Below are 56,232 nucleotides of genomic sequence, written 5' to 3'. Positions count from 1 at the left end.
TGGTGGAACAGGTCCTCGACGCTGCCGGGCAGCGCCGGCCGGACCACCTTGCGTTCGGCGATTCCGCCCCACTCGCTGGCGGCTGTGACCGTACCCGTGTAGGTGCTCAGGCCGATCAGGCGTGCGTCGCCGTGATAGCGCTGCCGCGCCAGTTGCCCCAGCGTGAGCTGGCCGTCGGCCCACACCTCGGTCGCGGTGGCGTCACCGACATGGGAGTTGTGCGCCCACACCACGATTCGCGCGGGCTGACCATCGCCGTGCCGGTCCAGATGCTTGAGCAGTGCCTCCAGGGTTTGCGCCATGTGCTTGTCCCGAAGGTTCCACGAGGAGACCCGGCCGCTGAACATCGAGCGGTAGTAGACCTCGGCGTCGCGGACCGTCTGCGCGTTCTGCTGGGCGTAGAACAATTCGTCCTCCGCAAGCAGGCCGTCGGCACGCAGATAGTCGAGCGAATTGCGCTGCAACTCGACCAACTGCTCAATCGCCTGGCGCTCACACTTGGGCCCCGCACCGAACGCCGCCTGGTAACCGTATGCCTGTCCATCGTCACCCGCCGGGTGGTCGAAGCACGCGTACCGGACCCGGGCCCGCGCCGCCGCGGCGGGATCCACCGTGTCGAGGTAGCTGATCACCTCGTGCATCGACCTGTGCAGGCTGTACAGATCGAGCCCGTAGAACCCGGCCTGCCGGGGCGCGCGCTGGTTGTATGCCCGCAACCAGTCGGCGAAGTCGCGACAGACCGTGTTGCGCCACATCCATGCCGGGAAGCGCTCGAAACCGCTCAGCGCCGCCTCGGCCGTCGTGTCCTCGCCCAGGCCGCGGACGTAACGGTTCAGCCGGTAGGCGTCGGGCCAATCGGCTTCGGCCGCAACGGCACAGAAGCCCTTCTCCTCGATCAACCACTTGGTGATCTCCGCACGCGCCTCGTAGAACTCGTGGGTGCCGTGCGAACTCTCACCGATCAGGACGACGCGCGCGTCGCCGATGACCTGTTCGAGGATCTCGCGCGGCGGAATGCCCTGCGGCACATCGACCGCCACGTCGGCGATCATCTCGGCCGCTGTCGGTGCGGCCGGCTTGATCAGCGCGAGCCCCGTGGTGGGTTTGGCCAGCAGCTCGCGCACCTCTTCGTCGCTGACCTGACGGAAGTCCCAGAACGACTCCCCCACGGCGAGAAACGGTGTCGGCATCGAGGCGCAGACCACCTCGTCGACCAGACCCTCGAATTCCCGGCAGGTCGATTCCGGGGCGGCGGGCACGGCGATCACGATATGCGCCGGCTCAGCGTCGCGCAGAGCCTGTACGGCGGCGAACATGCTTGCGCCGGTGGCCAATCCGTCGTCAACGAGAATCACCGTCCGGCCGGTCACCTGCACCGGTGGGCGACCCCCGCGGTAGGCGGCCTCGCGCCGGACCAGTTCGCGGCCCTCCCGCTCGACGATGTCGCGCAACTGCGCGGACGTGACGCGCAACCCGCGCAACACATCGTCGTTCACCACCACCCGGCCACCGCTGGCCAGCGCGCCGACGGCGAACTCTTCGTGGCCGGGGGCGCCGAGCTTGCGCACGATGAAGGCGTCCAACGGGACACGCAGCGCCGCCGCCACCTCCCAGGCCACCGGCAATCCCCCGCGGGCCAGGCCGAGGACGATCACGTTCGGGTTGTCGCGGTAGGCGCTCAGCAGGTTCGCCAGCACCTGGCCGGCTTCGCGGCGGTCGCGGAATACCCGCCGTGGTGCGGGCCGGCCGGCTTCGGCTGCACTCGTCATGACGCCCTCCTAGAGTTCACACTGCCCCCAATAGCAATGCCTTATTCGACCAATCCCCGGGCGCGGCTGGTAGGGACCGAAGTCCCGGCATGAGGTTGACATAGGCCATTTATTGAGCCGCTTTCCGCGTCAATCGACGACCTCGAGTACCTCATCCAGCGGACGCCGCGGGGTCGCCGCCGGGATCGGGCCCGACGGTGAGATGCCGACCCTGATCAGAACCTGCGGAACGGCCGCGCGTCCGCCGGTGAGCTCCCGAAGAATGTCACGACCGGGCTGTAGTTCCGTGGCGTGCGTGATCGGGCACGTCGCCAGCCCCGCGACGGTGCATTCCAGCAGCACCGCGGAGAGCGCTTCCCCACAGTTGAGCGCGTCCGCGCGGGTGTTGTCGGCCGTCGACAACAGCACGATCTTCGCCTGATCGTGTCTGCTGGCGTGCTCGTCGTCGGGACCGGTGGGGAACTCCCGGTTCACACCGACTCCGCGCGCCTCGGCGCCCGTCACCAGCGCGGCCGGCGGTATGCCGTCGTATTCTCTGGAAGGCGCTGTCCACCAACTTAATTCGTTGTGGTAGCTGTCGTCGTAGCGACGCAGCGCCTCGCTGAGCCGGGTTGCCTCGGCCAGCCGGGGGCGCGCGTCGTCGCTCAGCACCTCAAGCCCCACCAGGTCCTGGTCCACACAGTTGCGCAGCAGCGGCTGCAGTGACGGCCAGTCGTTGGGCGCGCGGAACGGGCGCCCGGTCGGTGCGACGGACCGTGATCGCCTCGGCGCGGTCGCGGCGGGCCCTGCCTACATATGCCATCGGCGTGAAGTCGGCCGAAACCAGGTGATCGAGATTGTTCGGGTTCGGGAAGCGGTCGACGTGGGTGTCCCACCCGACGGCCGCCATCGCCACCCGAAGATGGTCGAGGACGGCGCCACAACTGAGGATCGCCTCCCGGCCGGAGACGTCGGTCGAGGTCACCATGCGGGACGGGTCGACGAACAGGTCGACGGTCGCGCCCCTGACCACCCACCGCCACGGCTGGGTGTTGTGCAGCGAAGGAGCGTGGCACGCCAACTCCACGGCGTTCGTGATCACCGCAGTTTCGACGAGCGTTCGCGTCATCGCACCCACCTTTCCGCTCTGAGTACGATGTCTTGCATTCATACGACCGTGCGCCATGCACGCACTCCCGTGCCAGGGTCCTTGGTCACCATCGTCACGCCATAGGGCACCGGCAAGCGACGTCCGGCCACGGTGATCAGTGACCTTGTCCCCTATTGCGCCCGGTGTCTGCGCAAGAGGCTTTGAGGAGCCAGACCCCCTGGGGATGAGGACCCGCACATGGATGTGATTCACAAGACCCCCCGCGACTACCGCGTCTCACCCAATCTCGCCGACTACGAGCAGGCCCGGGCGCACTTCCAATGGTCCGATGTGCCACGGCTGTGCGAAGGCATGGGCGAGGGGAAATGCAACATCGCCTACGCCGCCGTCGACCGGCACGCGAGCGGACCGGAGAGCACGCACACCGCACTTCGTTTTCTCACCGAGGACGGGTCGCACGAACTGACCTATGCCGAGTTGAGCGACCGGGTGACCCGGTTCACCGGCGTGCTGCGCGCCCTGGGCATCGGCAAGGGCGACCGGGTCTTCGCCATCATGGGCCGCATCCCCGAGCTGTACATCACCATGCTGGGTGCGCTGCGCAACGGCAGCGTCGTCTCACCGCTGTTCTCCGCCTTCGGGCCGGAACCGATTGCCACCCGGGTCGACATCGGACAGGCCGACGTGCTGGTCACCACCAGGGCGCTCTATCAGCGCAAGATCGCCAAGATCCACAGCCGGCTCACCTCGGTGCGACACGTCATCGTGGTCGACGACGGCACGCACGGCGAGCCGCCCTCGGGAACGCTCGACTTCTGGCATTGCATGAACTTCGCCGATGAGCACGCCCCGGTCGAGCCCACCACGGCTGACGATCCGGCGCTGCTGCACTTCACCAGCGGGACCACCGGCACCCCGAAAGGCGCCATTCACGTGCATGGCGCCGTCGCCATGCACTATGTCACGGGCCTGTACGCGCTGGACCTTCATCCCGACGACATCTACTGGTGCACAGCGGATCCCGGCTGGGTCACGGGTACCTCGTACGGGATCATCAGCCCACTGCTGCACGGGGTGACCTCCATCGTCGACCAGACCGAGTTCGACGCCGAACGTTGGTACCGGATCCTGCAGGACGAACAGGTGTCGGTCTGGTACACCGCGCCCACCGGCATCAGGATGCTGATCAAGGCCGGTCCAGAACTGCCCGCCCGCTTCAGCTTTCCGCATCTGCGGTTCATCGCCAGCGTCGGCGAACCACTCAACCCCGAGGCCGTATGGTGGGGTAAAGAGGTACTGGGCCTACCGATTCACGACAACTGGTGGCAGACCGAGACCGGCGGCATCATGATCGCCAACACCCCGGCCTTCGACATCAAGCCCGGCTCGATGGGCCGGCCGCTGCCCGGCGTCGAGGCATGCATCGTGCGCAATAACGATGACGGCACCAACACCGTCATCGCAGAACCGGATGTCGAGGGCGAACTCGCCCTCAAACCGGGCTGGCCGTCGATGTTCCGCGGCTACCTGCACGCCGAAGAGAGATACCGAAAGTGCTTCAGCGACGGGCTTTATCTCACCGGTGACCTGGCCAAGCGGGATGCCGACGGCTACTTCTGGTTCATCGGGCGCAAGGACGACGTGATCAAGTCCGCCGGGCACCTGATCGGCCCGTTCGAGGTCGAAAGCGCGCTGACCGATCACCCGGCGGTGGCCGAGGCGGCCGTCATCGGCAAGCCCGACCCGACGGTCGGCTCCGTCATCAAAGCCTTCGTCACCCTCAAGGACGGGTACGCGCCCAGCGAGGAACTCCGGTTGCAGCTGCTCGGTCATGCCCGCAAACGCCTCGGACCTGCCGTGGCGCCCAAGGAGATCGAGTTCGCCGACTCCTTGCCGCACACCAGCAGCGGCAAGATCATGCGCCGCCTGCTGAAGGCCCGTGAACTCGGGCTGCCCGAGGGCGACACCTCCACGATCGAACATCCGCATGACCATCAACCTCAAGGAGCGTCGCTGTGACGGAAAAAGACCTGACTCACGCGCTGTTATCAGACATGGTGCGGGTGCGCCGCATGGAAGAGAAATGCGCGGAACTGTACAGTGCGGCCAAGATTCGCGGCTTTCTGCACCTCTACGTCGGTGAGGAGGCGGTGGCCGCGGGATCCCTGCGCGCGCTGAGCGACGACGACGCGGTGGTGGCGACCTACCGCGAGCATGCGCACGCACTGCTGCGCGGCATACCGATGACCAGGATCATGGCCGAGATGTTCGGCAAGCAGGAGGGCTGCTCCCGTGGTCGCGGCGGATCGATGCATCTCTTCGACGCCTCCCGGCACTTCTACGGCGGCAACGCGATCGTCGCCGGCGGACTACCGCTGGCGGTCGGCATCGCGCTTGCCGACGCCCAGCTGAAGCGTAAGCGCGTGACCGCGTGCTACTTCGGCGACGGCGCCGTGGCCGAGGGTGCCTTCCACGAGTCGCTGAACATGGCCGTGTTGTGGAACCTGCCGGTGTTGTTCCTGTGCGAGAACAACCTTTACGCGATGGGCACCGCACTGGATCGGGCCCAGTCGCAGACCGACCTGACCGCGAAGGCGGCCGCCTACCGTGTCGATGCGCTGGCCGTTGACGGGATGGATGTCGAGGCATGTTACGAGGCCGCCCGCAAAGGTGTCGAGCACGTGCGCAGCACCGGCGGCCCGTTCTTCATCGAGTTCCGCACCTACCGGTTCCGCCCTCACTCGATGTTCGACCCCGACTTGTACCGGACCAAGGCCGAAGTCGAGCAGTGGCGCGAACGGGACCCCATCGATCTGTTCGTGCAGCGCCGCAAGGCCGACGGACTGCTGACCGACAACGACGTCCGTGACATCGAGGAGTCGGCCGCCGCGGAGATCGCCGACGCGGTGGCCTACGCCGACGCGGGAACCCGGGAAGACGTGGCCGACCTGGCCCGTGACGTGCTCACCCCGCTAAAGGCGGCCCGATGAAAACCACCTACCGCACCGCCGTTCACGACGCGATCCGCGACGCCCTGCGTGACGACTCCCGTGTGGTTCTGATGGGAGAGGATGTCGGGCGCTACGGCGGAACCTACGCGGCGTCCAAAGGGCTACTGGAAGAATTCGGCGAGGAGCGGGTCCGGGACACCCCGCTGTCCGAACTCGGCTTCGTCGGCATCGGTATCGGCGCCGCCCTCAACGGATTACGGCCGATCGTCGAAGTCATGACGGTGAACTTCAGCCTGCTGGCACTCGACCAGATCGTCAATACCGCGGCGGCACTGCGGCATATGTCCGGCGGCCAGTTCTCGGTGCCGCTCGTGGTGCGGATGGCCACCGGGGCCGGGCGGCAACTCGCCGCGCAGCATTCGCACAGCCTGGAACCGTGGTACGCCCACATCCCGGGGATCAAGGTGCTGGCGCCGGCGACGGTCGAGGACGCCTACGGCATGCTCGGACCGGCGCTGGCCGACCCGGATCCGGTGATCATCTTCGAACATGTCCAGCTCTACAACACCTCCACCGATATCGACACGCTGGAGCCGACGGACATCAGTCGGGCAGCGGTACGCCGGGAAGGCGACGACGTCACGTTGATCGCGTACGGCGGGTGCGTGGGCAAGGCGCTGGACGCGGCCAACGAGCTGTCCCTGGCCGGAATCGACTGCGAGGTGGTGGATCTGCGGGTGCTGCGACCGCTGGACACCGAGACCATCCTGGAATCGGTACGCAAGACTCACCGCGCCGTCGCCATCGACGAGGCGTGGCGCAGCGGCAGTCTGGCGGGCGAGATCTCCGCGGTGATCATGGAGGGCGCCTTCTACGATCTGGACGCGCCGGTGGGCCGGGTCTGTAGCGAAGAGGTCCCGATCCCGTACGCGAAACACCTTGAGGAGGCCGCACTTCCGCAGCCGCACAAGATCGTCGCCGCCGTGCACGACCTGTTCGGGGACCGATGATGATCGAGTTCAAAATGCCCGCGCTGGGCTCCGACATGGACGAAGGCACGCTGAACGAGTGGCTGGTCAAGCCGGGTGACAAGGTGACGCGCGGCCAGGTCGTCGCCGTCATCGAAACCACCAAAGCCGCAGTGGAGATCGAATGCTGGCAGGAAGGCATCATCGACGAGTTGGTGGTCCCGGTCGGCGAAACCGTGGAAGTAGGAACGGTTCTGGCCACCCTGCTCGCGGCGGGCGAGACGGCCGCTGCGCCCGCCCCGGCGACCGCCCCGGTGACCGCTGCGGTTACCGCCGAGGAACCGGAGAAGAAGGAACCCCGCAAACGCGCCGCGAAGGCACCGCGCAAGGCGCCCAAGCCGGCCGCGGCGGCGTCGCCGTCCGGGAGGCCGGCGCCGGCGCGCCCGTCCGGGCCGCAACACCGCCGCTGGGTCTCCCCCGCCGCGCGGCGGCTGGCGGCCAACCTGAACGTCGACCTCGACGGGGTCAGTGGCACCGGCCCAGGTGGCGCGGTGACGATCGTCGACGTCGAACACGCCGCCGCCACACGGCAACCGGTCAAGAAGCCGCCGCCGAAACCCGCCGGCGAACGCATGTCAATGGCCGAACGCGGCGCCGCGATGCGGCAGTCGATCGCGGCCGCCATGAGCAGGTCCAAGCGCGAGATACCGCACTACTACCTGGCCGACGAGATCCTGATGGACACCGCGCTGACCTGGCTCACCGCCCGAAATGCGCAGCGGCCCATCACCGAACGCGTACTGCCGGCCGTCCTGCAACTCAAGGCCGTCGCGCTGGCCGCGCAGCGCTTCAAGGAGTTCAGCGGCTTCTGGCGCGAAGACGGCTTCCAGCCCGCGCCCGCAGTGCATGTCGGTGTCGCCATCTCGTTGCGCGGCGGCGGTCTGGTGGCACCCGCGATCCACGACGTGGCCGAGAAGAAGCTCGACGAGCTGATGAACGACCTCACCGACCTGGTGGCGCGGGCGCGCGCCGGGTCCTTGCGCAGCTCGGAGATGTCCGACCCCACCATCACCGTCACCAACCTCGGCGATCAGGGCGTGGACACCGTGTTCGGGGTGATCTACCCGCCGCAGGTCGCCTTGGTCGGCTTCGGCAAGACCACGCAGAAGGTGTGCGTCATCGACGGCGGCATCCGCGTGGTCAATGCCGTGCAGGGCACGCTGGCCGCCGACCACCGGGCCAGCGACGGACACCGCGGTGCCATGTTCCTGGCCGCGATCAACGAACTGCTGCAACAACCCGACGTACTGGAGAAGTGAAGTGACAATGAACGAAGACACTCGCGGCGTGGTCCTGTCGGTCCTGACCACCATCGCCCCCGAAGTGGATGCCGACGACATCACCGATGACGACCTGCTGCGCGACCAGGTCGACCTGGACTCGATGGACTGGCTGAACTTCCTGCTCGGCATCCACAAGCGATTCAACGTCGACATACCGGAGTCCGACTACGCGTCGTTGCGCACCCTGTCGGACGTGGTCGGCTACGTCGAGACTCACGCGCCTGCTTCGGCGCGGTGATGCGCCGGCCGTAGCCGGCGGCGCCGGGGTGCGAACTCCAGCGACAACAGCACCACCAGCGCGCTCGGAATGTGGTGCGTGCACAGAACCACGTACCGACGCTCATTGAGCGCGTGGAACTTTCGCAGGTAACGGTAGAGCGATTCCAGCCGGATGAACGGGTCCAGAAGATGGATCAGCCGGTAGGCGATGCGCTGCAGTGTTCCGGGGTGGGCGGCGTCGAACACTTCCGGGAAGGCCGCGAAGGCCAGCGAAAGGCGCCGTGCGTGAGCGCCTTTCGCGGCGGCGGTCATGTCGACGGTCAGCCGCTCGTCGATCCCGTTGGGGGCGTCCGGCCTACGGTACGGCGCATCCAGGCTGATCTCCGAGCCGCCGCCGGCGCTCGCGTAGCGGTGAAAGGCGACCACCCGCCCGGCGCTGTCGCGGGCGATGGCGAGTTTGACGCCGGGACAACGACCCTGCAGCGCGCCGTCGAGGTTCATGCAGAACCCGCGCTCGGTGCGCACCCCACCGTGCGAGGCGTAGAGCACCTCACTGAGTTCGGCGACCAGTCCGGCGTCCAGATCGCGTTCGTCGACGATCTCGGTGGTGACACCGCGATTGTGGGTGCGCTGCACGGCCTGACGCACATTGCGGTACCGGCGACCGGCCAGGCTGAAGCGCGCGACGTCGACCACCACGTCGCGCCCGATCGGGACCGCCAGCATCGCCTGACCGATCAGCTCCTTGGTCCACAGACCAAGGTTTCGCTGCGCCGCCGCCAACACCACGATCCGCCATCCACGCGATCGGCACATCACGGCGAAATCGATTGCCAGCCGCTCGAATTGCGTGCCGTCACCGATCGGGTCGCCGCTGACCACGGCGAACCCCAGCCGGGTGCGGTAGGCGATCGCCGCCGTGCCTGCGGCGTTGAAGTAGTAGCTCTTGAGCGAGTGCATCGCGAAGGGCGCCAGCGGGTCTGCCGGCGTGGCATCGACGAGCGCCCACACCCGCTGCAGCAACTCCGGTTGCGGCTCAGCCGAAGTGGGCCACATCAGCGCCAGCCCGCTGGCGCCGACCAGCACATTGCCCCACCCGCCGAAGTCCAGGAAGTGCGCGAAGATGCCGGCCGACAGCAGCGTGGCCGCGCCCACGGTGTGCCGCGGGGTGACCGGTCGCCCCAGGAATACCCCGCGCGCGATGAGGACGACGGCGGCCAGCAGCGCGAGCGACCAGCCGAACCGGCCCACCACATGCCAATTCGCGCCCGGGTGTTCGTGCACCGTCAATATTGTCAGCCAACTCAGCACGCAGGCCAGCAGCAGCGAACTGGCCAACCGCGCCGCACGCCGGTCCGTCCGCAGGATTATGCGTTCGGACGCGAGCGCGGCGGTGGCACGACGGCCGCGCTGCCTGACTTTCATTCCGCACTCCCTTACCCCTGGAGAACGCTAGCCGCCCGGGCAGTGCCGGTCGTGAGGCTTAAGTCACCAAGCTGGACGAATGTCCTGCCCGATTCAGGACTTCGGTCCCTCCCGCCGGGCCGGGCGAAGTGCTCAGATGGTGGTATGGAGACGAGCGTCTCCAATCGGAGGTAATGCAATGAGCAGTTCACAATTGCAGCCACGCACGCGCGAGTTCGCCCGCGTGCTCGGCCCCTTCTTCGCCATCATCGGCATCACGACGGTGGCGCGTGGATCCGAAATGCGCACGCTGCTCACTAGTTTCGAGTCCAGCCCGGTATGGTTCTGGGTTACCGGCGCCCTGGTCCTCAGCTGCGGCCTGATCACCGTGGGACTGCACCCGTACTGGCGGGGCGCGGCGGCCATCACCGTGTCGGTGCTGGGCTGGGCGATGACCTTGCGCGGAATGCTTTTGCTGGCTTTCCCGAAGGCCTTCAAGGCAGCGGCCGACGCGACGATCGGCATGGACGGCATGTGGATGACGGCAAGCGCACTGCTCGCGGTGGCCGGCCTGTATCTGACGTACGTCGGGTGGCGCCCGGTTCCGGCAGCACCGGAGCCGAAAGCCGAAGCGGCGCAACGAAATCTGCGGCACGCCGCGTAAAGCGGTTCACTCCTCCGGAGCGGAATCGTCCTGCGCGAGGGTGAAGTAGTTCTCCTCCTCCTGGACGAAGTGCAGCCGCAGCAGGGTGTACAGCCCGTACAGGCACGCCAACAGGTCGTCGACCTGATCGGGCTGTACCGCCCCGGCCGCCTGCGCCTGGGCCAGGTGCGTGCCGATGCGATCGGCAAGTCGTTTGATCTCGGCGTGGGTGCGGCTCATCGTGGCGGTCGCCTCGCTGCTGCCGAGCGGGCCGGCCAGGGCCGGGTACAGCTGGGTCTCTTCGGCCTCTTCGTGCGGCAGGATCCGGTCGACCAGCAGGGTGTGCACGGCGGCCAGAGACTCCAGCGGAAGAGCGTCCGTCCCGCTCGCCAGGCGATTGGCGCTGTCGCGCAGCAGGCCGATGGTGTCGCGCAAGGCGTCGTGCTCAGCGGCGAAGCGCAGCAGCATCTGCTCGGTCTGCGGGTCCACCTGCACGTCGTTGGCCGGATTGCCGCGCAGGGCCCGCAACGCATTGAGAATCACCGCGACGTCGATGCCCTCTTGCAGCAGCGCACCCGCGGCCGGCGGCAGCCAGCCCAGCGCGGCGATCACCATCGCGATCAGCGACAGGCTCATGCCGACGACGGCACTCTGCACGGCTATGCGGCGCGACCAGCGGGCGATGTCCATCGCGTCGGCGAGCCGGTCCAGGCGGTCCGTGGTCAGCACGATGTCGGCGGCCTCCGAGGACGCGGTGGCTCCCCGGGCGCCCATCGCGACGCCGACGGTGGCCGCGGCCAGTGCCGGCGCATCGTTGATTCCGTCGCCGACCATCACCGTCACCGCGCGTTCGCTCTCTTCGCGTACGGCGGCGAATTTGTCCTCGGGCGTCTGGTCGGCACGGACCTCGTCCAGTCCCAGAATGTTGGCGACGTCGCGGGTGGGTTCGGCGCGGTCTCCGGTGAGCATGAGCAGCCGCTCGAGTCCGGCCTCGCGCAGCCGCCGCACCGTCCGCGGCGCGTGCCGGCGCAGTGGATCCCGCAGTAACACCGCTCCCGCGGCGGCGCCGTCGACGCTGACCCACGCGATCCCGGCTCCGTCCAGCCGGGCACGACTGATCACCGATGTGGTCCATCCGCCGGCCGGCTCGCCGGCGGGCACCTTGCCGACCATCACGCGATGCCCGTCGACCGTCGCGGTCACACCCTGCCCGGGCTGCTCGACCGTGTCAGCGGGTACAGACAGCTCCAGCTTCCTGCTCAGTGCCTCGGTGACGATGGCCTCGGCGAGCACGTGGGGAGAGAACTGATCCACCGAGGCACTCAACCGCAAGATCTCGGCAGCGTCGCGCCCCGGTCCGGCCACCACGTCGACCACCGTCGGGCGTCCCATCGTCAGGGTGCCGGTCTTGTCCATCACCAGCGTCTTGGCGTGACCCAGGTTTTCCAGGGCTCCCCCACCCCGGATCACCACCCCGGCCCGCGACGCCCGGGACAACCCGGAGACGATCGCCACCGGCGCGGCAAGCAGCAACGGACACGGGGTCGCGACGACCAGCACGGCGACGGCGCGCACTGCCGACCCACTGGCCAGCCACGCGGCACCGGCGACCACCAAGGTCAGGGGAAGGAACCAGACCGCGAAACGGTCGGCCAACCGGACGATGGGCGCGTTGAGCGCGCCGGCCTGCTGCGCCATCCGCACGATTCCCGCGTAGGTGCTGTCGGCGGCGGTGGCGCGCGCCTCAAACTCGAAAGCGTTGCCGGCGTTGACCACACCGCTGCGCACCGTGTCGCCGGTCGCCCGCTCGACCAGCTGCGGCTCACCGGTCAGCGCGGACTCGTCGAGGACGGCGACCTCGTCGGTGACCCGCCCGTCCACCGGCACCACCTCACCGGGGCCGACCACCAGCACGTCCCCGACCGCTACCTCGGCCAGGTCGATCATGCTGATCTGCGTCCCGACCCGCCGCCGCGCGAAACGCGGCGCGCGGTCCAGCAACGCCCGCAGGTCGCGGGTCGCCCGGCGCTCGGCCGCGGAGTCGAGCGCGCGGCCGCCGGCGAACATCACCGCGATCAGCGCGCCGGCCAGATACTCGCGCACCCACAGCGTGCCGATCAGCGACAGCACAGCGATGACGTCGACACCCACCCGGCCCCGGCGCAACGCCTGAAACACCCAGAACAGTGCCGGTCCGGTCGCGGCGATGGTGCCGGCGATCCAGCACGCGTCGGCGGCAGTGCGCCAGCCGGCCAGCCAGGCGGCGCCGCCGAGCGGCAGGGCGGCGACGACGAACACGGTCAAGACCGGCCCGAACAGCACGCGTAAGCGCGCTATCAGGCTGGGCGCTGCAGTGCCGTCCACCGGAATTTCCTTCTGCTCACCCGTCGATTATTTACCCTCTGCGGCGTCAGACCCTCTGCCGCGCACGGTGTGGACGTGGCACAGTGAACGCCGTGTCCCACAGTGGTGAATCAGCCGAGCACGACCTGCGTGAAATCGACACTCCGGTAGGCACTTTGCGTTACTACGATTCCGGCGGCACCGGACCGGTGGCGTTGTTTCTGCACGGATCCGGTCCGGGTGTCAGTGGCTGGCGCAACTTTCGTGGGGTGCTGCCGACGTTCGCCAGGCACTTTCGGTGCCTGATCCTGGAGTTCCCCGGTTTTGGCGTCACCGACGACTTCGGCGGTCACCCGATGATCACCGCGCAGGGGGTGGTGGCGCCGTTCCTGGACGCACTCGGGGTGGACCGCGTGCACATCGTCGGCAACTCGATGGGCGGCGGCGTCGGCATCAACTTCGCCATCCGTTACCCCGACCGCGTCGACCGGTTGGTCACGATCGGCGGCATCGGCACCAACACCTTCAGCCCCGGTCCGAGCGAGGGCATCCGGCTGCTGCAGGAGTTCACCGAGGACCCCACCCGGCAACGGCTGGTCGACTGGCTCAAGTCGATGGTCTACGACCAGTCGCTGGTCACCCAGGAACTGATCGAGGAGCGCTGGCAGCTGGCCACCAACCCCGACACGCTGGCCTCCGCCCGTCGCATGTACGGCAAGGCCGCATACGCGGCGATGATGGCGGCGATGGGCGCGACCGACCGGCCGATGCCATGGGCGGTCATGCACAAGGTGACCGCCCCCACGCTGCTGACGTGGGGGCGTGACGACCGGGTGAGCCCCCTGGACATGGCGATCATCCCGATGCGCACCATCCCCAACGCGGAGCTGCATGTGTTTCCCAACTGCGGGCACTGGGCGATGATCGAGGCGAAGGCGGCGTTCGAGAGCACCGTCCTGGCGTTTCTTTCGCGCCTCTAGAGGTTCCGGACCAGCAAGGCGTGTGCCTCGGGGTTGCCGTCCAGCACGCGGCTGGTGCGGACGCTGATCCGCCACTGCCCGTCGATCCGCCGCAACGCGAAATGGTTTGCGGTAGCCCGCCATACGCGGTATCCGTCGCCGTCTCGCACCAGCACCAGCGACTCGCACACCGCCACTGCGGTGTCGCCGTCCACCGTCACCACAGCCGGGCCCAGGAAGTGGCTGCACCCGTGCGCCACCATCTTCTGATGCGCCTTGGAGTCGACCATCGCGCGCACCTCGTCGCGGCTCTCCATGCGCATCAGGTCGATGTCATAGACGCCGTCCTCCGCCCACAGACGCGCCGCCGCGTCGGCGTCGCCGGCATCCACCGCCGGGCCGTAGGAGGCGATCAACCGGGCGATGTCGCGTTCATCCTCCAGTCGCTGGATGCGGCCGAGCAGGTCTGCGATATCTGTCATTGCTTCTCCCCCAGCAGGGCCTGGACTCGGTGGTGCGCGCCAAGGACTATCGCGGCCCGGTCGGGTCCATTGCCCCACCGGAACGCCGCGGCGTTGTCACCGGCGACGAGCACCGGGCCGTCCGCCAGGTTCGCCAGTCCCTGACGGGCCACGTCCGCGGGCTCGGACACCGCCAGGCCGGGTACGTCGAAGTTCAATCCGGCGCGCTCCATCGCCGGCGTGCGGGTGACGCCCAGGATCAACTCCAGCACGTCGACGCCGTACTCCCGGAGTTCGAGCCAGAGGCTTTCGGCGAATAGTCGCCCGAAGGCTTTGACGCCGGCGTAGGCCGACTGCTGCATCGACCCGTACGTGCTTGCCAGCGAGCCGACCAGGATGACGCCACCGCGGCGCCGATCCCGCATGGGGCGTCCGAAATGCTGGACCAGCTCCAGCATTCGGGTCACGTTGAGGTCGATCACCTGTTGGATCGCCGTGAGGTCAGCGTCCAGGAACTGTTCCCGGCAGGTGTTGGCGCCGGCGTTGTAGATCAGCAGCCCCACCTCGAGGTCGGCGGTGTCGGTGGCGATACGTGAGACCGATTCGGGCTCAAGCAGATCCACGGCGAGGGTGCGCACCTGAACTCCGAGGTCACGGCAGCGGCGCGCGGTCTCTTCGAGCGGTCCAGGTTTGCGCGCGATCAGCACCAGGTCGAACCCGTCATGCGCCAGCTGCGCGGCGAGTTCCGCGCCGACGCCCTCGGAGCCGCCCGCGATCACCGCCCACGGCCCGTACCGCGCCGCATCGGTCATGTCCTACCAAGTTTCTTGACGAGCTCGAACCCTTTGTAGCCGGCGTCGGCGACCTCCGCGCAAATCTGGTTGTAGGTGGCGAAGCCGCCGATGAACAACATGAAACCCCTTGGCTTCCCAGGCACGTTCGCCCCCATGTACCACGAGTCCGCTTTGGTGAACAGCGTCGCATCGGCCAGTCGCGCGCATTCGGCGCCCCAGTTGTCCACCGCTTCGGCGCCGGCTTCGATTGCGGAATAGCCGCGGCTGTCCAGATATTCGATGGCGTCGGCGATCCAGTTCACCTGCGCTTCGGCGTGCAACACCATGTTGGCCAGGACCGCCGGCGCTCCGGGCCCGGATATCACGAACAGATTGGGAAAGCCGTCGATGCCCAGGCCGAGGTAGCTGCGCGGCCCGTGCGCCCACCGGTCGCGCAGTCTGGCGCCGTCCCGTCCGACGATGTCGATCTTGGCCAGCGCTCCGGTCAGTGCGTCGAAACCAGTTGCGAAAACGATCATGTCGAGGTCGTAGTGCTGTTCAGTGGTGTTGATTCCGCTACGGTCCACCGATTCGATCGGGGTGGCACGCACGCTGACCAGTGTCACGTTGGATTGGTTGAAGGTCTGAAAGTAGTTGCTGTCGGTGCATATTCGCTTGGTCCCGATCGGGTGGTCGGTCGGGATCAGCAGGTCGGCAACCGCCGGGTCGCTGATGACCGCGCGGACCTTCTCCTCATAGAACTCGCGGGCCGCTTCGTTGGCAGCAGGGTCGATGGTCTGATCGGGAAACGTCTTGGAGTACAGCACTCCGCCCAGTTGCCAACGCTTTTCGAACGCGGCACGCCGCTCTTCAGCGCTGTGCTCCATCGCCGGCTTGGCCGGTGTGATGTGCGGTGATCCCCCACCGCTGCGCCACGACAGGCGGCGGCGCTCCGGGTAGCCGCGCTTGATCTCGTCGAGTTCCTGCGCGGACAGCGGCCGGTTGCCGGCCGGGACGCTGAAATTCGGGGTGCGCTGGAAAACGGTCAGGTGCGCGGCCTGCTGGGCGATGATCGGAATCGACTGAATGCCTGAGGATCCGGTGCCGATGACGGCGACCCGCTTGCCGGTGAAGTCGACGGGGTCGTGCGGCCAGTGCGCGGTGTGGTAGATCTCGCCCGCGAACGTGTCGAGTCCGGGGAACTGCGGCGTCATGGCATCCGACAGCGGACCGGTCGCCATCACCACGAACCGCGTCGTGAGCTGTTGTCCGCTGTCGGTTCTGATGGTCCAGTTCAGCGCGTCCTCGTCGAAGTTGGCCGAGATGACTCGGGTCTGGAACTCGATGTCGCGGCGCAGGTCGAGTTTGTCGGCAACCCAATTCAGGTAGCGCAGAATCTCGGACTGGGTCGCGTACTTCTCGGTCCAGTGCCACTCCTGCTGCAGCTCCTCGGAGAACGAGTAGCAGTAGTCGACGCTCTCGACGTCGCAGCGGGCGCCGGGGTAACGGTTGTAGTACCAGGTGCCGCCAAGCTCCGGGGCGGCCTCGATCACCCGGACCCGCAGCCCCTGGGTGCGAAACTTGTGCAGTGCGTACAGACCGGCGAATCCGGCACCCACCACCACGACGTCTGTCGCGTGCTCACCACTCACAAGGACCAACGTTAAGGCGTGTCGGCCATCAGTCGATACCAGAATCCCGGTCATCGGGCCGTGGGGGCGATTTTGGGCAGCGACTGCGGTAGACCAGAAGACAGCCCCACAGAACGTTAGGACGACAGCATGAGCGAGCGGGTACTCGACCGGGTCGTGGAGATGGCGGACCAACTGCGCGAGCAGGCACCGGAGGCGGAGCGCATCGGCCGCCTCACCGACGACACGGTCAAGATGATGAAGGCGGCCGGGTTGATCCGGTTGCTGCAGACCAAGCAGTACCAGGGGTTTGAGGTACACCCCCGGGAGTTCGCCGAGACGACGATGGCGACGGCGGCGCTGGACCCGGCCGCCGGCTGGATCGTCGGCGTGGTGGGCGTGCACCCGTACCAGCTCGCGTATGCGGACCCGAAGGTCGCCGCCGAGATCTGGGCCGACGACGTCGACACCTGGATGGCCTCGCCCTATGCGCCGCAGGGTGTGGCCCGGCCGGTGGACGGTGGGTACGTCTTCAACGGCCGCTGGCAGTTCAGCTCGGGCACCGACCACTGCGACTGGATCATCCTCGGCGCGATGCTCGCTGACCCGCAGGGCGTGCCGCTGATGCCGCCCCAGATGCTGCACATGATCCTGCCGCGCAAGGACTATGAGATCGTCGACGACTCCTGGAACGTGGTGGGCCTGCGCGGCACCGGCTCGAAGGACGTCATCGTCAAAGACGCGTTCGTGCCGGCCTACCGGACCATGAACGCGACGAAGGTCATGGACGGCTCCGCCCAGCGCGAGGCCGGTATGACCGAGCCGCTGTACCTGATGCCGTGGTCGACGATGTTCCCGCTGGGCATCTCGGCGGCGACCATCGGCATTGCCGAGGGCGCACTGGCCGCACACCTGGACTACCAACGCGAGCGGGTCGGGGCCACCGGGACCGCGATCAAGGACGACCCCTACGTCATGTACGCGATCGGGGAAGCCGCCGCCGACATCAATGCCGCCCGCCAGGAGCTTCTCGCCAATGCCGACCGGATCTACGACATGGTCGCCGCCGGGAAAGATGTGTCGTTCGCCGACCGCGCGGCCGGACGCCGCACCCAGGTGCGCGCGGTGTGGCGCGCGGTGTCGGCCGTTGACGAGATCTTCGCCCGGTCCGGCGGGAACGCCTCGCGGATGGACAAGCCGCTGCAGCGTTACTGGCGCGACGTGCATGTCGGTCAGATGCACGCGATCCATGTGCCGGGCTCCACCTACCATGCCGCCGCGCTGAGCTCATTCGGCGTCGAGCCTCCGATGGGTCCGTTGCGCGCACTGATCTAGGCGCGGGTGAGTGACAGGGGCCACAGTGGTGTGATACAAGTAGGCATATTCCTATTAGGACTATGACAGAGCGCACCGGAGGATCCATGACAGCCAGCGTCGACACCACCACCCCCAGCGCCGTCATCGACCGCATTTCTCTTGTCCTCGACGCATTCGAGGGGCCGGGGCGGCTCACGCTCGCGCAGATCGTGCGGCGGACCGGCCTGCCCCGGTCTTCGGCACACCGGATGCTCGAGCGGTTGGTGCAATTGCGTTGGCTGCGGCGCAGCGGACGCGACTACGAGCTGGGCATGCGCCTGGTCGAGCTGGGATCACTAGCCGTCCATCAGGACCGCCTGGTGCGTGCGGCCAAGCCGCTACTAGGTGAATTGCACCGTGCCACCGGACTTGTCGTGCACCTTGCGGTGCTCGACGGCTCAGACGTGGTCTACCTGGACAAGATCGGCGACAGGGTCTGCAACGGGCTTCCGACCCGGGTCGGCGGCCGTCAACCCGCGCACTGCACCGCGGTAGGAAAGGCCGTGCTCGCGTACCGCGACGACGCTTCCCAGGTCGATCTGGGTGTCCGCAGGACCAGGTACTCGATCTCCCATAGTTCGCAGTTGGCGGCCGAACTGGCGAAGGTGCGCGCGCACGGTGTCGCGTTCGAGCGAGAGGAGTCGCTGCTCGGGTTCGGTTGTGTCGCAGCACCTATCGGCGTTACTGGCGAAGCTGTCGCCGCGGTCTCGGTATGCGGCCCGATGAACCGCATGCGATTCGACCAACGCCTCACGGCGCCGGTACGCATGACCGCGATGGGCATCTGGCGCAACCTCGAGGGCGACTCAGTGGCGCCGACTCTGCAGCCGTTGCGTCCGCTGCGCCCCGCACTGCAGTACGCGTGAAACTCGACCCTCAGGTCGCGGCGCTGCTAGACACACTGGACGCCGGCTTCCCTCCGGTGCACACGATGACGGGTGCGCAGGCGCGGGCCGTCATCCGTTCACGACTGGTGCTGCCGGATGATCCGGAGCCGGTCGCTGAAATTTTCGACGACGTGGTTCCCGGACCCGGCGGGGATATTGCGGTGCGGATCTACCGACCTGTCGGTGACGAGCTGCCCGTCCTGATCTATGCGCACGGCGGCGGGTTCGTGTTCTGTGACCTGGACAGTCACGACGGACTGTGCCGCAGTATCGCGAATCTGGTTCCAGCCGTAGTGGTTTCGGTGGGATATCGGCTGGCGCCGGAGCATCCGTGGCCGGCGGCGGCCGAGGATGTGTATGCGATTACCAGTATGGCGGCCAACGGGATCTTTGGCGGAGACCCCGGTCGGCTGGTGGTCGGAGGTGACAGCGCGGGCGGGAACCTGGCCGCGGTGACCGCTTTGATGTCGCGTGATCGCGATGGCCCTGAGCTGACGGCACAAATGCTGATTTATCCGGCGCTCGCGGCTGACTTCGACACCGAGTCCTACCGCCTGTTCGGCCGTGGCTTTTACAACCCGAAGCCGGCCATGCAGTGGTACTGGGACCAGTACGTGCCGCGCGTCGCCGATCGGGCGCACCCTTACGTCGCACCGGTCCACGGTGATCTGCGCGGACTGCCGCCTGCCGTGCTGGTGATCGCCGGTCATGATCCGCTGCGTGATGAGGCACTTGCCTACGCTGCGGGGCTCGAATCGGCCGGAGTCTCGGTGACGCAGATTTACCTTGAGGGCGCGATACACGGCTTCATGTCCATTCCGACTCTGGATCTTGCGCGCGAAGCGCGGGAGCGGGCGTGCGCACAACTGGCGGCGATGGTCGGTTCGGCGGGATGATCCGCGCGGCCGCGGTTTGAGCGGTCGCGCAACGTGAGATAGGCAGCTGCTGAGCGGGTTTGGGCGTCCGCGCAACGTGAGCTGGGTGGCACCAATCCGCGGAATGTGATATCGCCAGTGATATCAACACGTTTCGGGCGCGAGCGTGCATAGAATCCCGCCTACACACCGGTACGAGTGGCAGTTCTGCCGTGAGCGAAATGCCGCCCTGCTGAGACGGTTTGGCATCTCACGGCAACCCGAAGTTGTCAGTGCCCTTTCGTAAAATTGCGGGTATGGCATCGAGTTCTCGTGAGGAGATCGTGGAGGTCTTCAACGCACTCGACGCCGCCGTTGATCGCCTGTGTGACTTGACGTTCGACGCGTTAACCACCCCGGAGTTCCTGCGCGGTATGGAGCGCCTGGAAAAGGTGCACCGCCGGATGCGCACCCCCCAGCACACGTTGATCAACCACCTCAAAACCCAAGCCACCGAGGAAGAACTCGGCGCCAAACTGCCCGCCGCCTTGGCCGAGCGGCTACGGATCACCAAAGCCGACGCCAACCGGCGCATCGCCGAAGCCGACGACCTCGGCCCGCGCCGCGCGTTGACGGGAGAGCCGCTGCCACCGACGTTGAGTTCCACCGCGCAGGCTCAACGCCAGGGCCTGATCGGCGACGCGCACATCAAAGTGATCCGCGACTTCATCGCCCACCTGCCCAGCAGCATCGACGTGGGCACCTGGGAGGCCGCCGAGAAAGACCTCGCCGGCAAAGCGTGTGACTTCCGCCCCGACCAAGTCGCCAAATACGCCCACGAGCTGATGCAATTGCTGCACCCCGACGGCGACTACACCGAAGAAGAACGCGCCCGCAAACGCGGCCTGACCCTGGGTCCCCAGCAATACGACGGGATGTCACGGATCAGCGGCCTGATCACCCCGGAGTTGCGGGCGTTGATCGAAGCGCTGTGGGCCAAACTCGCCGCGCCCGGCGCCGCTAATCCTGAGGACGAGAAGCCGGTCCTTGACGGCGCACCCGATGAGCACGCGGCCCGCCGCGACAGCCGCAGCCAACCCCAACGCAACCACGACGCCATGGTCACCGCGATCCGCGAACTGTTCGCCTCCGGCGAGCTGGGCACGCACAACGGCCTACCCGTCAGCATCATCGTCACCACCACCCTCAAAGATCTCGAAGCCGGGGCGGGACGCGCCCGCACCGGCGGCGGCACCCGCATCCCGCTGCCCACCCTGATCAACTGGGCCGCGACCTCGCATCACTATCTGGCGGTGTTCGACGGCGCCAAACCCCTGGCCCTGTTCCACGCCAAGCGCTTCGCCAACCTGGCCCAGCGACTGATGCTGCTGGCCAAAGACGGCGGCTGCACCCGCCCGGGCTGCGACGTCCCCGGCTACCACACCCAGGTGCACCATGCCAGCGGCTGGACGAACACCCACTACACCGACATCCACGACCTCACCCTGGCCTGCGGTCCGGATAACCGCCTCGCCGAAAAAGGCTGGACCACCCGCAAAAACGCCAAAAGCGACACCGAATGGCTACCGCCGACCCACCTAGACCACGGCCAACCGCGAATTAACACCTTCCACCACCCGGAAAAACTCTTCGCCCCCGATGACGACGAACCCGATTGACGCCGCCACCCATGGGCACGCTCTTCACCCGCGCGAATACCTGCCGGCGCGGACTCCCTACAGTGGCCTGCATGAGCAATCCTCTGGAAATCAGCGGTGCCGGACCGATCCAGACATGGACGATCAACCTGCCGAGCGTCGGAAACGCGATCACCGGCAAGGACGTCATCGCGGCGTTCGAAGACGCGGTCGACCACGCCAACGCTGACACCGCAATCCGCGCCGTCATCCTGACCGGCGAGGGCAAGATCTTCTCGGCCGGCGGCAACGTCAAAGAGATGGCCGATCAGTCCGGCATGTTCGGCCTGAGCGCTCTCGACCAGCGCTACGCCTACATCGACGGAATCCAACGGATCCCGCGCGCACTGTCACGACTCGAAGTCCCGTTGATCGCTGCCGTCAATGGCGCCGCCATCGGCGCCGGATGTGACCTGGCGATGATGTGTGACATCCGAATCGCCTCGGAGCGTGCATCTTTCGCCGAAAGCTTCGTGCAACTCGGGCTGATCCCCGGCGACGGCGGCACCTGGTTTCTACAGCGGATCGTCGGCTACCAGCGCGCCGCCGAGATGACCCTCACCGGCGACCGGGTCGACGCCACAACGGCTCTCGAGTGGGGTCTGGTCAGCCGCGTGGTGCCGCACGACGAGCTTCTCGCCGCCGCACAGGAACTCGCCGAACGCATCGCCAAGAACCCTTCACACGCCTTGCGGATGGCCAAGCGGTTACTGCAGGAATCGCGCACCGGCTCGCTGGAGTCGACCTTGGGGATGGCCGCGGCCATGCAGCCGCTGGCCCACCGGGACCCGGAGCACGAACAGCGCATCGCAAAGTGGCGGACGACCTGATGGCCGCTCCCCGACTGGTCCCGCCCGCCGGAATCGAAGACGAGGCGACCGGCGCACTCCGCGATGAGGTGCGCACGTTTGTCGCCGAACGCCTCGCCGCCGGCGCCTTCACTCCGTCCGTCGACGCCTGGCTGTCGCGGTGGGACGAGAAATTCACCGCGGCGCTGGCGGCGCAGGGTTGGCTGGGCATGACAGTCCCGGTCGAGTACGGCGGGCACGGCCGGTCCTTCCTGGAGCGCTTCGTCGTCACCGAGGAGTTGCTGGCCGCCGGCGCGCCGGTGGCCGCACACTGGATCGCCGACCGCCAGATCGTGCCGTCGCTGCTCAAGTACGGCACCGAGACTCAGAAGCAACACTTTCTCCCGCGAATCGTCCGTGGCGAATGCTTCTTCGCGATCGGCATGAGCGAACCGGACTCCGGCTCCGACCTGGCCAGCGTGCGCACCCGGGCCGAGCGTGTCGACGGCGGCTGGTCACTGTCCGGCACAAAGGTCTGGACCTCCGGCGCCCATCTCGCGCACGCCTTCATCGCGCTGGCCCGCACGGCGCCGGTGGACACGCAGCACCGGCACGCCGGCCTGAGCCAGTTCCTTGTCGACCTGCACGGGCCCGGCATCGAGATCCGGCCGATCATCTCGATGAACGGCGCACATCACTTCAACGAGGTCATCTTCGACGGGGCGTTCGTGCCTGACGACATGGTGTTCGGTGAGATCGGAGACGGCTGGCGACAGGTGACGTCGGAACTCGCGTTTGAACGCAGCGGCCCCGAGCGGTTCCTGTCCACCTTCGTCCTGCTGACTGCGTGCGCCGACCGGATGGCAGCCAACGCCATCCCTCGCGACCCGAACCTGGGCCGGCTGGTGGCTCGCGTCGCCGGCCTGCATCACATGTCCACCGCGGTGGCCGGGGCACTGGAACGGCACGAAGCCGCGGATGTCCCCGCCGCGGTGGTCAAGGTTCTGGGCACCACCACCGAGGGCGACATCGCCGAGTTCGCGGACATGCAGGACTCCCCCGACTCGATCTTTGCCGAGCTGGTTCGCACCGCCCTCGATCAGCGGCCGGGCTTCACCCTGCGCGGCGGCACCAACGAGGTACTGCGCGGGGTCATGGCGCGTGGATTGGGCATGCGATGAACTCCGGACCGGCCGTGGACGCCGACCTCGTCGAGATGATGGACGCCGTCTTCGCGGAGCACCGCGAGAAGCAATCCCCTGGGGCCGATCTTTGGCAGCAGCTCGGTGAGCTCGGGTTGGTGCGGCTCACTGGTGCAGAAGAACAGGGCGGCAGCGGCGCCGGCTGGTTCGAGGCCGCGGAGCTGCTCGCCGCCGCGGCTCGGCACGGGGTACGAATCCCGTTGGCCGAGAACGATTTATTGGCCTGTTGGCTGCTGGAAGCTGCCGGGCAGCCGGCCGACGATGCGGTGCGTACGGTGTGCATGCTAGACAAGCAGGGACACGCGACCGACGTGCCCTGGGCTTCAGCGGCCGAGCGCATCGTACTGGTCTGGCGGGCCGAGGGCGGATTCCGTGTCGCCGATGTCGCGGCCGGAGACGTCACAATTACCCCGGGTGCCAACATGATCGACGAGCCGCGCGACGCGGTCAGCGCCGACCTCGCCACCCTGCAAGGGACACCGGTCACCTTGGCCCTGATCAACCAGCTGAGGCTGAAGTCAGGGTTGGTGCGCTCGATCCAGGTGTGCGCCGCGCTAGACCGGATTCTGCAGCTGTGCATCGAGCACGTGAGCTCCCGCATCCAGTTCGGCCGCCCACTGGCGAAATTCCAGGCGGTGCAGAACTTGATCTCCGATGTCGCCGCCGAGGCTGCCCTCGCACGGGCGGCCACCGAAGCGGCGCTCACCCTCGGCGTCACCAGCGAGTGGTCAGCCGAAAACCTGGAATTCCTTGTTGCCGTTGCCCGTTCCTGCGCCGGACACGCGACGTCGGTGGTGGTGCGGAATGCCCATCAGGTGCACGGCGCGATCGGTACCACCCGTGAGCATCGGCTGCACGAGTTCACCCGTGCCGCGCTGGCCTGGCGATCGGAGTTCGGGTCCGTACGGTACTGGGACGAAAAGGTGACGGACTCGGCCCTGTATGCCAGCGCGGGCGGGTTGTGGGGTCTGATCACCGGCTAGGGACGTGATATCGCATGCGCTATCACTTTTTAACCGGCATCATGCCTCACGTTCCCGGTGCCTGAGTGACGAGTGTGATGTCTGACTACCTGACCACGACCGTGCTCGGCTCACGCGGAACGCCGAGGTGGCGATGCGACGGCGGCCGACGCCCACCCTCGTCGGTGATCCCGTAGCGCCCGGCCAGTTCGGCACCGATGAACGTCTGGCCGCTCAGTTCGGGCAACGACGGATCGTGGTACAGCGCGTCAATCAAAATGCCGGTGAATTCCGGTGTTTCGGCATGTTCGGCGGTTTTGGCCAATGCCTCGGGATTACCGGCGAAGGCACGGCGCAGCTTCTCGGTCAGCAGGATGCCCATCCAGATTGACGCCGTCGCAACTCCGGTGCCCCGGAAGTCCACGGCCATGTCGGCGGCCATCTTGTCGACCCCGGCCTTCTGCGCCCCGTAGGCCGCACCGTGCATGTAGCACACAGATCCCGGAGAGGAAGTGAAGGCGATCAAGCCCCGCGCGCCGGCCACCAGCAATGGAGCCGCGTACCACGATGCGACGTAAGACGAGCGCAACCCCACATTCAGCACGTTCGCCAGCGCAAGCGGCTTCTCCCAGAATGGCTTTGGGTTGACCAGTTCATCGGATACGACGGCGGCGTTGTTGACCAGCAGATCCAACCGGCCCTCGTCGGAGCCCACCTGCTCGAAAAGCTCCGCCACGGCGTCGTCGTCGGCGTGGTCCACCCGAACCGCGACGCCACCGGGCGGCGCCTCGGAGATACTGCGAGCCGTCGCGTACACCCGCCAACCCTTGGCGGCCAATGCGGCGGCGATGCCACGGCCGGCACCGCGGCTTGCTCCCGTCACCACCGCAACTCGACCGCTCATGCGGTCAGACTAGTGGCTGGGCAAACGTCGCCACGATCGCGTCCCGAGCCGACCGCCAGGTGAGCCCGAGATCCCGCAGCGTCTCGGAATCGTCGGTCGGTATCGCGGCGGTGATCAGTTGCGCCGCTTCGTAACTGAAGCCGCTGCCCAGCGGCAGCACTGATGCGGCGAGATCGGACACCCTGCCGACCAGGCGAAACACACTCGGACTCAGCGGAATCCGCCGGACACGCCGTCCACTGCCGCGCTCGATCGCCGCGATCATGTCGTCGAACGTCAGCAACTGGCCACCACACAGGTAGCGCTTCGGACCCCGCCCCGGCCGCATCAGCCGCTCGTGCACATCGGCGACGTCGCGGACATCGATCATCATCATTCCCGCATGCGCAACCTTGGGCGCTACCCCGAACCGGACGATAGTGCCCCAGCCCCGCTCGGTGATGCCCGGCGCGGTGTACATCGCCGGCCCGACGACACTGGACGGATAGGTAACCACGACCGGAGCGCCATCGCGCTGCAGCCGCCGCGCCACCCGGTCGGCGTAGGACTTGGTACGAGCGTAGGCGGATTTGCCCTGTGCGGTGAGGGAATCGGGACCGATCACCGGCCCCGGCGGGGGAAACAGCGCACTGTAGCTGGACAGCAACACCACCGGGTCCAGCCCCAGCGTGACAGCGCGCAGCATGATCCGTTCGCCGGCATAGGCGTTGATATCCCACATCAACTGCTCGTGGCGGTCGTCGGTCCCCACCACCCCGGCGCCGTGGATGACCGCGTCGCACCCGTCCAACAGCCCGTCGGGAACCTCCGGCGCACGCAGGTCCCCGCGCACCACCGACACCTCCCCGACCGACTGCAGCCGGTGCAGCAGCAGATCATTGGACCAGCCGGGCTCGGCCAGCAGCTGCACGCTGTGACCGGCGGCCAGCAACGCGTGCACGATATGGGCACCGACATAACCGGTGCCGCCGGTCACCGCGATTCGCATCGCCAGCAACCCTAACCGGTGTCGAAGACGGCCACTGTCCCGGCCGCAACGGCGGCCTCGATGGAATCACGCAGCGCCGAACACGCCAGGAACAATCCGCGGTGCTGATCGGCAAGAGCCCGCGCGCGTTCCAGACACGACGCGCTGGCCCTGGCGTTCCACTGCACGCTGGTCTGGTTCCAGCTGCTCTTGCGGACCGACACCTGCGCACCACACCGACGACAATCCACCGGAGACATCGGCATGTCCGCAAGACGATTGTCGGCCCGCACCCGCCCGGTCATGACACCGAGGCCGCTTTCGCCGCAATGTTCGCCTCGATCTGCTTCATCCACGCCTGATAGGGCCTACTGGTGTCCAGTTCGAACTCGAAGCGGTCCACCATGTCCGGCTGCACGTCACCGACGTCGACGTAGAACTGCTCATACCAGCGCCGCAGTTGGTAGACCGGCCCGTCCTCCTCGACCAGCAACGGATTGTCGATGCGGGCCTTGTGCCGCCAGATCTGGACGTCCTGCTCGAAGCCCAGCTTGACGTAGTCGCCGAGCCGGGTGGCGGCCTTGACGGCCTCCTCGGCTGGCAGCTTCTTCGATTTCTTGACGATGATGCCGTACTGCAGCACAAAGGAATTGGCATCGATTGGATAGTGGCAGTTGATCAGGACCGTCTGCTGGTCGCCGGCCGCGTAATGGTATGTCAGGTCGTCGATCATGAACGACGGGCCGAAGTACGACGCCACCGAGGTGGTGCCGCGCATCTTCGCCCCCTCGCTGCCCATGTCCGGCCGGCCCTCGCCGTTCATGTACTGGGTGGCGACGTGCCCTTCGAAGATGTTCTTGAAGTAGGTGGGCAGCGATCCGTGGATGTAGAAGAAATGCGCCATGTCCACGACGTTGTCGATGATCTCACGGCAGTTGCTCTCGACAACCGTGGTGTACCAGTGCCAGTCGGTCCACTCCTCGCTGGCGACGCCCTCGATGCGCGGAATCGTGACCTCCGGCGGCGGCGGGTTGTGTTCGGGGTCATTCCAGATGAACAACATGCCGTCCTGTTCCAGCGTGGTCCACGTCGCGGTACGCGCCAGCCGCGGTGTGCGCTTGGCATAGGGCACTTTTGTGCACCGGCCATCGCCGCCCCAGCGCCAGTCGTGGAACGGGCACGCGATCGCGTCGCCCTTGACCTCACCCTGCGTCAGGTCACCGCCCATGTGGCGGCAGTATCCGTCGAGCACATTGATCTTGTCGTCCCCGCTGCGGAAGACGACCAGTTTCTGGCCGAATGCGTTGACCGCGTGTGGTTTACCGTCGCCGAAGTCTTTGACCAAGCCCAGGCAGTGCCAGCCGCGGGCGAATCTGGCCGGCGCCGCCTGTGCCTCGATGAACCGAATTTCCCCGGCCTCGGATTGCGTCCCCATACCGACCATTGAACGCTTCTCCTACCACCTGTGCCCTCAGCCGTTCCACTGACCAGGAAGAAGTATTCCGCGACGGTGCCGCACCGGCCTACCGTTATCAGGCGTAAGCCAGCACAGCACCACGATTCCGTCGGGTCTGCCCGTCATCGACACGAGCGTCGACCTGCTGGTGGCGGGCTCGGGGCACCGGGCTGGCGGCGGCCCTGGCTGCACGGGAGCTTGGGCTCTCGGTGCTGATCGTGGAAAAGTCGTCGTACGTCGGCAGGTTCCACCGCCCGCTCCGGCGGCGCTATATGGTTGCCCGCCGGTCCGGTGTTGCGCACGACGCGGCGAGCTAGTCACTCGGTCGTGCGTTTGGCCTCGATCTGCCTCTCCACCTCACGCCAGTAACCCGGGGCGGGGCGCGGCTTGCCGAAACTGCCCTTGCCGGCCTTCGCAAGGATCGCATCGGTCTCGTCGATCTCTTTCATCAGCTCCAGGGCGAACTCCCGCTCGGCGGCGTAGTGCTTTGCGGCCCAACGCAGGGCGATCACCGAGTACGCCCAGCCCGGCTCGGCCTCGGCACCCTCGGCGTCCTCCACGGCCTTGCGGTGCCGGGCCTCGACGTATGCCACGTACTCCTGCAGAAGTTCCTTGAGCCGGCCGGGGTTGCTGAGATGGCCGAAGGTGATCCGCAACAGCATGCTGTGCTTGAGCACCGGCGGATCCAAGGGCGCGTTGTTGGTCCAGTCGATGATGGCGGCCATGCCGGCCTCGGAGATCCGGTAGAGCCGGCGGCTGCGGGTGCCTTCGTCGCGTTCCACGCGCGAGGTCACCAGCCCGAGGCCCTCCAACTTCTTCAGCTCGGTGTAGATCTGGCTGTAGGACGGACTCCAGTAGTAGAGGTCGACGCTCCAGTCGATCCATTTCTTGAGGTCGTAGCCGGAGACTTCCTCTTCGTAGGACATCATTCCGAGCAACGCCCAACTGGTGGCAGCGAGTGCCGACTTCACCTTGTCGCTGGACGCGTTCACGCCGCCAGATTAACAACCCGCAGGTCGGCGTTGCCTGACGACGGACCGCTCAATGGGACATCGATGACTGCTCTAGGGTGACGGACATGGTGGATTCGTTTGAGTCGATGACTGATTCGTTGCCGGTGTACGAGTCGCTGGCGGCCTCGGTGCGACGGTTGATCGACGCGACCATACGCACCGAAGTTGACCACGAGGTCGTTGCCGCCGCGGCCGCCAAGATCGACAGCGTCACAGCGGAACTCAGCGCCGAATTGATGCCCGGAACGTTCGCCCAACGTGGAATCGACGACGGTCAGGGTATTGCCTCAGGCAATGCCGTTGTCGGCGTTCGCAATCCGTCGGCTCCCCCGCTGATCATCCACCACGAGGACGATGGATCGGCGTGGACGGAGTTCACCCTCGGCGCCGCGTTCGAAGGCCCACCCGCGCACGTGCACGGCGGTGTCTCGGCGATGATCCTCGATCACATACTCGGAGCCACCGCGCACCAGCCCGGTCGGCCCGCCTACACCGGAACGTTGACGTTGCGGTACCACCAACGAACCCCGCTGCTGGAGCCGTTGCGGGCGGACGCGTGGGTGGACCGGGTGGAGGGCGTCAAGACGTTCGCGGTCGGTCAGATCAGCGGCGCCGCGGGGGTCATGGTGTCCGCCGAGGGCATCTTCATTCATCCGCGGAATCCGAGCGGGTGAGCGGGCGGCGGCCCTATGATCCGTCGATGACGAAGATGATCGGGCTGCTCGCCGTCCTCGCAATCTGCTGTTTGACGGCGTGCGGATCTCCGCACGCCGCACCGGCGGCCTCCTCCGGCACCTCCGCCAAGCCGGCCACTCCCATGGTGTCCGCCACCAAGCCCGCCGCGCCGACACCACCGTCCACCACCACAACCAGCGCACCGGACTGCGTCGGGCTCTCCATCTGCCCGCCACCGCCGCCGGACGCCGACGGGAACCCGGCGTGCTTCTACTCCGACGGTTGGCAGGCCATCTCATCGGGCACCGGCATCGAGGTCTGGTATTTCCATGAGCCGCAGAACATGTCGACGCCGGACAAGGTCACCGCGGTGGTCCGTAAAAAGGACGGCAGCACCGAAACCCAGGTCGCCGCAATCGAAGCCGGCCAGCAGGTGCACCGATTCGAGTTCCCGGCGATCGACAAGTCCACCGTCGCCGAAGTGCTGTTCGACAGCAGCAGCGGCCGCTGCTTCGTGGTCGGTCCGGGGAGTTAAGGCCGCTTACCGTACTCGAGCACCGCTGCTGCGGCGGCGGGCGCACCTCGGGCGACCACGACCGGCATCGACGTCGAAGCGCTGGTGCGCAGGATGGTGTGGACCACCTCGACTAGGTCCTCAACCGGCATCAGCTTGCCCGGCATGCAGCCGCGCGACACCCACAGCGGATAGGCCTGCATCGCCAGGTCGCGGTCCCACCCGGCGTTCATCCCCGTCTGCGCGTCGCCTTCGCCGCCCGCGCACTCGCCGACGATCAGGTTGGTGAAGCCGATGCCGGGATGCTCGGCCCGCCACGCCTCGACCAGCCGTTCCAGCGCCGCCTTGCTGACCCCGTAGGCGCCCAGACCGGGCCAGGGCGGCCCGAACGTACCGGCGTCGGACGACAGATAGATCACCTTGCCGGCAGACTCCGTCAGGTGCGACAGGGCCGCCGCCGTCGCCAGCGACGCCCCGATGACGTTCGTGTCGAAGATGCGCCGCCAGGTCTGGGCATCGGTCTCGGCCAGCGGGACCAGCGGACTGATCGCGGGTGCATACACCAGGTTGTCGATACCGCCCAGCGCTTCGGCGGCCGCGTCGATGCCGGACCGGGCCGACGACTGGTCGGTGACGTCGCACTCGATGGCGAACGCGCCCGGTCCCGCTTCCTGCGCGGCAGCCTCGATCCGCTCGCGACGCCGGGCAAGCAGCGCAACCTGGTCTCCGCGCCGGGCCAAGCCGACACTGATGCAGCGTCCCAGCCCGCTCGAGGCTCCAATCACCACTGTTCTTGCCATAGCGACCTCCGCCGCCGAGCATGTCACACCAGCTGAACCCGATGAGAACGGGGTTACCGTTTATGGAGCATGCCGTTGTTCAACGGCCCCAGCGGCGAGCCTGCTCGAACAGTCCGGGATCGTGCGCGCACACGATGGTCAACCCGGGTTCACCGCGCTCGTAGAGTTCGGCCAGCCGCTCCTGGTTGTCGCGCAGTTGCCTGCGATTGAAGGCGAACATCGATTCGTAGGTGCGCAGCATGAACGGCACACCCGACCGGTCCAGAGTGCCGGAATGGTAGAAGGCGTCCCCGCAGTGCAGCACCGACTGCTCACCGGCTTGAACGGCCACCGCGGCGTGCCCGCGGGTGTGCCCCGGCATGGGCACCAGCACCACACCTTCGCCGATCGCGTCGAGGGGTGTGGCGCAGGCGAACCCGCGCCACGACTCGCCCGTCGCGTCGTGCTCGACCAGCTTGGGCCCGTGCGCCCATTGCACACTGCGGTACCGGAGCCGTTCGCGTAGCGAAGGGGCGTGCACGGCGCCACGCGCCTCGGCCGCCGTCACGTGCACGTGCGCGTCGGGAAAATCCGCGAGCCCGCCGATGTGGTCGAAATCGAAGTGGGTCAACACAATATGACGTACGTCGGACGGCCGGAAGCCGAGTTCCTTGATCTGGTTTGTCGCCGTTTCGCTCATCTGAAAGACCGGCCGGATGGCATGGCGAAACAGCCCGACCCGAGCGGGATCGCGGCAGTCCTGCACGCCGAATCCGGTGTCCACCAAGGCAAGTGCGTTGTCCAGCTCCAGCAGCAGAACGTGGCACACCATGCGGGCCCCTGGCGTGTTCATGGTGCCGCAGTTGAGATGGTGAATTTTCATCCGAGCACCCGGATCGGTTCTGCGCCATCCCATTCGGTGGCCACCTCACGGATGTAGGCGAACAGGTGACCCTTGGGCCCGCTGATGTCACTGATCTCGATGACGGTGCCCTGCTCCTGCTCGGTGTCCAGGTAGGCGAACCGGCCGCCGATGTCGCCTTCCTGGCCCACCGCGTAGCCGGCCGTCAGGACACGGTCGTACAGGGCCTGGTAGTCGGTGGTCCAGTAGGCGATGTGTTGGGCCCCCTCCCGGCCGGAGGCGAGAAAGTCCTTGTACATCGACGGCGCGTCGTTGCGTTGCTGGATCAGTTCCAGCTGTAGGTCCCCCGAGTTGGCCAGGGCCACACTCATTCTCAGGTCGGAATCCGTTCCGCGATACCGGAAGTACTCCGGCATGACGTTCTCGATGTAGAACCACGGACCCACGCCGTGCCGAATCCAGCGGTCCATGGCGGCCTGGATGTCACGCACCACATAACCAAGCTGGTTGATACTGCCGAATATTCGGCTCACGGGCTTCCCCTTCGTCGGGTCGACCCACGAAGTTCTACCACGACCGCACGCCGGGCAGGGCCCGTATACGGTGGGCCTATGAAATACGTTCAGGTCGAGGGTGTCGGCCAGGTCAGTCGCATCGGACTGGGCACGTGGCAGTTCGGCTCGCGCGAGTGGGGTTACGGGGACAACTACGCCTCCGGAGCCGCGCGCGACATCGTGCAGCGCGCCCGCGCCCTCGGCGTCACCCTGTTCGATACCGCCGAGGTGTACGGCCTGGGCAAGAGCGAACGGATCCTGGGAGAAGCGCTGGGCGATGAGCGCGCCGAGGTGGCGGTCGCCAGCAAGATCTTCCCGGTCGCGCCGTTCCCGGCGATCATCAAGCAGCGCGAACGTGCCAGCGCGCGGCGTCTGCAACTGGAGCGCATTCCCCTGTACCAGGTCCACCAGCCCAATCCGGTGGTCCCGGACTCGGTGATCATGCCCGGTATGCGTGATCTGCTCGACGAGGGCAAGATCGGCGCCGCCGGAGTCTCCAATTACTCACTCTCCCGGTGGCAACAAGCCGACGAAGCGCTCGGTCGCCCGGTCATCAGTAATCAGGTTCACTTCTCGCTGGCTCATCCTCGCGCGCTCGACCACATGGTTCCCTTCGCCGAGCGCGAGAACCGCATCGTGATCGCCTACAGCCCGCTGGCGCAGGGCCTGCTGGGCGGCAAGTACGGCGTCGACAATCGTCCGGGCGGCGTTCGCGCGGTCAACCCGCTGTTCGGCACCGAGAACCTGCGACGCATCGAACCGCTGCTGCAAACGCTGCGGGACGTCGCGGCCGGTGTCGGCGCCCAACCCGCGCAGGTGGCGCTGGCCTGGCTGATCAGTCTGCCGGGTGTGGTCGCCATTCCCGGCGCGTCCAGCGTGGAGCAGTTGGAGTTCAACGTGGCAGCCGCAGAGGTCGAGCTGCCCTCCGAGTCGCGCGACGCGCTCACCGCCGCGGCGCGCGCGTTCAAGCCGGCGTCCACGGGACGCTTCCTCACCGACCTGGTACGCGAGAAACTCGGCCGATAGGTCAGCTGGAGACGCGCCGCCGGCTCAACGGGGCGGTGAAGCCGCCGGTGTCGTCGAAGCCGGCCCACTGCCCGTCGTCGCAGACCTCCATGCGCCACCCCAGCTGATAGCGGCCGGAAACCGCATCAGCAAACCACCGGTGCGCGTCCTCGGCACTGTCGAAATCCTTGGTCGCGACGATCGCACCGTGCGGATCGATGGCCCGAAACACAGTCATGAATCGCGGATATCCGTTCCGGCCTGCTTTCAATCGCCGATCGCGAACCTGATCCGCCCAGCGACACTGAACGTGCGCACACGACACGCCGCGGCCCGTGTGCGCAGCGTCAGTTTGGCGGCGCAGGCGTGCCGGCGACCTAAACGGTACGCGTCAGCCGGTCGGCCAACAGCCCGGCAAAGCGCGCCGGGTCGTCCAGCGACCCACCCTCGGCCAGTAGGGCTATGCCGTAGAGCAATTCGGCCGTCTCGGCGACCGACGTGTCGTCGGGGCGGTCGGCATGCGCCTGCCGCAGGCTGGTGACCAGCGGGTGGTTCGGATTGAGTTCCAGGGTCCGTTTGCCGGCCGGAACGTCCTGCCCGGACGCCTGGTACAGGCGGGCGAGCGCGGGGGTGATGCCGAAGGCATCGGTGATCAGGCAGGCCGGCGAGTCGGTCAGCCGGGTGGACAACCGCACCTCCTTGACGTGCTCGCTCAGCGTCTCCTTGAGCCAGGTCAACAGGTCGGCGAACTCTTTCTGCTGCTCTTCGCGCTCCGCCTCTGAGGTCTCTTCGTCGGAGTCCAGGTCCACTTCACCCTTGGCCACCGACTGCAACTGCTTGCCATCGAACTCGTTGACCACGCCCACCCAGACCTCGTCGACCGGGTCGGTGAGCAGCAGCACCTCGTAACCCTTGGCCTTGAACGCCTCCAGGTGCGGCGACTTCTCCAGGAGCTGACGCGAAGCACCCGTGGCGTAGAAGATCTGCGTCTGGCCTTCCTTCATCCGTTCGACGTACTGGGCCAGCGTGGTGGGTTCCTCCTGGCTGTGGGTGGAGGCGAACGAGGAGATGGACAACAGGGCTTCCTGATTGTCGAAGTCCGACATGAGGCCCTCCTTGAGGACCTTGCCGAACTGTGTCCAGAAGGTGCGGTAATCGTCCGGCCGCTCCGACTGGATCTCCTTGATCGTCGACAAGACCTTCTTGGTCAGCCGCCGGCGGATCGCGTTGATCTGCCGGTCTTTCTGCAAGATCTCGCGGGAAACGTTGAGTGACAAGTCTTGTGCGTCGACGACACCCTTGACGAAGCGCAGATAGACCGGCATCAGCTCTTCGCAGTCGGCCATGATGAAGACGCGCTTGACGTAGAGCTGCACGCCGATTTTGGCGTCCTGGTTGAACAGGTCGAAGGGCGCCTGCGACGGGAGAAACAGCAGCGCCTGGTACTCGAAGGTGCCTTCGGCCTTCATCGCAATGACCTCGAGCGGGTCATCCCAGGCATGCGCGATGTGCTTGTAGAACTCCTTGTACTCCTCCTCGGAGACCTCGTCCTTCGGCCTGGCCCACAGGGCCTTCATCGAGTTGAGGGTTTCGGTCTCGACGACGACCTCTTCGTTGGTCTCCTCGGAGCCTTCTTCTACCGGGACCTGGATGTGTCGCTCCACCTCCATGCGGATCGGCCACGCGATGAAGTCCGAATACTGCTTGACCAGGCTCTTGAGCTTCCACTCCGAGGTGTAGTCGTGCAGTTCGTCCTCGGCGTCCTCGGGCTTGAGATGCAGGGTGACCGACGTGCCCTGCGGGGCACCCTCGACCGCTTCGATCGTGTAGGTCCCCTCGCCGCTGGATTCCCACCTGGTGGCTTCACTCTCGCCGGCCTTGTGGGTCAGCAGTTCGACCTTGTCGGCCACCATGAACGACGAGTAGAAGCCGATGCCGAACTGGCCGATGAGTTCCTCGGACGCTTGAGCGTCCTTGGCGTCCTTGAGTTGTTTGCGCAACTCCGCGGTGCCTGACTTGGCCAGCGTCCCAATCAGATCCACCACCTCGGCGCGCGTCATGCCGATCCCGTTGTCGCGGATGGTGAGCGTTCTGGCTTCCTTGTCGATCTCGAGTTCGATGTGCAGGTCGGACGTGTCCACCTCGAGCTCTTTGTTGCGGAGCGCCTCGATGCGCAGCTTGTCCAGCGCGTCGGAGGCGTTGGAGATCAGCTCCCGCAGGAACGAGTCCTTGTTGGAGTAGACCGAATGGACCATCAAATCCAGCAGTTGCCGGGCTTCTGCCTGGAATTCCAGCTGCTCGACCTGCGCGTTCATGAGATTTCCTCCTGCGACGTACTCGGCCCGTCAATGGGTAACCGGTCCTGAATTTAGCGAGACGCTTTCGGCGCGCGCGGCGGGGGTCAACGGAGCTCGAAGAAAGCACCATCTCGGTCTGCCGCGGGGCTCTTCGGCGAAGGTCCGGCCACCCGGCAACGGCGCCGAAGGCTCGACGGCAACGGTTAGTGGGGTCGGCGGGGGGTCTAAGACACAGCTGAGGCTGTCGACGGCGTCAGCCAGGTAGCGATAACCCGACTCGGCTTCGGCACGCGACGACGAATCCGTACACGCGTGCGAGAGCGACCGCCGGCGTCCACGCCCGTCAGCAGGCCTTGGCCTCGACCAGACTGAACGGCGACGCGGTGGGGATCACCCGCGTCATCCTGAATCCGGCCCTCGCCAGCAAGGTCCCGTACTCCTCCGCGGTGCGTTCGCGGCTGCCATCCATACCCAAGAGCATCTCGAGATCAACCCACTTGCCGACGAAGTCGCGGTTGTGCTCCGGTATCACGAGTTCGACCAGGACGACGGTGCAGTCCACACCGCCCGCCGTACGGAGGTTGTGCAAGATCGCTTCAGCCTTCTCATCGGGCCAGTCGTGAATGATGTTCTTCAGGACGTACAGGTTGGCCCCCGCGGGGATGCCATCGAAGAACGACCCCGGCTCGATGCGAACCCGGTCTGCCACACCCAGTTTTCGCAACAGTGGTGGCGCCCCGGCGGCGACTTCGGGGATTTCCAGCAGCACACCGCGGGCGGTCGGCGCCGCCGCCAGGATCGCGGCCAGCAGGCGGCCGTGTCCGCCGCCGACATCCATGATCGTGGGGTATGGGGTGAAGTCATAGGCGGCGACCACGGGTGACTCCGCCATCTCCGAAACACTTGTCATGGCACCGTTGAAAAGCTCCGCCAGGTAGGGATCGTCGCCGAGGTAGTCGAAGAATTCCTTGCCGCGAAGGCGTGGAATGCTCGCCCTGCCTGTTCTGATGGACTCCGCAAGCATGCTCCAGTGCTCGCGATGCTGCGGCGATCCGTAGAACTTCGCTGCCGCCACCATCGAACCCGTAGCGTCGGTCCGCAGCGTGTCCGCGAGAGGCGTGAGGCCATAGGCGCCACCTGGGTGCCGACGAAAGATGCCACGACTTTCCAGCGCCCGCAGAAGTCGGCTTACCGCATCGGAGTCGGCACCGACCTTTGCCGCAAGATCGCCGGGCTGCAGCGGCCCCGCCGCGAGCGCGTCCGCGATACCCAATTCGGCGGCCGCTTCTATCGCCTGCGACGTCCAACCCGCAAGAATGAGCTCCATCATCACGACGGGCGGTGGAGCGAGTCGCTGATGTAAGCGATAGACGCTATGCCGCAGGCGGTCAACCATTTTCACCACCCGAACCGGTGGTACGCGCGCGGGCTGCATGGCGCTCAACCTCCTGTAGTAACATTTAGCGAGAGTTAACTACATTGAATATAGTCGACTATATGGAAGTTAGGATGCGGGTGTCAACGTCTGAACGCGAATCGCGGCGAACATATGACAACAGCCGTCGGCAGGCCGATGCCGAGGCTCGTCAACGCCGGATCGTCGCGGCGGGGACGGCTCTCTTCGTGGAAAAGGGCTTCGCCGCGACGTCTATCGACCAGATTGCGCAAGCTGCGGGCGTCTCGCCGCAGACGGTCTACGCGGCATTCGGATCGAAGGCCGGTGTGCTCTCGAAGGCGATCGACGTCGCAGTCCTGGGTGATTACGGGCCCGAATCGTTGGTTGATCGTGCGCCGCTGCTCGCCGATATGTCCAGCGAGCCGCAGCGCATGTTCTTCGCGACCGCCGCGCACTTCGCCCGGCAGTTGCACGAACGGGTGGCACCGTTGATACAGGTGATGGTGCAGGCGGGCCTGGACGAACTGCGCATGAGGGTGACTCACGAGATACGCGCTGACTGCGCGTCATGGGTGGAGCAACTGGGGCCGGCGCTGCGCCCGAGCCTGACCAAAGACGACGCTGCCGACATTCTGGTCACCATCATGGCGCCATACCTGTTTTCCCTGTTTACCGTTGATCTGGGACGGTCACCGGACCAGTACGAGAAGTGGCTGGCCGACGCCCTGGCCCGCCTGTTGCTGAGGCCGGAACTGCTGTCGGAGTAGGTTTCTCAGACAGCCTCCGCGGTCGGCACCCACGCCGCGGCGCGAAGCCCACCTACCCGGGGCATGGTCCCCGGCCGTTCCCCCAATTGGGGGTCTGCCTCGCAGCGGATCTGCCGTAGGGTCTCCGACATCATCCGGGCGCCTGCCAGTCCGGCGCACCGCGACTCACAGCATCACGAGGACTTTAATGGCTGCCCTGGCAACGTTGCACGACTGCCTGCTGCTCGACCTGGACGGCACGCTGTTCCGGGGTTCGCGACCGATCGCCGGTGCCGTTGAGGCACTCTCCGGCGCTGTCTCTCGCACGTTGTTTCTCACCAATAACGCATCGCGCAGCGCTGTCCAGGTCGCAGATCATCTGTGCCGGTTGGGGTTTGCCGCTAACGCTGACGACGTCATCACCAGTGGCCAGTGCGCCGCGGAGGCCTTGGGCAACGAATTGAATTCCGGCGCGGCGGTTCTGGTCGTCGGGTCGGAGGCGTTGGCCGCCGAGGTGGCCGGGGTCGGCCTGCGACCCGTGCGACGGTGGACCGATCAACCGGTCGCCGTCGTGCAGGGGTTTTCTCCGGACATCTGCTGGGGTGACCTTGCCGAGGCGGCGCTGGCGATCCGCGCGGGCACCCCCTGGGTGGCGACCAACCCCGATCTCACGTTGCCCTCCGAGCGAGGCCTCGTCCCCGGAAACGGCTCGCTGATCGCGGCGTTGCGTGCGGCTACCGGCCGGACTCCGCGCGTCGTCGGGAAACCGTATGCACCGATCTTCCGGAACGCGCTGTCGCGGGGCGACTTTCACCGGCCGTTGGTCGTCGGCGACCGGCTGGACACCGACATCGCCGGCGCCAACTCAGCCGGGCTGCCCAGCCTGCTCGTGCTCAGTGGAGTGACGACGGCCGCCGAGGCTTCAGCCGCACCACCGGCGTACCGGCCGACCTACGTCGCGGCGGACCTCAGCGGAATCAACGCCGACAGCGACTCGTTGCGGGTCGAGTGCCTGGGCGCGTCGTCAATCGGCTGACAGCTGCGGCCAGTGCGAGCGGGTCGCGTCCCGGCCCGATCGTCGCGTCGGCTCTCGACATCAGGGCAAGCCACGCGTCGGCGGCGCGGGCTACCACCAGCAGGATCGGTGGGCAGTCCCCGATCCGGTCCTTGAGTTGCCGAGCGACATCGACGCCGCCGGCCGGTGTGGCGTCTCCGTCGAGGATCACCAGGGCAACGCCACCGAGGGTCATGCGCGCCAGCAGCGCCGGATACGAGTCCACGAATTCCAGACGCGTGGTGCTGCCGAGAGAACCGGCGACGTAGCGGCACAGGCTGTTGTCGTCGCTATACACCACGGCGCGCACGGTCACGGGAGTGACAGTAAGGCAGCTCGGTGTGTTCCGCAGTGCACGCGCGCGGATACCCCCGGCGGACCACCCGACAGGGGGATGGACCGTGGGCGGCCGGGCCAGACCATGTGAGCAGGTCTTCTGCTGCCTGTTGGAGGTATCGCGCATGCTCACCCACCACACGACGCTGGTGAAGTTTCTCATCGAGGAAAGACGGCGTCACCCCGATGCCAGCGGCGAACTGAACTCGTTGATCCTCGACGTCGCCCTGGCCTGCAAGGCCATCTCGACCCGGGTAGCCCAGGGGGAGCTCGGGGGCGTGCTGGGCGCCGCTGACGTGGTGAACGTGCAGGGCGAGGTGCAGCAGAAGCTCGACGTACTGGCCAACGACTATTTCCTGCGGGCCACCGAATGGGGCGGGCAGGTGGCCGGGATGGCCTCCGAAGAGCTTGCCGAGCCCTATCTGCTGCCGACGCAGTACCCGCGCGGAAAATACCTGCTGATCTTCGACCCGCTCGATGGTTCATCCAACATCGATGTGAATGTTTCAGTGGGAAGCATCTTTTCAATTCTGCGCGCTCCCGAGCCAGGTGCCGACCCGGCTGCGGAGGACTTTCTGCAACCCGGCTCACAGCAGGTATGTGCGGGTTATGCGATCTACGGCCCGTCGACCATGCTGGTGCTCACGGTGGGCACCGGCGTGCACGCGTTCACGTTGGACCCGGCGCTCGGCGAATTCATTCTGACCCGCCCGAACATCCGGATTCCCCGTAGCACGGGCGAATTCGCGATCAACGCCTCGAACCGGCGGTTCTGGGAGCCGGCGGTGCAGCGCTACATCGACGAATGCCTGGCGGGCCGCACGGGGCCGCGCGGTAAGGACTTCAACATGCGCTGGGTCGCATCGCTGGTCGCCGAGACACACCGGATCCTGACCCGCGGCGGAGTGTTCCTTTACCCACGCGACGCCAAGGACCCGGCCAGGCCCGGACGCCTGCGACTGCTGTATGAGGCCAACCCCATCGCGTTTCTGGTCGAGCAGGCCGGCGGCCTGGCCAGCACGGGCCGTGCGCGACTGATGGACGTGGTTCCCACCGGATTGCATCAACGGGTGCCGTTGATCTTCGGCGCGGCCGACGAGGTCGAGCTGATCGAGGAATACCACCGCAAAGACTATGTCCGGCCCTCCAGCTCGCCGCTGTACGGCGTGCGGGGCCTGTACCGCGTCGTGGCCGGCTGAGCCGGAAGGAGGACAGCACATGTCACGCCTGCACCCGATCATTTCCGTCACCGGCTCTTCGGGAGCCGGAACCACCTCCGTCATGAGGACTTTCGACCAGATCTTCCGCCGGGAAGACATCAATGTGGCGTTCGTCGAGGGCGACAGCTTTCACCGCTATGACCGGGTGGCGATGAAGGCGGCGATCGCCGACGCGCATGCCCGCGGCGACCATACCTTCAGCCACTTCGGACCGGAGTCGAATCTGTTCGAGGAGTTGCAGGACCTGTTCGCGACCTACGGTGAGACCGGAACCGGCAAGGTCCGCCGGTACCTGCACGACGAGAAGGAAGCCGAGCCGTTCGGGCAGCAGCCCGGCACCTTCACCCCGTGGGAAGAGATCCCCGAGGACACCGACATGTTGTTCTATGAGGGACTGCACGGCGCGATCGTCACCGACGAGGTCGATGTCGCCGCGCATGCCGACCTGCGGATCGGCGTGGTGCCGGTGATCAACCTGGAGTGGATCCAGAAGTTGCACCGCGACAAGGTGTCCCGCGGCTACACCTCTGAGGCGGTGACCGACACGATCCTGCGCCGGATGCCGGACTACGTGAACTACATGTGCACCCAGTTCTCGCACACCGACGTCAACTTTCAGCGGGTGCCGGTGGTGGACACGTCGAATCCGTTCATCGCCCGGTCCATCCCGACTGCGGACGAATCGATGCTGATCATCCGTTTCCGCGACCCCCACGGTATCGATTTTCCGTATCTACTTGCCATGCTCCATGATTCGTTCATGTCCCGGCCCAACACCATCGTGTGCCCGGGCGGCAAGATGGATCTGGCCATGCAGCTGATCTTCACCCCGATGGTGTTGCGGCTGCTGGAGCGTCGCCGGGCGCTGTTGGCGGCGTCGCGCTAGCGCTGCCGGGGGTCGGCGCGGCGCTGTCAGTCTCATCAGTCACAGCCGCCCCTGCCAGATTCGACCCACTCTGCTCCGAAATGTGATGACGCATGCGATATCACATTCCTGACGGCTTTGTGCCTCGCATTTCCGATACTGAAGTGACGGATGTGACTATGCGGCTACTTGCCGGCGACCGCGTGTGCGATCGCCGGGTCGATCACGTCCAGCGCCGGCTTCGGGTACACGCCCAGCACGATTAGCATCGCCAGCAACGGCACCACGACACTGAGCTCCCGGGGCACCAGGTCGCGCACCGCGTCTCTCCGGGGACCCGTCATGATCCGCTGGTAGAGCCACAGAATGTAGACCGCGGACAGGACCAGTCCGGTCGCCGCCAGCACGGCGACAACCGGATAGCGGCTGAAAGTGCCTATCAACACCAATAATTCGCTGACGAACGGCGCCAGGCCGGGCAGCGCCAGCGACGCCATGCCGGCGACCAGGAAAGTCCCGGCCAGCACCGGCGCGACCTGCTGCACCCCGCCATAGTCGGCGATCAGCCGGGTTCCCCTGCGCGACACCAGGAACCCGGCGATGAGGAACAGCGCGGCGGTGGCCAGCCCGTGATTGACCATGTAGAGGGTGGCGCCGGACTGCCCTTGGCTCGTCATCGCAAAGATACCCAGCACGATGAAGCCGAAATGGCTTATCGAGGTGTAGGCGATCACGCGCATGATGTCGCTCTGCCCGATCGCCACCAGAGCGCCGTAGATGATTCCGACCACGGCCAGCGCGATCACGAACGGCCGGAACAGGATCGCGCTGTCTGGGAAGAGGCGCACGCAGTAGCGCAGCATCCCGAACGTGCCGATCTTGTCGACGACGGCCATCATCAGCACCGCGGTCACCGGTGTCGACTCCGCGGCCACCGCGGGTAGCCAGGTATGCAGCGGCCACAGCGGCGCCTTGACGGCGAAAGCGAGCAGGAACCCGAGAAACAGTAGATGCATGAGATCCGGGTCAGCCGCGACCTTGCCCGACGACATCCCGGCCACGATCACACGCGAATCGAACGTTCCGAAGATGAGATTCAGACCGATGAGCGCGACCAGCATCAACAGTCCACCGGACAGGTTGTACAGCAGGAACTTCAGTGCCGCCCGCGGCGCCCCGGCAGCTCCGTACCGGCCGATGAGGAAGTACATCGGAATCAGCATGGCCTCGAAGAACACGAAGAACAGCAGCACATCCAGCGCCACCAGGGCGACCAGCATCATCGACTCGACGACCAGCATCAGCGCCAGGTAGCCGCTGGGCCGCCCGGCGTCATTCCAGCCGGCAAGCAGCAGCAGGGGCATCAGGACAGTGGTCAGCAAGATGAGCACCAGTGCGACGCCGTCGATCCCGACGGTGTAGCCGGCGCCGAATGACCTTATCCAAGACTGATTTTCGACGAACTGGTACTGCGGGTCCGCCGGATCGAAACCCGCCACCAGCACGCCCACGATCACCAGCACCCCGGCCGAGACACCGAGGGCGGTGCACTTGGCAGCCAGCGGCCGGCCGACGGGCACCGCCGCCACCATCATCGCTCCGGCCAGCGGCGCCAGCCATAATGCGGTCAGGATCATGCCGAACCCACCAACGCGACACTCAGCAGCAACGCGGCCGCTCCGAAGAAGACCGTCAACGCGTACGACCGGGCGAACCCGGTCTGCATCCGCCGGACACCGGTCGAGGCCGTACCGATCAGCCGGGCTACGCCCTCCACGACACCGTCGATGCCCGCCCGGTCCACGCCGACCATCGCCCGGGACAGGCGCAGGCCCGGCCGCATGAACGCCGCCTCGTTGACGCTGTCGCCAAACAGGTCCTGGCGAGCGGCGATCACCGCGCCCGAGGCCCATTCCGAAGCGGTCCTCCGCACCGGCCTGGCGACGTAATTACGGACGGCGACCAGGATGCCGGCGCCCACCACGGTCAGGGTCAGCGCGGTAAGCGCCCCTGCGGACATGGCGTGATGTTGCTCCGCGGCGTCGGCGGGGTTGGTCACGGGCTGCAACCAGCGTGGCAAGGTGCCACCCAGTGCCGCCCCGCCGCCCAGCGAACCGAGGGCCAGGACCAGCATCGGCGCGGTCATCACGGCCGGGGCTTCGTGCGGATGAGCGCCGGGCTGCCAACGCTTTTCACCGAAGAAGGTCATCACCATAACCCGGGTCATGTAGAACGCGGTGATGCCGGCGCCGACCAGTGTCACCGCGCCGAGCGCCCAATGGGTTGCGAAGGCGGCTTCGATGACGGCGTCTTTGGAGAAGAAGCCGGCGAATGGCGGCACCCCGATGATCGCCAGATAGCCGAGGCCGAAGGTCGCGAACGTGATCGGCATGGCCGTGCGCAGACCGCCGTAGCGGCGCATGTCGGTCTCGTCGTTCATGCCGTGCATCACCGATCCGGCCCCCAGGAACAGTCCGGCTTTGAAGAACCCGTGCGTCAACAGGTGCATGATCGCCACCGCATATCCCGCCGGCCCCAGGCCGGCGGCCAGCACCATGTAACCGATCTGCGACATGGTTGATGCGGCCAGGGCCTTCTTGATGTCGTCCTTGGCGCAGCCGATGATTGCTCCGACCAGCAGGGTGACCGCCCCGACGACCACCACCGCCGTCCGTGCGGTGGACGACTGATTGAACAACGGGCCGGAACGCACGATCAGATACACCCCGGCGGTGACCATGGTGGCCGCGTGGATCAGCGCGCTGACCGGGGTGGGACCCTCCATCGCGTCGCCGAGCCAGGACTGCAGGGGCACCTGCGCGCTCTTGCCGCAGGCGGCCAGCAACAGGGCCAATCCGATCGCGGTCACCGTCGCCTCGGACGCTCCCGGTGCACGGGCGAAAGCCCCGGCGTACGAGAGTGTTCCGAGTTGGGTAAACATGATCATCAGGGCCAGCGCCAGTCCGACGTCGCCCACCCGGTTGACGATGAAAGCCTTCTTGGCCGCGGTCGCGGCCGCGGGCTTGTGCGACCAAAAGCCGATCAGCAGATAGGACGCCAAACCCACGCCCTCCCAGCCGAAGTACAACCCGAGGTAGTTGTCGGCCAGCACCAGCAGCAGCATCGCGGCCACGAACAGGTTGAGGTAACCGAAGAAACGACGGCGACCGGGGTCCTCGCGCATATAGCCGATCGAGTACACGTGGATCAATGCGCCCACACCGGTGATCAACAACACGAAACACCCGCTCAGGGCGTCGAGTTGCAGCCCGAAGTCGACCCGCAGCGAGGGCACCCAGGTGAACAGCGTTTCGTGGATGACCCGGTCCGGCACCGGGCACTGTGACAGGTCGGCGAAAAGTATTGCACCGCAGCAGAAAGAGCCCGCGACCATTGCACATGCCAGCAGATGTCCCCACGCGTCGACACGTCGACCACCCAGCAACAGCACCGCCGCACCGGTCAGCGGCAGCGCGATCAACCACCACACGGCCACCGCGCTCAGTCCCTCAGTTTGGCGAAGACGGCGATGGCCAACTCGACCAGCACCTCACACCCGTACGCGCCGGCGATGGCCACCACGACCATGATCACAACGGAGAAGTTCACACCGGATAGCTTGCGCGATGCGATGGATCGTCTTCACCCCGAATCGGGGGGATTGCAAGGTGAATGGGGTACGGGTCAGCCCAGTCCCACCAAGCCCGGGTCGAACGTCGCCCGTGCCGCCACCGAGGCGGCGGCCGCCGACACCACGACGCCGGCGTCGGCTTCATGGCCCTTCGGGAACACGATTTCGGCGCTGTCCGGTCCGTCGCGGTGCGCCATCAGCCAGTCGTAGAGCAGCCAGTCCACCGCACAGGTGACGGCCAGCGGGTCGGCCTCCGCGCGCTGCGCCGACGCGACGACCGACCGCAAGGCTTCCAGATGCTCTTTGCGGGCGGCATCCTTGTTCACCCCCGAGCTGTCGAACATGAGCATCGACAGCGTCAGCGGAAAACGTTGTCCCGCTTCCGTTCGCACCACCCACCGGCCACCCAGCCAGGGACGGTCCGGATCCACCTGCTGTAGCTCGCCGAATCCGCCCACCACGCCCAGGGTCGGCTCGTCGAGTTGGCCGTCAAGGGGTGCCGGGCCCAACAGGCCGAGCGGCTGGCGGGCACAAATGGAGAACAGGGCGGCCGTCCCGATGATCTTTCCGGCCCGCAGGTCCGGCGCCGCACCGGTCGACTCGATGGCCGCGGCGTACTCGAAACACAGCCGGTCCAGGGTGCGGTGTAAGTCGACCAGATCGTCGCGCTCGTCAGCGTTCGCGGGACCTCTTCCGCCACCGAGTATTTCGCCGAACCGCTCCGCGGCGATGATCAACGCGTCATCGAGAGCTTCCAGGTGGGTGGCGACCAGCCGGTCGGGCTCGTCGGCTTGGTCTTCCAGGGCCACCAAGGACTGCAGGGACGTGCGCCTACCGGCCGGAGTGGCCCAGAAGAACCCGATCTGGCCGTCGGACTGGACGATTCGCGGTCTCACCGTCGCCGCCAGATCACGACGCGGTTGTTGCCGGAGTCCGCGATCGCCAGCCGGTCACCGTGCAATGACAGACCGTAGGGCCAGCACAGCGTGTCGCGCTGTACCGACGTCCAGCGGTTCTCACCGTTAGCGCCGAATCCCGGCTGGGCGAGAACGTGATCGGCCGCACGACCATCATCTGGAACCCCGTCCCACAACAGGATTCGGTTGTTGGCCGTGTCGGCGACGGCCAGGCGGTCGTCGGCCAGGCCGATGGCGTAGGGGAACCGGAACCGGTCGCCGGTGTGCGGACCGTACGGCCATTCCTCCGCACTGGCGAAATCCGGTTGCCCAAGCAGGATGTCGGCGGGGCGGTCTATGTCGGGTGCGGGCGACCACCCCAGGATGCGGTGGTTTCCGGCGTCCGCGATCAGCAGCAGATCCTCGCGTCCCGCGATGTCATGCGGCCAGCGGAAGCTGGCGGGACCGGGCACCGCTCCCCTGTTCTCCTCGCGGTGGAACGCACTCGGCTGGCCCAGCACCACGTCGGCCGGCCGGCCCGGAGACGGAATCCCGTTGCGCCAGCCGAGGACCCGCCGGTTGCCGGTGTCGGCGACCCAGAAGGTGTCGCCAATGATCGCGATGCCGAACGGCCAGTAGAAGGACGAGGCAGAGCATTCGGCGCCGGCATTGGGCTCCACGGCGGACGCGTCGGCTTGCCCGAGGATGACGTCCGGCGCGATGTCGTTGGCCTGCGGGACGTTGCTCCAAATCAGGATTCGATGGTGCCAGGCGTCGGCGACGATGAGCCGCCCGTCGTGCACCAGCACGCCGGTGGGCAGGTTCATGCCGCGTTCGGGTCCCCGGCCGCCGGCGGCGCGGCCTTCGGTCTCGCCGTCCGGTTGTCCCAGCACGACGTCGGCCGGTTGCTCGTCGTCGGAGGGGATTCCGTGCCAGATCAGTACGCGGTGATTACCGGAGTCCGCGACCACCAGGTGCTCGTCGCCCAGGAACACACCGCGCGGTGAATACATCCACGCCATCGTGGGTTTGGCCGCCGGGAGGCTCAGGCCGCCGGGTGCGGGTGCGCCCAGCCACACCTCCGGTGACCACCCGCCGGTGAGGTCGGTGGTGGCGACGGGGTCGACGCGCGGTGGTAGTGCGGCGATGTTGTGCCGGACGGTGTAGCGGCTCATCCGCCCACTCGGACCCAGACGTCTCCGTTGTCGATCCGCAGCGGCAATTGCTCGAGTTGCGCTCCGGGCGCGCTGAGGCATTCACCCGAAGAGGCGTCGTAGCAGAAGCCGTGCCACGGGCAGGTGAGGGTGCCGTTGTCCAGGTCGAGGATCGCGTTGTTCAACGGCATTGCCTCATGGGCACATTCGTTGCGGTAGGCCGACAGCCGCCGGTCGACGCTGATCACCAGGACGTCCGCGCTCTCGCCGGCGTCGGTGGTCAGGCTGCGCACGGTCAGGTCGCCGTCGGCCACGTCCGCGGCCGGTCCCAGCCTGGCCCAGCCGTCCCGGGACGGACCGATGCGCAGCGCCTCCAGCGGGATCAGCGTCGGTGACGGCTCATTGGGCAGCACTTCGACGGCGGTGATCGACGGGACGCCCTCGACCAGCGCCTCCTGCACCAGGTTGCGCAGCGTCACCGACGACATCGAGCAGCCGTTGCAGGCCCCTTCCAGCCGCACGTAGGCCGTACCGTCCTCGACCCGGACCAGGGTGACATCGCCTCCGTGGCTTTGCAATTGGGGGCGCACGCCGACCAGCACCCGGTTGGCGTGGGTGACCGGGTCCGGCCGGATGATCTCGTGCAACGACAGCAGCAGGTGCACCACCGGGTCGTCCACCAACTCGAACAGCACCGCCCGCGCGCCGTCGTCCTCACGCATCCGGCGCACGATGGTCACCAGACCGGCGCGGTGCACCGCTTCCAGCGCGGACTTCAGCTCCTCGGCGACGGCGCGGGCTTTGGGGTCGAGGTCGGCCAGAGCCGCGACCGCGTCGTCGACCCGTTTGGCCAGTTCCTCCAGACCGGGCTCGAACACGGTGGTCATCGTGCGTCCCCGGTGCGCGACAGCGCGACCTGTCGGGCGATCTCGTCCAGCACGCCGCGCACGGCCCGCACGGAGTCGTCGTCCTGCTGCTCCTCGAACAGGAATCGGGCCTCGTACAGCTTGGCCTTTGCCTGGTCGAAGATTCCCAGGTGAGCCAGCGCGTTGCCCTGGTTGGCCAGCACCCTGGCCCGGCCCATCGGGTCCGTCTCCCGGCCCCGTGCGGCCAGCACGCCTTCGTAGAGTTCCACTGCCTCCATCAGGTTTTCGGCCTGGTGTTTCGACGGTGTGTAGACAAGGGAGTTGGCCAGATTCAATTGAACGCTGGCCCACTGTTCCGGATACTCCTCGCGGGTGTAGACCTTCAGGGCGGAGCGCAGCGATTGTGCCGCCACTCCGAGGCGCAGCTGTCCGGAGGCCTCCACCATCGGCATGGTGAGGTAGGCGGTCGCGAGGTTGGCGTGCGCGGAGGCCCACAGCAGCGGCGCCTCTTCCCGCAGCACCAACTGCAGCGTGGAGTGGTAATGCGGAATCGCCTGGGCGAGCAGGCCCGGATTGTCCTGGGCGCGTTCGTGAATCATCCCAGCGACGGTGAGGTGCAGCTCGGCCCGCGCGACGCGCAGGCCCTCGGCTCCGTCGAGGAACCGCAGGGCGCGCTCGAAATGCTGTTGGGCCGCCGGGTCGTGGAGGTCGCGGCAGATCGATCCGGCCGCCGCGATCATCGTGCCCTCCAGACACCGCGACACCGTCGCGGCGGCCTCCGCGGCGCGCTCCAGCAGGGCCCGGGCCTTGAGCGGATTGGCCTCGGCCAGTGCCTGACTCGCCTGCGCGGACAGGGTGACGGCGGCCAGTTCACCGGTGGTCCCGTCGGCGTCGGGCGGGGTGTCCCGGTGCCCGACGGTGAACAGCACCAGGTCGACCAGTACACCGAACTCCCCCAGGTCGGCGCGCAACGTATCGGTGTCGACGCCCTCGGGGCGCAGCACGAACCGGTTGTAGCGGGTGACGGGATCGTCGTCGGTGAGCATTTCCAGTGCGGCGTCGACGGCGCCGGCATGCGCAAGTTCAAGCGCGCGAAGGTCTTCCGGCCATACCTCCGGCTCATTACCGTCCAGCAGTGCTGCTCGCACATCGTCGGCACCCGGCGGGACCAGGAGATAGCCCAGCGGTAGCGGGAAGGCGCCGAGCGGTTGCGGCCGGGTAGCGAGCGCTCCCCGGGTCAGTTCAGGCGCTGTGGTCATGGCGTTCATCCATTGATCGGTCCTCGGATATTGCGCTCGGCGGCGCGCTTGATCAGGCTCGCCGATATCTCGGCGCGCCGCTTGGTGTGGTGGGTGTCGATGCGCCGGCGAACCACGCCGTCGGCGAACACCACGACGATCTCCACGGCCCACCGGCCGTCTTCTTCCACGACTACGGTCTGAACGTCCAGCGCCTCGTCGGCTGCGCTGTCGGCGCGCACCACCGTCGGCGGGCGCTCCGGCTCCTCCTGTTGCCCCCCGACGGTCGGACGCTCAGCCATCAGAATCACCCCGGCGGCTCCGGCGCGTCCCGCAGTTCTTCACCCAGGGGAATCCGCAGCGACTTCTGTGCATCGTCCCAGAATGCACCAGTCACGCCGACCCTGCCGTCGATCACTTCGCGGATGAGCACCGAGCGGTCGCCGACGGGGTTGCGCTGTTTGAGCAGCAATCCGCCGCTGCGCGGGCCCCGCAACGGGATCAACCAGAGATCACCGTCGCGGACCACGGCGACCACCGCGTCGGACGGAAACCGGCTGGCGGCCAGCGACGCGTCCAGACGCAGGTAGCCGTCGGCGGTGAACTCGACGGTGACGGACGTGTCGGGTACCGGCCGCAGGTCGGCGAGATACTCGGCCTCGATCCGGTCGATGACGAGTTCCATTGCCGCCTCCACTGATTCGGACAGCTCGGCGCCGAGTTCCACGCCGGCGACCTCGATCAGGTAGACGGATATGTCGGTCGGACAGTCGTCGCCCAGCGCCCAGCGGGCGAAGGCGATGGCGTGATCCCACCGGAACGAGTGGGTGTGCAGGCCCTGCAGGGGCGGCAGGTCCGCCAGTTCCTCGCCGGGTACCTTGAAGACGGTGCCGGGCGCCGAGCCGGTGGCCGCGGCGTCCACGATCACCACCCGCCGGGCGCCGCGCATCTGGAATGCCACATCCATGCCCGCGGTGCCGCCGTCGACCAGCTTCGCCCCGTCCGGAACCCCGCGGTCCCACAAGTGCCGGACCAGCACCGGCCCGACGCCGTCGTCACCGCGCAGCAGGTTCCCGCAGCCGACCACCAGGACCTCGCACCCGGGCGGGGCCAGGTCCTGGGTGTCGTCGGGGGCGCCCAGTCCGCAGTCGTAAGCAGTCAGGATCACACCATCCCGTTGATGACGAACTTGGACAGTTCCCGTCCCGTCTTGCCGTCATACGCGTGCACGGTGCAGACCAGGCACGAGTCGAAGCTGCGCGCCACGTGACCGAGTTCGACCGGGTCCTCCGGGTCGACGATCGGCGAGCCCACCAGAGCACTCTCGATCGGGCCGAGCACCTGCGAGCTGTCCCGCGGCCCGATGTTCCACGCCGTCGGTGTAACCACCTGGTAGTTCTTGATCTTGTTGTCTTCCAGCACAATCCAGTCCGACAACGCGCCGCGGGCGGCCTCGGTGGAACCGAAGCCCATGCCTTCGGCGTGCTCGACGGGCTTGGAGTAGAAGCTCTCCTTGAGGTTCAGCTGGTCCAGCCACTCGCGGGTCCACTTGTAGTACTTCGGCCCTTCGTGCATGCGGGCGAGTTGGCGGGTCAGGACGCTCGGACCGATCTTGTTGAGGATGTCCACGAACAGCGGGTCATTGTCCTGGTGCGCGGCTGCGTTGGGCCCGCCGGCGGCCATCCGGCGTGCCAACGGACCGGCTTCCAGCGGGATGTTGCCCAGGTCGCCGACGGCGTAGCGGGGCGACTTGGCCCAGCTGTACTTGCCTTGCTTGCGACCCTGTTCGGGGTCGATCGGGATGGTTTCGCCTTCGAACGGGTGCAGCGGCCGGCTGCCCTCGTAGAACGAGTGCGTGACGTCCTCGCGGACGTTGGCCTGGTCGAACTCGTACCACTGACCTTTGGCGTACACGCCGGACCGGCCGATCAGCGCGTCGTTGCGCCCGGCGATGGTGGGGTTCTCGTACAGCGCCGGGTCGAAGTAGGTGCCGGTGGAGATGTAGTTGCCAACGCCGGCGCCGTACTTGTCCAGGCCGACGTCCAGGCAGTAGCGGATGAAGAAGCCGCAGTCGCTGTTGTACTGCGACTCGTTCTCGTCCACCCAGGCCAGCACGTCCTCCCAGGTCTTGTTCTCCAGCCAGCGGTCGATGCTGCAACCCAGCCAGCGGGCCTCCAGCCAGTTGTCCTTCCAGTGCTCGAGGATCGAGATGGAGCGGGTGACGTCGGAAAGCGTTGGCGCGCACATCACTCCGCCGGGCACCATGAAGCTGGAGTGGGGCCACTGGCCGCCGAAGATCGCGTACACCTCGACTGGCTTGTTCGAAAGCACCACGCCCGGTTGGTAACTCGTTCCCACATAGGGAGCGAAGCGGCGTACCGCCTCGTCGTACAACTTGGACTTGGCGTAGTTCTTGTTGGTCAGGTCGATGGCGAACAGCGCGTAGAAGTAGCGCGGAATGGACTGCAGCGTCTCGCATGCCTGGCAGATGTTGCGCACCAGGGTTGCGTTGGGCGGCATGTGCGTTCGCCACGCGGTGTCCAGCGCGTACGCGGATTTGTACAGGTGGCTGCCGCCGCAGATGCCGCAGATGCGCGGACACACGATGAGGCCGGCCTGCGGGTCCTTGCCCCGCAGGATTATTTCGAAGCCGCGGAACATCGCCGCCTCGGTCCAGGCCGAGGTGACGACGCCGTCTTCGACGGTGACGCGGACGTCGAGGTCTCCCTCGACACGGCCCAGCGGGCTGACATACAGGTCGAGCGCGGTCATGAATCCTCCAATGAATTGTGTGCACTACCAGGGCTGTTGGCGTGCCGGTCGTCAGACCACGAACATGTCTTCCTTGGACCATTGCGGGGCGGCGATCCGGGCGGCCGCGGCGTGTGCCATGTAGGTGAGGTGGTCCGAGCCCTCCGGCACTTCCTTGGGGATCATGCCGCTGACCTTCTGGGTCTTGAACACGGTTCCCGGCGCCAGGTCGAAGTGCGGGAATTCCGGTTCGGTGCAGCCCAGGCAGGGCATGCCGGCACGGGTCTTCGAGGACTGGCGGTTCCACAGGATGCGGTTGCACGGCGAGTGGGTCATCGGGCCCCGGCAACCGAACTCGTAGAACAGGCAACCGGTGCGGGTGCCCTCCCCGAACGACATCGTCGACTGCTTGTACTCGAAGAACTGCACTCGGGTGCAACCGGTTTGGGTGAACGTCTTGAAGAACGTCTCGGGCCGGTGGAGTTCGTCGAGGGTGATGTCACCGGCCCGGCCGGTGGCCAGCGCGACGATGATCTGGGTGATCCAGTCCGGGTGGGCGGGGCAGCCCGGGATGTTGATCACCGGCAGGCCCATCTTGGACCGGAAGTCCGGGCCCAGGAACCCGCCCTTCTCCCGCTTGTGGAACTGCAGGCCGGTCGACGCCGACGGGTTGGGTTCCATAGCCGGGATGCCGCCGAAGCAGGCGCAGTCACCGATGGCCACCACGATCTGGGCCGCAGCGGCCAGGTCGGTGACCCAGTCCTTCATCGCGCGGTCGGCGAACATGTCCATCCGGCCGGTGCCGTTGGGCGCCTCGATGACGGTGCCCTCGAACACGAAGATGTCCAGCGGACGCTCGCCTTTGGCGCAGTCCCAGAACACCTTCTGAGCGTTCTTCCCGAGTTCGAGGCCCAGCGACGGGTGCCATAACAGATCGAGCCCGAAATCGACGATCAGATCGACGACATTGGGCTCTTCGGCATTGAGGAATGACATGGTATTGCCGCTACACGCCCCGCCCTGAAACCATAAAACGGAAGCCATAGGAACTCCTCTCGAATTGCGGCCGAGGGCGCGACCACGTTGATATTGGGCTGAAAAGTATTTTTTTATTTAGGCAATTGCCGGCCGAATGCCCGGGCTACCTGAATCAGGAATCCCAGGCCCCGGTTGATGTCTTTGTCCTTGCTGACCCGCCACAGCCCGAACAGGCCCTTGGGACCGCCCGGGTCCGCGGCCGCGGCCGCCTTGCCTTCGACGAGCGCCTCCCCCAACTCGGCGAGGACATCGGCCGCCTGCGGGTCGACCAGCGGTGAATTGAGGATCTTGTTCAGCGTGGGCGCGGCGGCCACCAGCGCGGATGCGAGCGAGGCCAGAGTCGCCGCCAGCGCCTGCACGTCCACCGACCCCAACTCGGCCTTGACCTGCTCGAATCCCGGCACCGTCAACGAGGCACCCCGGATCTCCCCGACGGCCGAGGCCACCGACTCGCTGATCTGGTCACCGCGCCGGACCAGGCCGTCGAGGCCGGTCACGAGGATCGCCAGCAAGTCGGCGTGGTCCAGCAGGCTGTTGAGCGACGCGGCGATCGCGGGGTCGTCAAGCCGGTCGCGCAGCTGGTCGCCCGGCGACAGGGCGACAACCTGACCGTTTGCCGACATGGGAACCTCCTAAGCGAATCGAGCGGGCTGCGTCCCGATTCGACAGGGACTGTGGCCTCGATCACAAACTAGCCGCCGCTTCGGACTGTGCCTATCGCTTTCGCGCAGCAGCTGTCAGGATTGCGAACAGTTAAGCGCGTTGGCGCGCGCTCGCCGACCGAGAGGCTTGCATGATCGCCACCGATTCTTTAGTGAACGCCTCACGTTCGCGGTGGCCACTGCCAGGGGATTTACCTGCCGGTTACCGGGGTGCGAAGCGATGTCGCGGCTGACCCGACTCGGGTACATCGACGTCCGCCGGACCGCTCATCCGGTGCGCCGCAAGGTGCGCTCGCGCGGTGTCCCGCCGGCTTTGGCGGATAACGAGATCTTCTACACGGAAAACCCGACCGAGGCCGTGCGGCTGATGGCCAAGGCGTTGGCCCCGCTGTCGTTACATGTGGGCCCCGAGGACGTCGAGGGGTTTGCTGCGACGATGCACGGCGTGCGGCTACGCAACGTCAGCATGCTGTACCTCGACGTCCATGTGACCGCGACCGTCGACATCCCGGCGTTGGGTCAGTACTTCGGCGTGCACATGCCGATGAACGGCCGCGCCCTGGTCGACCATCGTGGGCACAGCTTCGAGTCCAACACCATCCGGGCACTGGTTACCAGTCCCGGCGAGGCCCTGCGCATCCAGTTCGACCACGACTCGCCCCAGCTGCTGATCCGGATCGAGCAGCGCGCGATGGCCGCGCACCTCACCCGGCTGCTGGGCCGCAGTCTGACCAAGCCGCTGGAGTTCGACCCGGAGTTCGACCTGGCGAGCGAAGCCGCGATGCGCTGGCACACGGTGGTGCAACTGATCCACAGCGAGGTGTTCCACCCGGGTTCGCTGATCCAGCGTGGACAGGGCATCGGCGCGATCGAGGAGCTGGTGATGAGCACGCTGCTGCAGTTGCAGCCGTCCAACTACTACGAGGAGTTCCTGCAGCCGGTGCAGCCCGATCCGCGCCGGGCGGTGGTGCATGACGCGATGAACTACATCGACGACCACCTGGCCGAGCGCATCACCATGGACGACCTCGCCAAGGCGGTGCACATGAGCGTCCGGTCAATCCAGCAGGGCTTCCGCGAGGAGCTGAACATGACTCCGATGACCTACGTCCGGGAGCGCCGACTGGAGCGGGTGCACGAGGAGCTGATGGACGCCATGCCGTCGGACGGCGTGACGGTGACCGCGGTCGCGGAGCGCTGGGGGTTCAACCACCTGGGCAGTTTCGCCGTGGAGTACCGCAAGCGGTGGGGTGAGGCGCCGTCGGAGACGCTGCGGCGCTGAGCCGTACTGCCCGATGGGCCGCCAGACTGACACCATGCATACCCGCCGCGGCGTGTCGTGTGCGTGGTGTCAGTGTCGCGCGGCAAGGGCCGGGGCCGGGGCCAACACCCCGGGGGTGGGCCCCGCTATGACGCCCGCCGCACCGCGCTGACCTGCCGCCAGCCCAGTTCGGGGTGCGACACCAGATGCTGGATCAGCAGCTCGGTGGCCATCGGCGGGGTGGGTTGGCTGACCACATGCCAGGGCCGCTTGATCGGCGTGCCCGGCACCGGCAACTCGACGAGCGCACCGGAATCCAGCTCGCGCTGCACCGCCTGCCGCGACACCAGAGTCACGCCCAAGCCGGCGACGGCCGCCGACACCACCGCGCCATGCGATCCCAGCACCAGCTGCGGCGGTGCGACGTCGAGGTCTTCCAGCAACGTCATCAGCGTCGAACGGGTGCCCGACCCCTGCTCGCGCAGCAACCAGGTGGCCGCCGCCGGGACGAACCCGTCGGCAACCGACGGACAGCCGACCACGATTAGCGTGTTGGGGCTGATGGCGCGCACCCGCACCTTCTTGCGCAGCTCCTCGGGCGGGCGTCCGGCAAACACCAGGTCCACTTCGTGCCGGGACAGCATCGGCCACAGTGCGCTGCGCGCGGCCACCTCGACGTGCAGCACCACCCCGGGGTGTTCGGCGCGAAAAGACGCCAGCGCGGCCGGGATCAGCAACTCCCCCGCCGACGTGACCGCGGCCAGTCGGATCGATCCGTTCTCCGGATCCGCCTCGCCGCGGGCGGCCAGGATTGCCTCGTCGTGCAGGCCCAGGATGCGGCGGGCGTACTCCACATAGCGCAAGCCCGCGGGCGTCAGCCGCACTCCCCGCCCGTGCCGGTCGACCAGCGTGATGCCGATGTCCTGACTCAGCGCGCGTATTGCCGAGGAGATCGACGACTCGGTGACCACCAGGCGTTCGGCCGCCCCGCGTACCGAGCCGGAATCGGCCACTTCGACGAGGGCCCGCAAACGTGCGTTGGTGGTCATGCGCTCTCCCGTGTCTCGAACACCCGGCTGGCCAGCAGGTCTACCGCCTCGATGGTGGTCAACTCGGCCAAGCCGACCGGCGTGTCCGCATCGGCCAGCAATCGGCGCGCGTGCCGCAGCCGCGCTCGTTCCAGCGCGTTGCGCACGCTGCGCGCGTTGGCGAACCACGGCTGGTCCCGGCGGCGGTGCAGATACTGATGCAGCACCGCCCGGGCCTCGTCGGAAAACCGGTACCCCAACCCGTCGACCATCAGCCCGGCGATGTCCTCGAGTTCGCCGACGGTGTAGTCCGGGAAGGTGATGTGGTGAGCGATGCGGCTCTGCATGCCGGGATTGGCGGAGAAGAACTGGTCCATCTTGTCGGCGTAGCCGGCCAGGATCACTACCAGGTCGTCGCGGTTGTTCTCCATCACCTGCAGCAGGATCTCGATGGCTTCGCCACCGTAGTCCCGCTCGTTCTCGACTTTGTAGAGGTAGTACGCCTCGTCGATGAACAGGACCCCGCCCATCGCCCGCTTGATGACGTCCTTGGTCTTCGGCGCGGTATGGCCCACGTATTCGCCGACCAGGTCGTCGCGGGTGACGCTCACCAGATGACCGCGGCGCAGGTAACCGAGCCGGTGCAGCAGGTCGGCCATCCGCATCGCGACCGTCGTCTTGCCGGTGCCCGGGTTGCCGGTGAAGCACATGTGCAGCGTGGGCTGGGCCGCCTGGACACCGAACCGCTCCCGCATGCGGTCGAC

52 protein-coding genes and 3 pseudogenes (2 of these 55 only partly in view) are annotated in these 56,232 nt (G+C 66.8%); 23 read left to right on the top strand and 32 right to left on the bottom strand.

Annotated elements, in window-relative coordinates; genetic code table 11:
* Together ACNQS7_RS31335 and ACNQS7_RS31330 are read right to left on the bottom strand one after the other, a co-directional pair.
* Positions 1-1,769: the 5' portion of an erythromycin esterase family protein gene (locus ACNQS7_RS31335; RefSeq protein WP_418015616.1), read on the bottom strand. Its footprint begins 262 nt before the window's first position; the window shows 1,769 of its 2,031 coding nt (coding positions 1-1,769); its start codon is at positions 1,767-1,769; its stop codon lies off the left edge, out of view.
* Positions 1,770-1,898: 129 nt separating this feature from the next.
* Positions 1,899-2,877: pseudogene (locus tag ACNQS7_RS31330) on the bottom strand (Acg family FMN-binding oxidoreductase).
* Positions 2,878-3,096: 219 nt separating this feature from the next.
* Here ACNQS7_RS31330 and acsA point away from each other — a divergent pair.
* From acsA to ACNQS7_RS31305, 5 genes are read left to right on the top strand one after another with little or no spacing between them, the layout of a single operon-like run.
* Positions 3,097-4,878 carry an acetate--CoA ligase gene (acsA, locus tag ACNQS7_RS31325; protein WP_418015615.1) on the top strand — a complete coding sequence of 594 codons (1,782 nt, stop codon included), beginning with the start codon at positions 3,097-3,099 and terminating at the stop codon, positions 4,876-4,878.
* On the top strand, positions 4,875-5,849 hold the full coding sequence (gene pdhA / locus ACNQS7_RS31320) for a pyruvate dehydrogenase (acetyl-transferring) E1 component subunit alpha (protein WP_418015614.1): 975 nt from the start codon (positions 4,875-4,877) through the stop codon (positions 5,847-5,849). Before acsA ends, pdhA begins: the two co-directional genes overlap by 4 nt.
* Positions 5,846-6,820 (top strand): alpha-ketoacid dehydrogenase subunit beta, encoded by a 975-nt coding sequence (locus tag ACNQS7_RS31315; protein ID WP_418015613.1) that lies wholly within the window; start codon positions 5,846-5,848, stop codon positions 6,818-6,820. The genes pdhA and ACNQS7_RS31315 overlap by 4 nt, the downstream gene beginning before the upstream one ends.
* A complete protein-coding gene (locus ACNQS7_RS31310) occupies positions 6,820-8,097 on the top strand; it encodes a dihydrolipoamide acetyltransferase family protein (RefSeq protein WP_418015612.1) in 1,278 nt (425 codons plus the stop codon). Before ACNQS7_RS31315 ends, ACNQS7_RS31310 begins: the two co-directional genes overlap by 1 nt.
* 1 nt (position 8,098) lies before the next feature.
* The gene (locus tag ACNQS7_RS31305; RefSeq protein WP_055581031.1) at positions 8,099-8,359 is read left to right on the top strand and encodes a phosphopantetheine-binding protein; all 261 of its coding nucleotides are present in this window, start codon (positions 8,099-8,101) and stop codon (positions 8,357-8,359) included.
* On the opposite strand, the gene ACNQS7_RS31300 is transcribed toward ACNQS7_RS31305, so the two are convergent.
* Positions 8,335-9,765: a bifunctional lysylphosphatidylglycerol flippase/synthetase MprF gene (locus ACNQS7_RS31300; RefSeq protein WP_418015611.1), complete on the bottom strand. Its 1,431-nt coding sequence runs from the start codon at positions 9,763-9,765 to the stop codon at positions 8,335-8,337. The two genes, ACNQS7_RS31305 and ACNQS7_RS31300, sit on opposite strands and share 25 nt — an antisense overlap.
* Before the next feature lie 178 nt (positions 9,766-9,943).
* Between ACNQS7_RS31300 and ACNQS7_RS31295 the strand changes: the two genes are divergently transcribed.
* On the top strand, positions 9,944-10,408 hold the full coding sequence (locus ACNQS7_RS31295; protein WP_418015610.1) for a hypothetical protein: 465 nt from the start codon (positions 9,944-9,946) through the stop codon (positions 10,406-10,408).
* 6 nt (positions 10,409-10,414) lie between these two features.
* Here the strand turns inward: ACNQS7_RS31295 and ACNQS7_RS31290 are convergent, their stop codons facing one another.
* Entirely contained in the window at positions 10,415-12,751 is a 2,337-nt protein-coding gene (locus ACNQS7_RS31290) for a heavy metal translocating P-type ATPase (RefSeq protein ID WP_418015609.1), read from the bottom strand.
* A 92-nt stretch (positions 12,752-12,843) separates the two neighbouring features.
* On the opposite strand from ACNQS7_RS31290, the gene ACNQS7_RS31285 reads away from it, so the two are divergent.
* Entirely contained in the window at positions 12,844-13,710 is an 867-nt protein-coding gene (locus ACNQS7_RS31285) for an alpha/beta fold hydrolase (RefSeq protein WP_418015608.1), read from the top strand.
* Here the strand turns inward: ACNQS7_RS31285 and ACNQS7_RS31280 are convergent.
* Genes ACNQS7_RS31280 through ACNQS7_RS31270 form a run of 3 tightly spaced genes read right to left on the bottom strand, consistent with a single transcriptional unit; the run spans position 13,707 to position 16,629 of the window.
* Positions 13,707-14,171, bottom strand: coding sequence for a nuclear transport factor 2 family protein (locus tag ACNQS7_RS31280; protein ID WP_418015607.1), 465 nt, complete (start codon positions 14,169-14,171; stop codon positions 13,707-13,709). The genes ACNQS7_RS31285 and ACNQS7_RS31280 overlap by 4 nt on opposite strands.
* Positions 14,168-14,962 (bottom strand): SDR family NAD(P)-dependent oxidoreductase, encoded by a 795-nt coding sequence (locus tag ACNQS7_RS31275; protein WP_418015606.1) that lies wholly within the window; start codon positions 14,960-14,962, stop codon positions 14,168-14,170. The genes ACNQS7_RS31280 and ACNQS7_RS31275 overlap by 4 nt, the downstream gene beginning before the upstream one ends.
* The gene (locus ACNQS7_RS31270; protein ID WP_418015605.1) at positions 14,959-16,629 is read right to left on the bottom strand and encodes a flavin-containing monooxygenase; all 1,671 of its coding nucleotides are present in this window, start codon (positions 16,627-16,629) and stop codon (positions 14,959-14,961) included. Before ACNQS7_RS31270 ends, ACNQS7_RS31275 begins: the two co-directional genes overlap by 4 nt.
* Positions 16,630-16,704: 75 nt before the next feature.
* Between ACNQS7_RS31270 and ACNQS7_RS31265 the strand changes: the two genes are divergently transcribed.
* The 7 genes from ACNQS7_RS31265 (at position 16,705) to ACNQS7_RS31235 (ending at position 24,321) form a co-directional block, all read left to right on the top strand.
* A complete protein-coding gene (locus ACNQS7_RS31265) occupies positions 16,705-17,889 on the top strand; it encodes an acyl-CoA dehydrogenase family protein (RefSeq protein WP_418015604.1) in 1,185 nt (394 codons plus the stop codon).
* A gap of 86 nt (positions 17,890-17,975) precedes the next feature.
* The gene (locus tag ACNQS7_RS31260) at positions 17,976-18,776 is read left to right on the top strand and encodes an IclR family transcriptional regulator (protein ID WP_055581025.1); all 801 of its coding nucleotides are present in this window, start codon (positions 17,976-17,978) and stop codon (positions 18,774-18,776) included.
* A complete protein-coding gene (locus ACNQS7_RS31255) occupies positions 18,773-19,693 on the top strand; it encodes an alpha/beta hydrolase (RefSeq protein WP_418015603.1) in 921 nt (306 codons plus the stop codon). The genes ACNQS7_RS31260 and ACNQS7_RS31255 overlap by 4 nt, the downstream gene beginning before the upstream one ends.
* Before the next feature lie 275 nt (positions 19,694-19,968).
* Complete coding sequence (locus tag ACNQS7_RS31250) at positions 19,969-21,330, top strand: HNH endonuclease signature motif containing protein (protein WP_418015602.1); 1,362 nt, start codon at positions 19,969-19,971, stop codon at positions 21,328-21,330.
* Between the two features lie 71 nt (positions 21,331-21,401).
* Positions 21,402-22,178: a crotonase/enoyl-CoA hydratase family protein gene (locus tag ACNQS7_RS31245; RefSeq protein WP_418015601.1), complete on the top strand. Its 777-nt coding sequence runs from the start codon at positions 21,402-21,404 to the stop codon at positions 22,176-22,178.
* Positions 22,178-23,317, top strand: coding sequence for an acyl-CoA dehydrogenase family protein (locus ACNQS7_RS31240; protein WP_418015600.1), 1,140 nt, complete (start codon positions 22,178-22,180; stop codon positions 23,315-23,317). Before ACNQS7_RS31245 ends, ACNQS7_RS31240 begins: the two co-directional genes overlap by 1 nt.
* Positions 23,314-24,321 carry an acyl-CoA dehydrogenase family protein gene (locus ACNQS7_RS31235; protein ID WP_418015599.1) on the top strand — a complete coding sequence of 336 codons (1,008 nt, stop codon included), beginning with the start codon at positions 23,314-23,316 and terminating at the stop codon, positions 24,319-24,321. The genes ACNQS7_RS31240 and ACNQS7_RS31235 overlap by 4 nt, the downstream gene beginning before the upstream one ends.
* A gap of 85 nt (positions 24,322-24,406) precedes the next feature.
* Here ACNQS7_RS31235 and ACNQS7_RS31230 read toward each other — a convergent pair whose 3' ends face one another.
* From ACNQS7_RS31230 to ACNQS7_RS31215, 4 genes are read right to left on the bottom strand one after another with little or no spacing between them, the layout of a single operon-like run.
* The gene (locus tag ACNQS7_RS31230) at positions 24,407-25,204 is read right to left on the bottom strand and encodes an SDR family NAD(P)-dependent oxidoreductase (RefSeq protein ID WP_418015598.1); all 798 of its coding nucleotides are present in this window, start codon (positions 25,202-25,204) and stop codon (positions 24,407-24,409) included.
* A 4-nt stretch (positions 25,205-25,208) separates the two neighbouring features.
* Positions 25,209-26,192 (bottom strand): NAD-dependent epimerase/dehydratase family protein, encoded by a 984-nt coding sequence (locus ACNQS7_RS31225; RefSeq protein ID WP_418015597.1) that lies wholly within the window; start codon positions 26,190-26,192, stop codon positions 25,209-25,211.
* 11 nt (positions 26,193-26,203) lie between these two features.
* Positions 26,204-26,476 (bottom strand): ferredoxin, encoded by a 273-nt coding sequence (locus tag ACNQS7_RS31220; protein WP_418015596.1) that lies wholly within the window; start codon positions 26,474-26,476, stop codon positions 26,204-26,206.
* Complete coding sequence (locus ACNQS7_RS31215) at positions 26,473-27,606, bottom strand: Rieske 2Fe-2S domain-containing protein (RefSeq protein WP_418015595.1); 1,134 nt, start codon at positions 27,604-27,606, stop codon at positions 26,473-26,475. Before ACNQS7_RS31215 ends, ACNQS7_RS31220 begins: the two co-directional genes overlap by 4 nt.
* Before the next feature lie 124 nt (positions 27,607-27,730).
* Here ACNQS7_RS31215 and ACNQS7_RS31210 point away from each other — a divergent pair.
* Positions 27,731-27,927 (top strand): annotated as a pseudogene (locus ACNQS7_RS31210) (FAD-binding protein); the annotation flags it as partial.
* A 17-nt stretch (positions 27,928-27,944) separates the two neighbouring features.
* On the opposite strand, the gene ACNQS7_RS31205 reads toward ACNQS7_RS31210, so the two are convergent.
* Positions 27,945-28,556 (bottom strand): helix-turn-helix transcriptional regulator, encoded by a 612-nt coding sequence (locus tag ACNQS7_RS31205; RefSeq protein ID WP_418016223.1) that lies wholly within the window; start codon positions 28,554-28,556, stop codon positions 27,945-27,947.
* A 149-nt stretch (positions 28,557-28,705) separates the two neighbouring features.
* Here ACNQS7_RS31205 and ACNQS7_RS31200 point away from each other — a divergent pair, with 149 nt between their 5' ends.
* Positions 28,706-29,314 (top strand): PaaI family thioesterase, encoded by a 609-nt coding sequence (locus tag ACNQS7_RS31200; protein ID WP_418015594.1) that lies wholly within the window; start codon positions 28,706-28,708, stop codon positions 29,312-29,314.
* Between the two features lie 26 nt (positions 29,315-29,340).
* Entirely contained in the window at positions 29,341-29,850 is a 510-nt protein-coding gene (locus ACNQS7_RS31195; RefSeq protein WP_418015593.1) for a hypothetical protein, read from the top strand.
* Here ACNQS7_RS31195 and ACNQS7_RS31190 read toward each other — a convergent pair.
* The 3 genes from ACNQS7_RS31190 to ACNQS7_RS31180 form a co-directional block, all read right to left on the bottom strand.
* The gene (locus tag ACNQS7_RS31190; protein WP_418016222.1) at positions 29,847-30,617 is read right to left on the bottom strand and encodes an SDR family oxidoreductase; all 771 of its coding nucleotides are present in this window, start codon (positions 30,615-30,617) and stop codon (positions 29,847-29,849) included. The two genes, ACNQS7_RS31195 and ACNQS7_RS31190, sit on opposite strands and share 4 nt — an antisense overlap.
* A gap of 91 nt (positions 30,618-30,708) precedes the next feature.
* Positions 30,709-31,491, bottom strand: coding sequence for an MBL fold metallo-hydrolase (locus tag ACNQS7_RS31185; RefSeq protein WP_418015592.1), 783 nt, complete (start codon positions 31,489-31,491; stop codon positions 30,709-30,711).
* Positions 31,488-32,003 (bottom strand): VOC family protein, encoded by a 516-nt coding sequence (locus ACNQS7_RS31180; protein ID WP_418015591.1) that lies wholly within the window; start codon positions 32,001-32,003, stop codon positions 31,488-31,490. The genes ACNQS7_RS31185 and ACNQS7_RS31180 overlap by 4 nt, the downstream gene beginning before the upstream one ends.
* A gap of 78 nt (positions 32,004-32,081) precedes the next feature.
* Between ACNQS7_RS31180 and ACNQS7_RS31175 the strand changes: the two genes are divergently transcribed.
* Positions 32,082-33,050, top strand: coding sequence for an aldo/keto reductase (locus tag ACNQS7_RS31175; protein WP_418015590.1), 969 nt, complete (start codon positions 32,082-32,084; stop codon positions 33,048-33,050).
* Between the two features lies 1 nt (position 33,051).
* Here ACNQS7_RS31175 and ACNQS7_RS31170 read toward each other — a convergent pair whose 3' ends face one another.
* The 3 genes from ACNQS7_RS31170 to ACNQS7_RS31160 form a co-directional block, all read right to left on the bottom strand.
* Positions 33,052-33,267 (bottom strand): hypothetical protein, encoded by a 216-nt coding sequence (locus ACNQS7_RS31170; RefSeq protein ID WP_418015589.1) that lies wholly within the window; start codon positions 33,265-33,267, stop codon positions 33,052-33,054.
* 139 nt (positions 33,268-33,406) lie between these two features.
* Positions 33,407-35,344, bottom strand: a complete 1,938-nt coding sequence (gene htpG, locus ACNQS7_RS31165; protein ID WP_418015588.1) for a molecular chaperone HtpG — start codon at positions 35,342-35,344, stop codon at positions 33,407-33,409.
* A 325-nt stretch (positions 35,345-35,669) separates the two neighbouring features.
* Entirely contained in the window at positions 35,670-36,761 is a 1,092-nt protein-coding gene (locus ACNQS7_RS31160) for a methyltransferase (RefSeq protein WP_418015587.1), read from the bottom strand.
* A 74-nt stretch (positions 36,762-36,835) separates the two neighbouring features.
* On the opposite strand from ACNQS7_RS31160, the gene ACNQS7_RS31155 reads away from it, so the two are divergent.
* Positions 36,836-37,489 carry a TetR/AcrR family transcriptional regulator gene (locus ACNQS7_RS31155; protein ID WP_418016221.1) on the top strand — a complete coding sequence of 218 codons (654 nt, stop codon included), beginning with the start codon at positions 36,836-36,838 and terminating at the stop codon, positions 37,487-37,489.
* A 187-nt stretch (positions 37,490-37,676) separates the two neighbouring features.
* Positions 37,677-38,474: pseudogene (locus tag ACNQS7_RS31150) on the top strand (HAD-IIA family hydrolase); the annotation flags it as partial.
* Here the strand turns inward: ACNQS7_RS31150 and ACNQS7_RS31145 are convergent.
* Positions 38,446-38,838 (bottom strand): response regulator, encoded by a 393-nt coding sequence (locus tag ACNQS7_RS31145; RefSeq protein WP_418015586.1) that lies wholly within the window; start codon positions 38,836-38,838, stop codon positions 38,446-38,448. The pseudogene ACNQS7_RS31150 and the gene ACNQS7_RS31145 sit on opposite strands and share 29 nt — an antisense overlap.
* Before the next feature lie 145 nt (positions 38,839-38,983).
* Here ACNQS7_RS31145 and ACNQS7_RS31140 point away from each other — a divergent pair, with 145 nt between their 5' ends.
* A complete protein-coding gene (locus tag ACNQS7_RS31140; protein WP_418015585.1) occupies positions 38,984-40,057 on the top strand; it encodes a class 1 fructose-bisphosphatase in 1,074 nt (357 codons plus the stop codon).
* Between the two features lie 19 nt (positions 40,058-40,076).
* Positions 40,077-40,964: a phosphoribulokinase gene (locus ACNQS7_RS31135; protein WP_418015584.1), complete on the top strand. Its 888-nt coding sequence runs from the start codon at positions 40,077-40,079 to the stop codon at positions 40,962-40,964.
* A 164-nt stretch (positions 40,965-41,128) separates the two neighbouring features.
* Here the strand turns inward: ACNQS7_RS31135 and ACNQS7_RS31130 are convergent, their stop codons facing one another.
* The 11 genes from ACNQS7_RS31130 to ACNQS7_RS31080 all read right to left on the bottom strand — a co-directional run bounded on the left by ACNQS7_RS31130 (position 41,129) and on the right by ACNQS7_RS31080 (position 53,140).
* Complete coding sequence (locus ACNQS7_RS31130) at positions 41,129-42,580, bottom strand: NADH-quinone oxidoreductase subunit M (protein ID WP_418015583.1); 1,452 nt, start codon at positions 42,578-42,580, stop codon at positions 41,129-41,131.
* On the bottom strand, positions 42,577-44,433 hold the full coding sequence (gene nuoL / locus ACNQS7_RS31125) for an NADH-quinone oxidoreductase subunit L (RefSeq protein WP_418016220.1): 1,857 nt from the start codon (positions 44,431-44,433) through the stop codon (positions 42,577-42,579). Before nuoL ends, ACNQS7_RS31130 begins: the two co-directional genes overlap by 4 nt.
* 194 nt (positions 44,434-44,627) lie before the next feature.
* The gene (locus tag ACNQS7_RS31120; RefSeq protein WP_418015582.1) at positions 44,628-45,470 is read right to left on the bottom strand and encodes a hypothetical protein; all 843 of its coding nucleotides are present in this window, start codon (positions 45,468-45,470) and stop codon (positions 44,628-44,630) included.
* The gene (locus tag ACNQS7_RS31115; RefSeq protein ID WP_418015581.1) at positions 45,467-46,645 is read right to left on the bottom strand and encodes an NHL repeat-containing protein; all 1,179 of its coding nucleotides are present in this window, start codon (positions 46,643-46,645) and stop codon (positions 45,467-45,469) included. Before ACNQS7_RS31115 ends, ACNQS7_RS31120 begins: the two co-directional genes overlap by 4 nt.
* Positions 46,642-47,511, bottom strand: a complete 870-nt coding sequence (locus ACNQS7_RS31110; RefSeq protein ID WP_418015580.1) for a NifU family protein — start codon at positions 47,509-47,511, stop codon at positions 46,642-46,644. Before ACNQS7_RS31110 ends, ACNQS7_RS31115 begins: the two co-directional genes overlap by 4 nt.
* Positions 47,508-48,758: a hypothetical protein gene (locus ACNQS7_RS31105; protein ID WP_418015579.1), complete on the bottom strand. Its 1,251-nt coding sequence runs from the start codon at positions 48,756-48,758 to the stop codon at positions 47,508-47,510. The genes ACNQS7_RS31110 and ACNQS7_RS31105 overlap by 4 nt, the downstream gene beginning before the upstream one ends.
* Positions 48,755-49,030 carry a hypothetical protein gene (locus ACNQS7_RS31100; protein WP_055581090.1) on the bottom strand — a complete coding sequence of 92 codons (276 nt, stop codon included), beginning with the start codon at positions 49,028-49,030 and terminating at the stop codon, positions 48,755-48,757. Before ACNQS7_RS31100 ends, ACNQS7_RS31105 begins: the two co-directional genes overlap by 4 nt.
* A 5-nt stretch (positions 49,031-49,035) precedes the next feature.
* Complete coding sequence (locus ACNQS7_RS31095) at positions 49,036-49,815, bottom strand: hydrogenase maturation protease (RefSeq protein WP_418016219.1); 780 nt, start codon at positions 49,813-49,815, stop codon at positions 49,036-49,038.
* A 77-nt stretch (positions 49,816-49,892) separates the two neighbouring features.
* Entirely contained in the window at positions 49,893-51,500 is a 1,608-nt protein-coding gene (locus tag ACNQS7_RS31090; protein ID WP_418015578.1) for a nickel-dependent hydrogenase large subunit, read from the bottom strand.
* Positions 51,501-51,551: 51 nt separating this feature from the next.
* Positions 51,552-52,523, bottom strand: coding sequence for a hydrogenase (locus ACNQS7_RS31085; RefSeq protein ID WP_055580998.1), 972 nt, complete (start codon positions 52,521-52,523; stop codon positions 51,552-51,554).
* 65 nt (positions 52,524-52,588) lie between these two features.
* Complete coding sequence (locus tag ACNQS7_RS31080) at positions 52,589-53,140, bottom strand: DUF1641 domain-containing protein (RefSeq protein WP_418015577.1); 552 nt, start codon at positions 53,138-53,140, stop codon at positions 52,589-52,591.
* A 259-nt stretch (positions 53,141-53,399) separates the two neighbouring features.
* Here ACNQS7_RS31080 and ACNQS7_RS31075 point away from each other — a divergent pair, with 259 nt between their 5' ends.
* Positions 53,400-54,461: an AraC family transcriptional regulator gene (locus ACNQS7_RS31075; protein ID WP_418015576.1), complete on the top strand. Its 1,062-nt coding sequence runs from the start codon at positions 53,400-53,402 to the stop codon at positions 54,459-54,461.
* Between the two features lie 125 nt (positions 54,462-54,586).
* On the opposite strand, the gene ACNQS7_RS31070 is transcribed toward ACNQS7_RS31075, so the two are convergent.
* Together ACNQS7_RS31070 and cbbX are read right to left on the bottom strand one after the other, a co-directional pair.
* A complete protein-coding gene (locus ACNQS7_RS31070; protein ID WP_418015575.1) occupies positions 54,587-55,489 on the bottom strand; it encodes a LysR family transcriptional regulator in 903 nt (300 codons plus the stop codon).
* Positions 55,486-56,232: the 3' portion of a CbbX protein gene (gene cbbX / locus ACNQS7_RS31065; protein ID WP_418015574.1), read on the bottom strand. Its footprint extends 204 nt past the window's final position; only the last 747 of its 951 coding nucleotides appear in the window; its start codon lies beyond the right edge, outside the window — the gene reads right to left on this strand; the stop codon is at positions 55,486-55,488. Before cbbX ends, ACNQS7_RS31070 begins: the two co-directional genes overlap by 4 nt.

The organism is Mycobacterium sp. 23 (assembly GCF_048287075.1).
Lineage (GTDB): Bacteria > Actinomycetota > Actinomycetes > Mycobacteriales > Mycobacteriaceae > Mycobacterium > Mycobacterium gordonae_B.
The sequence above is the reverse complement of the archived record's forward strand: the minus strand, read 5'-3'. Positions and strand labels throughout refer to the sequence as shown.

Excerpts from the sequence above, each read along its gene's own strand:
- ACNQS7_RS31270 (WP_418015605.1), bottom strand. The coding sequence starts at position 16,629 with ATGACCGGGATTCTGGTATCGACTGATGGCCGACACGCCTTAACGTTG.
- ACNQS7_RS31200 (WP_418015594.1), top strand. The coding sequence starts at position 28,706 with ATGGTGGATTCGTTTGAGTCGATGACTGATTCGTTGCCGGTGTACGAG.
- ACNQS7_RS31090 (WP_418015578.1), bottom strand. The coding sequence starts at position 51,500 with ATGACCGCGCTCGACCTGTATGTCAGCCCGCTGGGCCGTGTCGAGGGA.
- ACNQS7_RS31140 (WP_418015585.1), top strand. The coding sequence starts at position 38,984 with ATGCTCACCCACCACACGACGCTGGTGAAGTTTCTCATCGAGGAAAGA.
- ACNQS7_RS31085 (WP_055580998.1), bottom strand. The coding sequence starts at position 52,523 with ATGGCTTCCGTTTTATGGTTTCAGGGCGGGGCGTGTAGCGGCAATACC.
- ACNQS7_RS31260 (WP_055581025.1), top strand. The coding sequence starts at position 17,976 with ATGACAGCCAGCGTCGACACCACCACCCCCAGCGCCGTCATCGACCGC.
- ACNQS7_RS31205 (WP_418016223.1), bottom strand. The coding sequence starts at position 28,556 with ATGATGTCCTACGAAGAGGAAGTCTCCGGCTACGACCTCAAGAAATGG.
- ACNQS7_RS31175 (WP_418015590.1), top strand. The coding sequence starts at position 32,082 with ATGAAATACGTTCAGGTCGAGGGTGTCGGCCAGGTCAGTCGCATCGGA.
- ACNQS7_RS31315 (WP_418015613.1), top strand. The coding sequence starts at position 5,846 with ATGAAAACCACCTACCGCACCGCCGTTCACGACGCGATCCGCGACGCC.
- ACNQS7_RS31215 (WP_418015595.1), bottom strand. The coding sequence starts at position 27,606 with ATGGGGACGCAATCCGAGGCCGGGGAAATTCGGTTCATCGAGGCACAG.
- ACNQS7_RS31185 (WP_418015592.1), bottom strand. The coding sequence starts at position 31,491 with ATGAAAATTCACCATCTCAACTGCGGCACCATGAACACGCCAGGGGCC.
- ACNQS7_RS31080 (WP_418015577.1), bottom strand. The coding sequence starts at position 53,140 with ATGTCGGCAAACGGTCAGGTTGTCGCCCTGTCGCCGGGCGACCAGCTG.
- ACNQS7_RS31105 (WP_418015579.1), bottom strand. The coding sequence starts at position 48,758 with ATGAACGCCATGACCACAGCGCCTGAACTGACCCGGGGAGCGCTCGCT.
- ACNQS7_RS31100 (WP_055581090.1), bottom strand. The coding sequence starts at position 49,030 with ATGGCTGAGCGTCCGACCGTCGGGGGGCAACAGGAGGAGCCGGAGCGC.
- acsA (WP_418015615.1), top strand. The coding sequence starts at position 3,097 with ATGGATGTGATTCACAAGACCCCCCGCGACTACCGCGTCTCACCCAAT.
- ACNQS7_RS31235 (WP_418015599.1), top strand. The coding sequence starts at position 23,314 with ATGAACTCCGGACCGGCCGTGGACGCCGACCTCGTCGAGATGATGGAC.
- ACNQS7_RS31110 (WP_418015580.1), bottom strand. The coding sequence starts at position 47,511 with ATGACCACCGTGTTCGAGCCCGGTCTGGAGGAACTGGCCAAACGGGTC.
- ACNQS7_RS31195 (WP_418015593.1), top strand. The coding sequence starts at position 29,341 with ATGACGAAGATGATCGGGCTGCTCGCCGTCCTCGCAATCTGCTGTTTG.
- ACNQS7_RS31115 (WP_418015581.1), bottom strand. The coding sequence starts at position 46,645 with ATGAGCCGCTACACCGTCCGGCACAACATCGCCGCACTACCACCGCGC.
- ACNQS7_RS31275 (WP_418015606.1), bottom strand. The coding sequence starts at position 14,962 with ATGACCGATGCGGCGCGGTACGGGCCGTGGGCGGTGATCGCGGGCGGC.
- ACNQS7_RS31245 (WP_418015601.1), top strand. The coding sequence starts at position 21,402 with ATGAGCAATCCTCTGGAAATCAGCGGTGCCGGACCGATCCAGACATGG.
- ACNQS7_RS31300 (WP_418015611.1), bottom strand. The coding sequence starts at position 9,765 with ATGAAAGTCAGGCAGCGCGGCCGTCGTGCCACCGCCGCGCTCGCGTCC.
- ACNQS7_RS31295 (WP_418015610.1), top strand. The coding sequence starts at position 9,944 with ATGAGCAGTTCACAATTGCAGCCACGCACGCGCGAGTTCGCCCGCGTG.
- ACNQS7_RS31230 (WP_418015598.1), bottom strand. The coding sequence starts at position 25,204 with ATGAGCGGTCGAGTTGCGGTGGTGACGGGAGCAAGCCGCGGTGCCGGC.
- ACNQS7_RS31225 (WP_418015597.1), bottom strand. The coding sequence starts at position 26,192 with ATGCGAATCGCGGTGACCGGCGGCACCGGTTATGTCGGTGCCCATATC.
- ACNQS7_RS31310 (WP_418015612.1), top strand. The coding sequence starts at position 6,820 with ATGATCGAGTTCAAAATGCCCGCGCTGGGCTCCGACATGGACGAAGGC.
- htpG (WP_418015588.1), bottom strand. The coding sequence starts at position 35,344 with ATGAACGCGCAGGTCGAGCAGCTGGAATTCCAGGCAGAAGCCCGGCAA.
- ACNQS7_RS31075 (WP_418015576.1), top strand. The coding sequence starts at position 53,400 with ATGTCGCGGCTGACCCGACTCGGGTACATCGACGTCCGCCGGACCGCT.
- ACNQS7_RS31265 (WP_418015604.1), top strand. The coding sequence starts at position 16,705 with ATGAGCGAGCGGGTACTCGACCGGGTCGTGGAGATGGCGGACCAACTG.
- ACNQS7_RS31280 (WP_418015607.1), bottom strand. The coding sequence starts at position 14,171 with ATGACAGATATCGCAGACCTGCTCGGCCGCATCCAGCGACTGGAGGAT.
- ACNQS7_RS31070 (WP_418015575.1), bottom strand. The coding sequence starts at position 55,489 with ATGACCACCAACGCACGTTTGCGGGCCCTCGTCGAAGTGGCCGATTCC.
- ACNQS7_RS31130 (WP_418015583.1), bottom strand. The coding sequence starts at position 42,580 with ATGATCCTGACCGCATTATGGCTGGCGCCGCTGGCCGGAGCGATGATG.
- ACNQS7_RS31135 (WP_418015584.1), top strand. The coding sequence starts at position 40,077 with ATGTCACGCCTGCACCCGATCATTTCCGTCACCGGCTCTTCGGGAGCC.
- ACNQS7_RS31220 (WP_418015596.1), bottom strand. The coding sequence starts at position 26,476 with ATGACCGGGCGGGTGCGGGCCGACAATCGTCTTGCGGACATGCCGATG.
- ACNQS7_RS31250 (WP_418015602.1), top strand. The coding sequence starts at position 19,969 with ATGGCATCGAGTTCTCGTGAGGAGATCGTGGAGGTCTTCAACGCACTC.
- ACNQS7_RS31155 (WP_418016221.1), top strand. The coding sequence starts at position 36,836 with ATGCGGGTGTCAACGTCTGAACGCGAATCGCGGCGAACATATGACAAC.
- ACNQS7_RS31240 (WP_418015600.1), top strand. The coding sequence starts at position 22,178 with ATGGCCGCTCCCCGACTGGTCCCGCCCGCCGGAATCGAAGACGAGGCG.
- ACNQS7_RS31170 (WP_418015589.1), bottom strand. The coding sequence starts at position 33,267 with ATGACTGTGTTTCGGGCCATCGATCCGCACGGTGCGATCGTCGCGACC.
- ACNQS7_RS31160 (WP_418015587.1), bottom strand. The coding sequence starts at position 36,761 with ATGCAGCCCGCGCGCGTACCACCGGTTCGGGTGGTGAAAATGGTTGAC.